Genomic DNA, 57671 nt, shown 5'->3' on the forward strand with positions numbered 1-57671 from the left:
GTTCCAGGGGGCTATGCCGGTGCTTTCGGTGATGAACGCCAGCGGGTCGGGTGGGTTGTCGAAGTGGTAGCGGATGCCGGTTCGTTCGGGGTGGGTGATGCGGTCGACGCGGAAGGTACGCCAGGCGTCGCGGTCTCGGTCGCGGGCTACCAGGTACCAGCGGCGGCCGGTGTGGACGATGCGGAGGGGTTCGACGCTGCGGTGGGAGTCGGTGCCGTCGTGGGTGCTGTAGTCGAAGCGGAGGCCTTCGGTGTCGCGGCAGGCGGCGGCGAGGGTGGTGAGGGTCTCCCCGTCGATGGTGGGGAGCTCGCCTTGGGGTAGCTGGGCTACCTGCGCACTGATTGCGCTGACCTGTTCGCGCAGGCGGGCGGGCAGAACCTGGTTGAGTTTCGCCAGTGCCGACACGGCCGCCTCCTCGACGCCGGAGACCATGCTGGTTGTGGCGGCCCGGAGGCCGACGGCGACTGCGACCGCTTCCTCGTCTTCCAGCAGCAGCGGTGGTAGCCGACCGCCCGGGCCTAGGCGGTAGCCGCCGCCGATACCGGCCTCGGCGTCGATCGGGTAGCCGAGGGAGCGCAGTCGCGTGACATCACGCCGTACCGTCCGAGGCGTGATCTCAAGCTTGGCCGCGAGCTCGGCGCCGTCCCACTGCGGGCGCGACTGGAGCAGCGACAGGAGTCGGAGCAGTCGGGTCGCGGTGTCCATGATTCCTCCAGTCTGCCGCAACCTGCGGACCGATCCTGTCCGCAGGTGGTTCTACGGTGAATTCATGATGACGACATCGGAGAACCTGCTGAACCTGTCCGACTTCGCGTGGGGACGGCTGCGGGCGCGGGTCCAAGGGCTGACCGACGAGGAGTACTTCTGGGAGCCGTTCGACGGCTGCTGGACCATCCGAAAGACGGGCGACGGCTTTGCGCCCGACATGACGGACATTCCGCCTACCCCGTCGCCGTTCACGACATTGGCATGGCGGATCACGCATATCGTCGACATCCTCCAGGAGGACCGGACGGCTACGTGGTTCGGGCATGAGGTCAATCCGGCCGACGGGCAGCCGCCGGTGCCGGCGTCGGCAGCCGAGGCGTTGACGGCGCTCGATCACTCGTACGACGTTTGGCGGCGGAGGCTGGCGGCGCTGAGTCAGGAGGACCTGGATCGGCCGCTGGGCGAGATCGCGGCTCCGTATGCAGATCACGACGGGACGGCGTTCGCTCTGCACATTCTGGACGAGCTCATCCACCACGGAGCCGAGGTCGCGACGCTGCGCGACTTCTATCGGGGTTTGCATCCCGAGGATCCGTTCGGCGCGGCTTTCGCCGGGGAGGTGACGCCAGCCGAGCGTCCGACGCTGCTGGCGGAGGCCGCGGCAGCTCAGCGGTGGGACGTCATTCCGCAGCTCGCCGACCTGGGCTTCGGGCTGGACGAGAAGACGACCGACGGGTTCACGGCGGCACATCTGGCGGCGGGGAACGGCGCGCTCGAGACAGTGCGGTTCTTGGTCGGGCGTGGGGCCGATCTGTCGATCACCGATCCGCGCTTCAACGCCGACGTACTGGGGTGGGCGCAGTGGTTCAAGCGGGCCGACGTCGTTGCATTCCTGGAAGATCAAGGCACGAAAGCTCGCTGAGAACGGTTTCTGAAGTCGCGCGGCGAGATCTCGTGGGCGGCGGTGAAGCAGCGGGTGAAGTAGGACTGACTGGTGTAGCCGCAGCGATCGGCGACGGCGGCGATCGAGAGGTTGGTTGCTGCTAGCAACGAGGCCGCGTGCTCCAGGCGGAGGTCGGTGACGAATTCGGTCGGGGTCAGGCCGTAGCTGCTGCGCATCGAGCGGGACAGATGGGCGGGGCTGACGGCCGCCAGTTCGAGCAGGCGCGGCAGGCCGGCCCGGAGGTTGGCTTCGGAACGCATGGCCGTGCAGGCCTTCCCGAGCCAGTCGGGAACGCCGCGTTCTGGAGCGTCGCCTTCTAGAGAGTCGGGCTCCACGTGCTGCAGGAGATCGATCCAGAAACGGACGAGATCGTACGACGTCGGCTCGTTCTGAAAGCTCTCCAGAGCAGCTGAGAACGCAGAGAGCGCTCTCTGAGAGTGAAACCTGGCTGGGCAGCTCGTGCGCGTGAGATCCAGAAAGCCTTGCCACGCCGAACTCGGGAACGCGATGTTGATGAACTCCAGCCCATCCGGAGCAGCGCCACGAATCGCATGCTGATCCTGAGAACGGACCAGTACGACGTCGCCCGGCTCGAGCGGTTCGGCGCCGGTGATCAGCAGGTGTTCGCCACGACCGGAGATCACCCCCATGAACTCGTGGAAGTCCGCATGGGTGTGCAACTCGGTGTCGCGCGACCTGGCCGGGATCCGCACCCGGGCCGCGTGGAACGGACGACCGAGTGCGTGCGGCTCGAAGCGCAGTACCGGGATCACCTCAACACAGTACAAATTCTCGACACCTCACTGCTAGTCCGCGGAAGCCGCCGACCTGAGCATTGAGGCATGTACGAAACAGACGGCTATGCCATCTTCCGCAACGTCATCGACTCCGAGCTGATCAAAGAAGTGAATGATCATGTCGAGTGGCTACAAGGCCGGCATCCGGACGTCAGGCCCGAACAGCTCGGCCACATCTACCTGCGCGACGATCCGTTCTGGCTGCGGCTGGTGAGCGATGATCGGCTGCTCGACATCGCCGAGCAGTTCGTCGGACCGGATATCGCGCTGTTCGCGTCGCACTACATTTCCAAGCCGCCGTTCTCCGGTCAGCCGGTGCTGTGGCATCAGGACGCGGCGTTCTGGCCACTCGATCCGATGGAGGTCGTGACGCTCTGGCTGGCCGTAGATCACTCGACTCCGGAGAACGGGTGTGTCAGGGTCGTGCCCGGGAGTCACCGTTCTGGCGTCGCAGCGACGCGCGAGAACACGACTCTCGAGAACGTTCTCGGGAGCGAGATCGCGGTCGAGGTCGACGAGTCCGCCGCGGTCGACATGGTTCTCGCGCCCGGTGATGTCGAGGTGCATCACCCGAACATCGTGCACGGGAGCAACGCCAACACTTCAACGCAACGGCGTTGCGGCCTGACGATCCGCTACATCCCCGCGTCGACCCGGATCACCGACCCGGAGACGCCGTACCCGAGCGCCTTCCATCTGCGCGGCGCACGCGGTGTGAACGAGTATCAGCCGCTCCCCCGGTACGACACCGACCGCCACTTCCCGTTCGCCGGCAGCATCGAGTGGACGTGACCCCATAAAGACCTGACCCCATAAAGAGGCCCGCCCCAGCCAACGAAGGCCAGGGCGGGCGAGGTGTTGTCGGGAAACTGCTACTCCAGGCAGATCCGGAACGGGTGTCCGGCCGGATCGGCGTAGATCCGCCAGCCGCGCGCATTGTCGGCCGGTGGTGGGTCGAGCGGGTCCAGCGGCTCCGCTCCGAGCGCGACCACAGTGGCGTGGCCGCTGGAAAGGTCCTCGACGATGAGGTCGAGGTGGAGATCCTGCGCATCGGTGCCGGGCCACGTGGCCGGCAAGTACTCCTCCGTGCGCCGGAAGGCCAGTGTCGAGAATCCGAGCGACGACCCGGGGCCGGTCAGGCTCCGCCAGTCGTCGTCACCGTTCTCGTCGACATCCAGCCCCAGCAGCGCCGAGTAGAACTGGGCGAGCTCCAGCGGGTCCGGGCAATCCAGAACCACCGAGCCGAGCCGCCCGGCAGTACTGCCCGGCTGCTCTGCCACCTGCGTCATCTGTCCTCCAGCTTCGTCACTTCGACAGCCTGCCCCTGTCGGAGCAGGACCTACGGGCCCATCTGGTCGGAAGGCCCGGCCGCCTACGATGACAGGTCGATGGGACAGTTCGCACCTTTCGACACGCCTTCCTGACCGGTCAAGCAGCTCACACCGAGTAGCTGCACCGTGTTGACGAGGACAGCGCATGCCCGAACACTTACGGTCATGAAGCGACTACTCCGCCCCCGTCGTCCTCTGATCGGTCTTCTGACCGCCGCCTTCCTGGCATCTCCCCTGTCCGTAGTCTCAACCGCTGAAGCAGCTACCCCGGCACCCGCGCTCATCCCCAAGCCCGTCTCCCAACAGGTCCTCTCCGGTGAGACATTCACCCTCGGGTCGTCAGCAGCCGTCGGCGTCATCGCCAGCCCGGCCAAGCGAGCCGCCGCCACCAAGGTGGCCGAGCAACTGGCTGCCCAACTGCGCCGCTCGACCGGGTACGCCGTACCGGTCGTCCCCGACGCCGGCACGATCCGCCTCTCGACCAACGGCACAAGCTCCCTCGGCGCCGAGGGCTACCAGTTGCGCGTCGACCGCACGGCCGTGACGATCACGGCGGCAACGCCGGAAGGCCTGTTCCGCGGCGTCACGACGCTGCGGCAACTGCTGCCCGCGAAGGCAGACTCCGCTGCCCCACAGGCAGGTCCGTGGAAGATCGCCGGCATCGCGATCGCCGATTCCCCCCGGTTCGCCTACCGCGGCACCATGCTCGACGTCTCGCGGCACTTCTTCTCGGTCGCCGAGGTCAAGCGGTACATCGATCTCGCGTCGCGCTACAAGCTCAACAAGCTGCACCTGCACCTGGCCGACGACCAAGGCTGGCGGATCCAGGTCGACAGCTGGCCGCGACTGACGACGTACGGGGGAAGCCTCGAGGTGGGCGGCACACCCGGCGGTTACTACACCAAGGCGGACTTCGCCGAGATCGTCCGGTACGCCGGAGAGCGGTATCTCACCGTGATCCCGGAGATCGACACCCCGGGGCACACGAACGCCGCGCTGGCGTCGTACGCGGAGCTGAACTGCAACGGGGTCGCCCCGCCGCTCTACACCGGCACGAACGTCGGCTTCAGCTCGCTGTGCGTCGGCAAGGAACTGACGTACTCGTTCCTCGACGACGTGTTCGGTGAGGTCAGCGCCCAGACGCCGGGCGACATCGTCCACCTGGGCGGCGACGAGGCGCACTCGACACCGCACGCGGACTACGTCACCTTCGTCAACAAGGCCAGCACGATCGTCACCGGCCACGGCAAGCGCGTGATGGGCTGGCACGAGATCGGCGACACCGCGCTCCCGGCCGGGAGCGTCGTGCAGTACTGGGGTACCGACGACACCAAGTCGCGCGATCTCGCCCGCCAGGCGGCGACCAAGGGCGCCAAGGTGGTCATGTCGCCGGCCAACCGGGCCTACCTCGACATGAAGTACAACAAGGACACCCCGTACGGCCTGTCCTGGGCGGGCCTCGTGAACGTCGAGAAGGCCTACAGCTGGAACCCGACGACCCTGATCCCGAACCTGCCGGAGAGCGCGGTCGCCGGGGTCGAGGCACCGCTGTGGTCGGAGACGCTGGACGACATCGACAAGGTCGAGTTCATGGCGTTCCCGCGACTACCCGGGATCGCCGAGCTCGGCTGGTCACCGGCCTCGGCCCTCAACTGGACGGCGTACAAGGACCGTCTGGCCGGTCAGGGCTCGCGCTGGGACGTCCTGAGCGTCAACTTCTACCGGGCACCGGAGATCGCCTGGCGCTGACCTAGGATCGCTGACCGAGGACGCGGTCGAGCAGCCAGGCCGTTGACTCGTTCAGGTCCTGCTCGGCGATTGTGTGGTGCGTCGCGGCCCCGTCCGGGGTCGCGCGCACTTCCAGCCGGTAGACGTAGCGGTCCGGCTGCGGACGGCCGGTGCCGAGCTCAGCGCCGTACAACGCCCGTACGGCGGCCTCCAGCTGCTCGGCGTCCGGCTCGGTACTGGTGTCGAGCTCGCCCTGGGCGACGAGCCCGGCGAACCCTCCACTACGGGTCACGGTGACGATCAACAGCTGCTCCTCCGGCGGTCGGGGCACCACGATTGCGTGCCGTGCAACCAATGTCCAGACCTGCGCGACACGCCGGAAAATTCGATCATCACCGCGCGCCCATTACCCGGCGTACCGGCCCATTTGTCTCACGTTGCCATCCACCGGCCCCCGCTCCGGAGGACGAATCAGCAGGTCGGCGCGGGATTCGGCCCTCCGCACCCCACCCCTGACGGCCGGGTAAGGGGTGAATTCACCCGACCACGGAGCGTGGCAACCGGCGACAATCAGCGACACGTGTTCTCGATCACCCCTTCCACGCGGCCCCAGATCGGCTACAGTTATCGCGTTGCAGTTTTGGACTCCCACTGACTTTCGCTGTGCTGTACGGCCGGTTTCGTCGTCTGGGGCCTTTCGGCGACACGTAGTCCATGAGGTGTGGATTGCGTCTTGTTACAAGCCATCAAGGAGATAGACAACAATGGCTGTCGGTACTGTCAAGTGGTTCAACGCTGACAAGGGCTTCGGCTTCATCACCCCGGATGACGGTGGCGCGGACGTGTTCGCGCACTACTCGGCCATCCAGACCTCGGGCTTCCGCTCGCTGGACGAGAACCAGCGCGTCGAGTTCGAGATCACCCAGGGCCAGAAGGGCCTTCAGGCGGAGAACATCCGCCCGATCTGATCTTCGGATCAGCTCTTCTCGAAACTGACAGAAAGGGCCGCGGACCTTCGGGTGCGCGGCCCTTTCGCATGCCCGGATCCTGTTCGCGTTCCCGCTCGGCATCGCATTAACGGAAGCGCGGGATGACCTCTGCGGCGACCTGCTCGAGCACGTCCTCGCTGCCTTCGTAGATGCCTTCCGCGCGCGGCCAGTGGGTGATCACGTCGGTGAAGCCAAGGGCAGCGGCGCGGCCGACGATGTCTTCGAAGGCGGCGACGCTGGAGAGGGCGTAGAGGCCGTTGTCGATCGAGAGGTACCGGTCGAAGGGGCGATCGGTGGTCAGCACGTCGTCGAGGCGATGGGTCAGCTCGGCGACCAAGGTGAACCAGCTGTCGAGGTCGTCGGCACGACCGCCGGTGGTGACCCAGCCGGCGCCGTACTTGGCGGCCAGGCGGAGGGATCGGGGGCCGTTGGCGGCCATCACGAAGGGGACGCGCGGTTGCTGGATGCAGCCCGGGAGCGTGCGGCCGTTGCGGACCTCGAAGTACTCGCCCTTGTGGTCGACGCCGTCGGTCGTCAGCAGCGTGTCCAGCAGCTCGACGAACTCGGTGAGCCGGTCGACCTTCTGCCGCGGGGACAGCTCGGAGCCGCCCTGGATCGTGGTGTCGATGCCGCCGCCGGCGCCGAGGCCGCAGAGGAAGCGGCCGTCGGAGATGTCGTCCAGGGCAAGGATCTCGCGGGTCAGCGCGAGTGGATGCCGGAAGTTCGGCGAGGTGACGAAGGTGCCGAGTTTGATCGTCGAGGTCGCGAGCGCGGCCGCGGTCAGGGTCGGCGTCGTCCCGTACCAGGGTGAGTCCTGCAGGCCGCCCCAGGTCAGGTGGTCGTAGGTCCAGGCGTGGTCGAACCCGAGCTCCTCCGCCCGCCGCCAGCGCCGTTCTGCTTCTTTCCACCGGTACTCCGGCAGGATCGTGATCCCGAATCGCATGGTCGCACCCTACCGAGCCGGGAATAGATTGAGTGTTCAACCATGTTCTCGTGAGCATGACTACCCCGGTGCTGTACCTGAGCCACGGCGCACCTCCGCTGGCCGACGACCGCCGCTGGACCGCCGAGCTGGCCGGAGTCTCCGCCGCCCTCGAGCGCCCGACCGCGATCCTGATCGTCTCCGCCCACTGGGAGGCCGCGCCGCTCACCCTCGCAGCCACCGAGACCGTGCCGCTGCTCTACGACTTCGGCGGCTTCCCGGAGCGCTACTACCAGATCAAGTACGCCGCTCCTGGAGCGCCACAGCTCGCCGACCAGGTCCGCAAACTGCTGCACTCCCCCGGTACGCCGGTCTACGACGACCCGACCCGCGGCCTCGACCACGGGGCTTACGTGCCGCTGAAGGAGATGTACCCGGACGCCGACGTACCGGTCCTGCAGGTGTCGATGCCGACCCTCGATCCGACCGAGCTCTTCCGCATCGGCCAGAAGCTCGCACCCCTGCGCGACCAAGGCGTCCTGATCGTGGGCAGCGGGTTCACCACGCACAACCTCCGCGAGATGAACTTCGCCGCCGGCGTCGACGCCCCCGCACCGAGCTGGTCGATCGAGTTCGACGACTGGACCCGCCGCGCTCTCCAGGCCCAAGACGTCGACGCCCTGATCGACTTCCTCCGCAAGGCCCCGGCCGCCACCATCGCCCACCCCCGCACCGAGCACTTCGCCCCACTCTTCGTCACCCTGGGCGCCGCCGCCAACCAACTCCCCACCGCCGAAACCGTCATCGACGGCTTCTGGTACGGCCTCTCGAAGCGCTCCTGGCAGATCGGCTAGCGTCCGAGCAGGCTGTCAGGCGGGAACGATCCAACTCGGATCGAAGCGGCGAAGCACTACAGCGCAGGGTGAATCGTTCACTTCCTCGAGCGTCGGATTGTTCTTCTGCACTCGGCGGGCCTCGACCAAGGCGAGGACGATGCCGCTGCCGGTCGAGGTCAGGGCCGAGTAGCCGCCCTCGCGGAGGTTCCCGGCGAGATTTCCTTCGCTCGCCAGCGGGTCTCCGCCCTCGCTGATGGGTGCGCTCAGCGGACGCTGATATGACCACGTCTCGCCGTTGTCCGCGCTCGCGCGCAGCGTCATCACGTAGCGGTTGTCGATCTCCCGGGTGGCGGAGTTGAGGTGCAGGAGATGCCGACGGCCGTTGATCGAGTGGGAGATCTGCGCGGCGTGGGCGCCGGGGTCGATGATCTGAGCGCGCCAGTACTCCTCGCCGAACAGCTGCCAGTTGCCCGGATTCCCGATGGCGATCCGGCGGGTGTGGGGGTAGGTGCCGCCGTGCTTGATCTCCGCGTCCAGGGCGCGGTAGTTCAAGATCAGCCGGCCGTCCGAACGCTCCGTCACGGTTCCTTCGCCGTACGGTCCCCCGGCCAGCCCCTGCGGCAGATGGTGAGCTGCCCAGTCTCCGCCTGGTGCCTTGATGATCAGCCGGCCGCGGGCCGGGACCACGAGGGTTCCATCGGCACGCTGGATCCCGTTGCCGGGACCGATGAAGTCGTTGCCCATGTCGCGGTTCAGGTCGGGACGCGCCACCGGGCTCGTCCAGGTCGCGCCATTGTCCTCGGACGTCGCGATGTAGACGTCCGGATCGATGACGTAATCCTCACCGAGTTGCCGGCGCAGCATGAAGCAGGTCAGGCGGCCTGTGGTCCGATCGTGGACCAGCGTGGGGTTCGTCCAGTCGCGAAGGCCGGCCCCCGCAAGGGTGGTCGCGACGCTCCAGGTCAGCCCGGAGTTCGTCGATCGGCGCATCAGCAGGTTGAAGTTCCCACTGCGGTCGAAATTGCTGTCGGGCCGGCCTTCGACGATCGCGATGACGACGCCGGTCCCCGGGACGGCGAGGATCGAGGGAATCCGGCACGAGTGGTAGTTGCCGTCGCCGCCCTCCTTGGGAATCGCGGCGGCGCCTGCTTGCGCGTCGCCGAAGAGCATCTTGCTCTCCATCCCGTCGGCATCCAGAGCGAACGCCTGCTGCTGTGGGAACGCCAGCCGCGACGCCGTGAACCCCACCGCAGCGACACCGGCTGCCCCACCCAAGAACACTCGACGCGATAGCCCCATGACCGATCCTCCAGGGTCGTGTACTTGCTGGGTCGCGGCCCTCCGAAACGACTGACCGACAGCCCGGACCCTAGGAACCGCAACCGCCACGCCCCTGCCCGTACTCCACCCGTACCACTCCGGCAGTACGATCTTGCCTAGAAGGAGGTAGGGATGGCTGCTCTCACGCACGAGAACCCGTTCGATCCGTTGATCGATCTCGACGGTCTGTGGACAGTTGAGCTCGCGGAGCGCTACCTGCCGATCGAAGGCATGCCGCCGGCGCGGTACGAGGCGGTTGGGGGAAGGATCCGGATGAGTCCCCGCGAGGGCAGCGCGAACAGCTGGGCGACTGCCGAACTTGTCGGTTTGTTACGTCCGGCGGCGCGGTCTGCAGGGCACGCGTTGTACACGGCACTCAATGTGCGCACCGGACTCTACGGATGGATCGAGCCCGACCTGGTTCTGCTCCGAGAGCGCGTCCGGCAGCAGACCTGGATCGAGGCCGAGCAGGTTCTGTGCCCGATCGAGATCATCTCGCCTTCCTCCTATCACCGGGATCGGATCGACAAGCCCGCGGTCTGCGCGGGTCTGGGTATTCCGTACTACCTCCACGTCGAGATCCGGGCGGATGACGTCGAGGTCGAGCTTTTGCGCCTCGGGGACGACGGTCGGTACACCACACACGCACGCGCGCGCTCGGGAGAGCTCTTCCAGACCGCCGAGCCGTTCCCGATGAGTTTCGACCCGGCGGAGCTCCTCGAGTCGTACTAACGCGGCGGCGTTGGGAAGGTGGCGATCGTGGTGGTGCCGATGCTGGCTAGCCAGACATTGCCGTCGCGCTCGCGGACGCCGGTGGGCATGTGGAAGTCGGGGTGGGTGCCGCGGAGGTCGTGGATGAGGGTGCCGGACTCGTGGTAGGCCTGGATCTCGATGATGTCGGCGGGTTGGGGCTGGAGGGCGTCGGGGAGGGCCCAGACGATTTTGCGGAGGATGGGGGCCTTCGGCAGCAGGAGGTCGAGCATGGGGTTGCGGGGTGAGCCGATGGTGACCCAGATGAGGCCGTCGGAGCCGCGGGAGATGTTGTCGGGCAGGCCGGGGACACGGGCCAGTACGGCGGGCTCCGCGTCCGGCGTACTGACGTCCAACTGGTAGACGGCGTACGTCGCGGTTTCGGCCCAGTAGAGGGTTTGGTGGTCGGCGCTGAGGGCAACGCCGTTGGGGAAGGCGCGGTTGCCCGCCAGGCGCGTGACGGTGCCGTCCGGTGTCAGGCGGTAGACGCTGCCGGTGGCGGAGTGCTCGAGCAGGTCGGCCTTCCAGTTCTCGAAGCCGAACCGGGTGGACGAGTCGGTGAAGTAGATGGTGCCGTCGGGGGCGACGGCGGCGTTGTTGCAGAAGCGCATCGGGCGGCCGTCGATCTCGGCCAGCAGGGTCGTGACGCGGCCGTCCTTGTCGAGTGTGAGCAGGCCGCGGTTGGCGTCGCAGACCAGCACCTTCCCGTCCGGAAGCCACTCCAGCCCGAGCGGCCGTCCGCCGGTGTCCCCGAGCACGCTGATCGCCGTACCGTCGGCGCTGACCCGCAGAATGCGGCCGTCCAGCAAGCCGGTCAGGACGCTTCCGTCCTCGTCGATCAACGTGTCCTCAGGCCCATGACCCGGTACGGCGACCGTCGCAACCTCGATGGTCAACGGAGCGCGAGTGGCGTCGGCCGGGGGCGGAGTCCAGCGCACAGGGGCGATCGAGGGCTTCATGGGAAGACCCTACTAGGAGTCAGAACTCAAGCGCACAACGCAACAACCCGGACCGGCCACAGGGGTCGATCCGGGTTGTACTGCGTTCGGTCAGAAGATGACTTCGCCGCGGGCTCGCCGCGCGCGGAGCTTCTCCAGGGCCTCTTCGAGGATCTCGGCTGCCTCCGTGGCGGAGCGCCGCTCCTTCACGTAGGCGAGGTGGGTCTTGTAGGGCTCGATCTTCGTCGGCGGCGGGGGGTTGTTCACATCGGTACTGGTCGGCAGACCGCACCGCGGACAGTCCCACGCCTCCGGGACAGCTGCCTCGACCGCGAAGACGGTCGCCGTCTCGTGCCCGTTGGCACAGAAGAAGACGACCCGCTGACGGGGCGCGGTGTCGCCGCGCTCCGCTTCGCCCATCGGGCCGGCACCGACCCGGCTGCCACGAATAGCACTACCACCACCAGCCACGGGACCCTACCTCCCTCAGCCGATTTTGTAGAGCAGGCCGAGCGCGACGATGGAGGCGAACCAGATCAGGCCGACACCGATCGTGATGCGGTCCAGGTTCCGCTCGGCGACCGAGGAACCGCCCAGGCTGGACGACACTCCACCACCGAACAGGTCGGACAGGCCACCACCACGGCCTTTGTGCAGCAGCACGAGCAGCGTGAGGATGAGGCTGCAGATGAGCACGACGATAGAGAAAGCGAGGATCACGAGGAGTAGCCTAACTGAAGGTCCAGGTAACGGCAGATGCCGGCGAACTCGTCCACCTGGAGGCTCGCACCCCCGACGAGACAGCCGTCGACATCCGGTTGGGCCATGATGCCACCTGCACTGGCCATCTTCACCGATCCGCCGTAAAGAATCCGTACCGAGTCGGCCACCGAGGGTGAAATCGTCTCCTCGATCCGCGCGCGGATCGCCGAGTTGACCTCCTGGGCGTCCTCCGGGGTCGCGACCTCGCCGGTCCCGATCGCCCAGACCGGCTCGTAGGCGATGACGACCTTGCGGACGTCGTCCTGCTTCAGCCCGGCCAGTCCCGCGTCGACCTGGGCCAGGACGTGCTCGACCTGGCCGTTCTCCTTGCGGATCTCCAGACCCTCACCGACGCACATGATGGGGACCAGGCCCGCCTCGAGTGCCTTGGCGGTCTTGGCGTTGACCAGCGCGTCGTCCTCACCGTGGTACTGCCGGCGCTCCGAGTGCCCGGTCAGCACGTAGGTGCAGCCGAGCTTGCTCAGCATCGCCGCCGAGATCTCACCGGTGAACGCGCCGGCGTCCTTGGTCGACACGTCCTGAGCGCCGTACTTGATCTTCATCCGGTCACCGTCGACCAGCGTCTGGACGCTGCGGATATCGGTGAACGGCGGCAGCACCGCCACCTCGACACGCTCGAAGTCGTGCTTCTTGTCCTGCAGCGTCCACGACAGCTTCTGCAACAGGTGGACGGCCTCAACGTGGTTGAGGTTCATCTTCCAGTTGCCCGCCATCAAGGGCGTACGGGCAGCTTCTGCCATCAGGTCAGTCCTCTTCCAGTACGGCGAGTCCCGGGAGCTCCTTGCCCTCCAGGTACTCGAGGGATGCGCCACCACCGGTGGAGATGTGGCCGAACGCATCGTCGGCGAAGCCTAGCTGCCGGACGGCGGCCGCGGAGTCACCGCCACCGACGACACTCAGGCCAGTCACCTCGGTCAACGCCTGCGCGACAGCCTTGGTTCCACCCGCGAACGCCGCCATCTCGAAGACGCCCATCGGGCCGTTCCAGAAGACCGTCTTCGCGGCGGCGACCTCGGCGGCGAACGCCTTGGCCGAGTCCGGGCCGATGTCCAGGCCGAGCTGGTCGGCCGGGATCGCGTCGGCCGCCACGACGGTGGCCGGTGAGTCGGCCTCGAACTTGGGCGCGACCACGATGTCGGTCGGCAGCACGATCTTGTCGCCGGCCTCCTTCAGGTAGCCGCGGACGATGTCGAGCTGGTCCTCTTCGAGCAGGCTCTTGCCGACCTCGTGGCCCTGCGCCTTCAGGAAGGTGAAGACCATGCCGCCACCGATCAGCAGCTTGTCGGCCTTCGCCAGCAGGTTGTCGATCACGGCGAGCTTGTCCGACACCTTGGCGCCGCCCAGGACGACGACGTACGGGCGAGCCGGCTCCTCGGTCAGCTTCTTCAGTACGTCGACCTCCGCCAGCACGAGGCCACCGGCCGCGTGCGGCAGCTTGCGGGCGACGTCGTACACGCTGGCCTGCTTGCGGTGGACGACACCGAAGCCGTCGCTGACGAAGACATCAGCCAGGGCCGCGAGCTCGTCGGCCAACTGGTCGCGCTGCGCCTCGTCCTTGCTCTCCTCGCGCGGGTCGTAGCGCACGTTCTCCAGCAGCAGGACCTCACCCTCGTCCAGCTCCTGTACGGCGGACTGCGCGGAATCGCCGGTCACATCGGAGGCGAAGTGCACGGTGATGCCCTCGGGCTGCAGCAACTCACCGAGCCGCTTGGCCACCGGGGCCAGCGTGAACTCCGGGTTCGCGGTGCCCTTGGGGCGGCCGAGGTGCGCGGTCACGATCACCTTGGCGCCGGCCTTGGACAGCTTCACCAGTGTCGGCAGCGAGGCACGGATCCGGCCGTCGTCGCCGATCACGTCGTTCTTGATCGGCACGTTCAGGTCGGAGCGGACGAGCACCCGCTGGCCGGCCAGGTCGCCGAGGTCGTCAATCTTCTTCACGGTTCACAGTTCCTGTCTACGAAACAGGCATGCGCCCGAAGGAGGACACCAGGGTCACCCTCGAGCGCATGCTGAAGAGATGAACGTCAGAGGGACTTGCCGACGTAGGTGACGAGGTCGACCAGGCGGTTGGAGTAGCCCCACTCGTTGTCGTACCAGCCGACGACCTTGACCTGGTTGCCCAGGACCTTGGTCAGGCCGGCGTCGAAGATGCAGGAGGCCGGGTCGGTGACGATGTCGCTCGACACGATCGGGTCCTCGGTGTACCGCAGGTAGCCCTTGAGCGCACCCTCGGCGGCAGCCTTGACGGCGGCGTTGACCTCTTCGGCGGTGGTCTCGCGGCCGACGTTGACGGTCAGGTCGGTGGCCGAGCCGGTCGGGATCGGGACACGCAGCGCGTAGCCGTCCAGCTTGCCCTTGAGCTCCGGCATGACCAGGCCGATCGCCTTGGCGGCACCGGTCGAGGTCGGGACGACGTTGATCGCCGCGGCGCGGGCGCGACGCAGGTCGGAGTGCGGGCCGTCCTGCAGGTTCTGGTCCTGGGTGTAGGCGTGCACCGTGGTCATCAGGCCCTGCTGGATGACGAACTCGTCGTGGATGGCCTTGGCCATCGGGGCCAGGCAGTTCGTGGTGCAGGACGCGTTCGAGATGACGGTGTGCTTCTCGGCGTCGTACAGCTCGTGGTTGACGCCCATCACGATCGTCAGGTCCTCGTTCTTCGCCGGGGCGGAGATGATGACCTTCTTGGCGCCGTTGTCGGCGTGCGTCTTGGCCTTGGTGGCGTCGGTGAAGAAACCCGTCGACTCGATCACCACGTCGGCGCCGACGTCGGACCACTTCAGGTTCGCCGGGTCGCGCTCGGCGAACGCCTTGAAGCTGTGGTCGCCGACGGTGATGTCGGTGTCGGTCGCGGACACGTCACCGGGGAAACGGCCCAGGATCGAGTCGTACTTGAGCAGGTGAGCGAGGGTCTGGTTGTCGGTCAAGTCGTTGACGGCGACGACCTCGATGTCGGCACCGGACGCCTGCACGGCGCGGAAGAAGTTGCGGCCGATCCGGCCGAAGCCGTTGATACCTACGCGTACGGTCACGGGACTACGTCTCCTCGAACTAGCGTTCCAGCACTGCTCTTCACACCGAACATTAGCCCAACCGCCCACTCGGCCAACTGGTGCTATCCACAGCAGACCACCGTGACCAGCGGGTAGGTCGTGGTCCAGACCACCACACAGCGAAAGGCCCCGGAAACTCTCCGGGGCCTTTCGGTGAATACCAGTTGTGCCGCTGGTGAGCTCGCGTCCGGATCAGGCCGGGTCGAGCATCTCCGGCGTGAGGTTGGCCTCGGTGTTCGGGATGTTGAGGTCGCTCGCGCGCTTGTCGGCCATCGCCAGCAGCCGGCGGATCCGGCCGGCCACCGCGTCCTTGGTCAGCGCCGGCTCGTGCAGCTGCCCGAGCTCCTCGAGGCTGGCCTGCTTGTGCTCCAGCCGCAGCTTGCCCGCCACCTGCAGATGATCCGGTACGTCGTCGCCCAGGATCTCGAGCGCCCGCTCGACGCGCGCACCCGCGGCCACCGCGGCGCGGGCGGAACGGCGCAGGTTCGCGTCGTCGAAGTTGGCCAGCCGATTCGCCGTGGCGCGGACCTCGCGACGCATCCGCCGCTCCTCCCAGGCCAGCACAGACTCGTGTGCGCCCAACCGGGTCAGCAGCGCACCGATCGCGTCACCGTCGCGGATCACCACGCGGTCGACGTTGCGCACCTCGCGCGCCTTGGAACCGATCCCCAGCCGGCGGGCCGCACCCACCAGCGCCAGCGCAGCCTCCGGGCCCGGGCAGGTCACCTCGAGCGAGGACGAGCGGCCGGGCTCGGTCAGCGAACCGTGCGCGAGGAACGCACCGCGCCAGGCCGCCACCGCGTCACAGGAAGCACCCGACACCACAGCCGGCGGCAGGCCGCGGACCGGACGGCCGCGGTTGTCGACCAGCCCGGTCTGACGGGCCAGCGCATCACCGTCGCGGACGACGCGAACGACGTACTTGGTCTGCTTCCGGATTCCGGACGGGGAGATCACCACGACGTCCGACGGGTGCCCGAAGATCTCCGCGATGTCCTTACGCAGCCGGCGGGCGGCGGCGCCGCTGTCCAGCTCGGCCTCGACGACGATCCGGCCGGAGACCAGGTGCAGCCCGCCCGCGAAGCGCAGCACGGACGACACCTCGGCCTTGCGGCAACAGGGTTTCGTGACCTGGATGCTGGTCAACTCGGACTTCACCTGTGCTGTCATCGCCATAGAAGGCATCCTCCCACCGTTGTCAAAGACCCTCCTGGAGAACCCCGGGGCAGAAGGTCCAACTGCACCCGGGTGAACCGCGTTACGGATTCACTGCAACCCAACACCCGGTCGGCTGCGTTCCTTCCGCGACAGCACGAGAGGAGGGGCATGAGAGCACGAGACGACGCCGAGTTCACCGAATTCGCCGCGACGATGATCCGCCCACTGCGCCGTACGGCGTACTTGATGTGTGGTGACTGGCATCGTGCGGAGGACGCGGCCCAGGACGCCCTGGTGAAGGTGTACCGCCGGTGGAACCGGATCGAACGGCGGGAAGGCGTGAAGAGTTACGCGCACCGGGCCGTGGTCACGTCGGTACTGGACCAGTCCCGCAAGCCCTGGCGGCGCGAACGGCCTGACGAGACCGACGAGGCCGCCCTGGTGGTGCCCGACATCGGCGGGCCGGTCGACAACCGGCTGCTCGTGATCAAGGCCCTCGCCCAACTGGCGCCCGGCCAGCGTGCCTGTGTCGTCCTGCGCTACTACAACGACCTGAGCGTCGAGGAGACCGCCGAGATCCTCGGCCTCAGCCAGGGCGGCGTGAAGAGCCAGACCTCCCGCGGACTCGACCGGCTCCGCGAACTACTCGGCCACACCGAAAGGAGCGCCTCGTGAGCAACGACATCGAACGAATGCTGGCCGCAGCGGCCGACGACACCGACCAGCCACTGCACACCGACATCGACGACATCCTCACCCGGGGCCGCCGCTCGGTCCGCCGCAGCCGGATCGCAATCGCCTCGACCTCGGTCCTGACCACGCTCGCCATCGTCGGTGGTCTCACCGTCTGGCAGGGCACCCTGCAGCAGGGCGAGGCACCGGCCAAGACGCCGAAGAGCGAGACCATCACGGTCGACCCGAAGACCGGCCGGATCACCGACAACGAGACCGGCATCCAGGCCACGCTTCCGCCGCCCGCCAGCCCGCTGTCCGATGCCGCCGTACTGAAGCGCTGCCGATGGTCCGACAGCGAGTACGTGCAGTCCAACAAGGAACGCGGGTCGAACGCCTACGACCAGGCCGGCCCGATCAACGCCGAATGGCGGGTGCTGGTCAAGAGCGGCGACCAGAAGCGTCTCGAGGCGCTGTTCCTCGCACCCGACCGGTCCATCGTCAGCTTGTGCTCGCAGAAGGATGAGCGCGGGGAAGGACGCAGCGGCCGGATCAGCACGAGCATCCTCCCGTTCCCGAAGGCGATGGAGGGCGCCCCGGAGCGCCGTCCGCTGGTCGTCGAGGCGGGCCTCCAGGTTCCGGCCGCCGGTGTCGCCCACGTGCTGGTCAGCCTCGCCGGTGAGTCTGCTCCGCGGCAGGCGCTGGTCGGGCCCGAGGGCTACTTCACGCTCGGCTTCCCCGAGTGGGAGGAGATGCGCAAGATCGATCCGAACTCGAAGGCGTGGGACAACTACGAACCCACTGTCCAGCGGATCCGGGGATACGACGCGAACGGCAAGCGGATCTACGACTGGAAGTACGTGAAGGTGGAGCCGCCGAAACCGACGCCGATCCCGGCCGACGTGAAGATCAAGACCCAGCCGCAGATCGAGCCCAAGGTCGTGCTGACGAAGGACCCGGAGAACGGGAAGCCGCTGGCCGTCGTACCGTTCAGCCCGTTGAGTGACGAGCAGGTCCGCGCGGAGTGCAAGAAGCCGGACGACTCCTTCATCGACGGCGGTAAAGGTGCCGGGGACGAGCGGCCGTACGACGCCGGCCGGATCAGCCCGGATTGGCAGGTCGCGCTGAAGGTCGGCAGCGACAAGCGGTTCACCGCACTGCTGGTCTCCCCCGGTCAGAACGTGCTCGCCTGGTGCTACCGCGCGGAGCAGGGTGCCTACGACTACACGCGCAGCGGAGTGCAGACCGACGGCACGTTCGGCGACCCGGCGAAGGACGAGTTCTCCATGTGGGCCATGGTTCCGGAGGGTGTCGCCCAGATCATCGTGGACCTGCCAACCGGACCGGTGCGCGCAGCGATCTCGAACGGCTACTACCTGTGGGGCACCACCGGTGGCAGTGAAAACTTCAAGAAGGTGCGGGTGCGCGGTTTCGACGCCGACGCCAAGCTGATCTACGACCAGAAGATCAGCGTCGACGCCAGCTAGACGAGGAGCTCTCGGTAGACCTTTGTGAGTTTGTCGGGGGCGTGGTGGAGGTGCTGGTCGTCGTCGGCGATGTCGGCGATGACCAGGTCGGCCCCGAGGGATTCCGCCGTACGGCGGAGGGAGTCGGGGTCGGGGACGTGGCCTTCGTCGGCCAGCACCACGTCGATGCGTAGGTCGGGTGCGTGCGCGGCGAGGACCTCGAGGTGGGTCTCGGGTGAGAAGCCATCGGTCTCGCCTTTTTGCTCGCCCAGGTTGAGGGTGAGCAGGCGGCGGGCGCTGGTCTGCTCGAGACCGCGGCACAGCGCGGGGACGAGTAGGTTCGGGATGACCGAGGTGAACCACGAGCCCGGGCCGACCACGACCCAGTCGGCCTCCGCGACGGCCACCAGAGCCTCGGGACAGGCCGGCGGGTCAGCCGGGTCGAGAGCGACGTCGACGACGTGGCCGTTGGTGGTCGCGACCTCGGCCTGGCCACGGATCTCGGTCATCGCCTCCGGATGCTCCGGATCGAGGCCGATCACGCGGGCGGTGATGTCCAGCGGTACGGCGGACATCGGCAGCACGCGGCCTTGGGCGCCGAGCAGGCGGCCGACCCAGTCGAGGCCGTCGACGGCCTCACCGAGCAGCTCCCACAGGGCGACGATCAGCAGGTTGCCGACCGCGTGGTCGTGCAGGTCGCCGTTGCTGCGGAAGCGATGCTGCAGGACGTCGGCCCACGTGCGGCCCCACTCATCGTCGCGGCACAGCGCGGCCAGCGCCATCCGCAGGTCACCCGGCGGCAGCACCCCCAGCTCCTTGCGCAACCGGCCGGACGAGCCGCCGTTGTCGGCGACGGTGACGATAGCGGTGAGCTGATCGGTGACGTGCCTGAGAGCGGACAGCGAGGCCGCCAGGCCATGCCCTCCGCCTAGTGCAACGATCCGGGGCCTTCGGGGGCCTGGGGGTCGCCCCCCAGAGAACACTCCAGAACCCTCCCGCCCGCGCTCTCCGCGGGCAGGGCTCTCCCAAGGGGTCTGTGTCACTCGCGTCCGAGATCTCTGTGGACGACCAAGGTCGGTGAACCCTTCTCGCGCAGTCTGCGGGCGATCTCCTCGGACATCGCGACGCTGCGGTGCTTACCCCCGGTGCAGCCGATCGCGACGGTGACGAAGCGCTTGCCCTCGTTCAGGTAGCCGGTCCGCAAAGTGTCCAGCACGTCCACGTAGTTCTGCAGGAACTGCTGGGCCAGCGGATGGCCGAGCACGAAGTCTGACACAGGCTTGTCCTGCCCGGTCATCGGGCGCAGGTCGGGCTGCCAGTACGGGTTCGGGATGAAGCGCATGTCGGCGACCACGTCGGCGTCCACCGGGATGCCGTACTTGAAACCGAACGAGACCACGGTGGCCCGGAGCTCGGCGTTCTCCTCGTCACCGAAGGCGTTCACGATCTTCGCGGCGAGCTGGTGGACGTTCATGTTCGAGGTGTCGATGACCAGGTCGGCGCCAGCCCGGATGTCGCCGAGCAGCTCGCGCTCGCGCTGGATCCCGGTCAGCAGCCGGCCCTCACCCTGCAGCGGGTGCGGGCGGCGGACGCCCTCCTGCCGGCGCACGATGACGTCGTCCGAGGCCTCCAGGAACAGGGTCAGCGGCCGGTAGCCCTTCACCCGCAGGTCGTGCAGCGCGGAGCTCAGCTCGTCGAAGAACATTCCGGTCCGGACGTCGACCACGACCGCGAGCCGCGGCTGCGTCCCGGTCCCGATGGTCTGCTCGACCATCGTGGTCAGGAACATCGGCGGCAGGTTGTCGACCACGAACCAGCCGAGGTCCTCCAGCACGTCCGCAACCGAACTCCGCCCCGCCCCGGACATCCCGGTCACGATGATCAGGTTGCCGCTCGTGTCGTCCATCAGTTCTCTGTTCTCCCTGGATCCCCGTTGACCGTCCCGGCCACCGGGACGTCTTCCTCCAGTATCTCGCCTGTGGCCGTGTTCACCGACGGCGCCCGGCCGGATTCGGCCGTCGTTGCGGCAGCGTTCACCGCGAGTACGACGGACTCCGCCGTCCGGCGCCCGAATCCGGGCAGCTCGGCGACCTCGTCGATCGTGGCCTGCCGCAACTTCTTCAGCGAACCGAAATGCCGCAGCAGTGTCTTACGCCGGACCTCCCCCAGCCCCGGTACGTCGTCCAGGACGCTCTCGACCATGGTCTTGGAGCGCCGGTTGCGGTGGTGCGTGATGGCGAACCGGTGCGCCTCGTCGCGCAGCCGCTGCAGCAGATACAGGCCCTCGGAGGTCCGGGAGAAGATCACCGGGTCCTCCTCGTCCGGGATCCAGACCTCCTCCAGCCGCTTGGCCAGACCGCAGATCGGGATGTCGCCGAGCCCCAGCTCGTCGAGCGCCTGCCGGGCGGCCGCGACCTGCGGCGGACCGCCGTCGACCACGACCAGCCCCGGGGTGTAGGCGAACTTCTTCGCCCGCCCGGTCTCCGGATCCACCAGGTACGCCGTCGGGTCCTCCCCCGGCGGAATGTCCTTGCGGTCCTCGATCATCCGCTTGAACCGCCGGGTCAGCACCTCGGCGATCGAGGCGACATCGTTCTGCCCCTCGACCTCCTTGATCACGAACCGCCGGTACTCGCTCTTGCGGGGCAGGCCGTCCTCGAAGACCACCATCGAGGCGACCACCTCGGTGCCTTGCAGGTTCGAGACGTCGTAGCACTCCATCCGCAGCGGCGCCTCCGGCAGGTCGAGACCGGCCTGGATCTCCTCCAGCGCCTGGTTGCGAGTGGTCAGATCGCTGGCCCGCTTGGTCTTGTGCATGGTGAGCGTCTGCAGCGCGTTGCGCTCGACGGTCTCCATCAGCGCCTTCTTGTCACCGCGCTGCGGAACCCGGATCGCCACTCGGGTCCCACGGGTCCGCTCGAGCCACTCGGTCAGCGCCTCGACATCGTCCGGGATGACCGGCACCAGGATCTCGCGCGGAATCGCGTCACCCGAATCGCCGGCGTACGTCTGCTGGATGAACTGCGAGACCAGGTCGCCGGTGGTCGCCGTACCGTCGGCCTTGTCGGCGATCCAGCCGCGCTCACCGCGAATCCGGCCGCCGCGGACGTAGAAGATCTGGACGGCGACCTCGAGCGGGTCCTCGCTGAGCGCGATCACGTCGGTGTCGGTGCCGTCGCCGAGAACGACCGCGTTCTTGGCGAGAGCCTTCTCGAGGGCGGCGAGGTCGTCGCGGATCTTCGCCGCGCGCTCATACTCCAGCTCCGCAGCCGCGGCCTTCATCTCCTGCTGCAGCCGCCGCACGTACGTCGCGGTCTGGCCGGAGAGGAACGCGGAGAAGTCGTCGACGATCTTGCGGTGCTCCTCCTGGGACACCTGACCGGTGCAGGGCGCCGCGCACTTGCCGATGTAGCCGAGCAGGCAGGGCCGGCCCATCTGGCGGTGCCGGTTGAACACGCCCTTGCTGCACGAACGCATCGGGAAGACCCGGAGCAGCAGGTCGACCGTCTCCCGGATCGCCCAGGCGTGACTGTAAGGGCCGAAGTACCGCACGCCCTTCTTCTTCTGGCCGCGGCCGACCATCACTCGCGGGTACTCCTCGTCGAGGGTGATCGCGAGCCACGGGTAGGACTTGTCGTCGCGGTACTTCACGTTGAAGCGCGGGTCGTACTCCTTGATCCAGGAGTACTCCAGCTGCAGCGACTCGACCTCGGTGCCGACGACGGTCCACTCGACCTTCGCCGCGGTCGTCACCATCGCCTGCGTGCGCGGGTGCAGGTTGACCAGGTCCTGGAAGTACGACGACAGCCTCGCCCGCAGGTTCTTCGCCTTGCCGACGTAGATCACCCGCCCGGCGGAGTCACTGAAGCGGTAGACACCGGGCGAGTCGGGAATCGACCCGGGAGCGGGTCGGTAGGACGATGGATCAGCCACCCGACAACCCTAGTTCGGCCCGCCGACAAAACCTGAATTCTGCCGAAGTCTCCATTGCTACTTCAATGACAGACTTGAAGGCATGACTGCTGACGAACTGGATCGACTGATCCGCCGACAACCGGGCGTCCGGGTCCTCGACGCCCAGGACGACCTGTTCTACCTGTACGACCCGGCCGCCGACCTCCCACCGGAGCGGCAGCAACCCTTCGCCACCATCGTCACCGGCGACCACTACGAGCGGGTCTCCCGGCTCGACGAACCCGGTGCCTGGCGACTCAACCTCGGCCTGACCAAGGCGACGTACACGACTCTGTTCGGTGCACCGCCGACCGAGCGCGACGCCGACTGGGTGCTCGACTCCGGCCACGACTACGCCGCCCGCGACACCCTGATGCCACACCCCTTCTACGCCTCCCAGCACTGGGTCGCGATCATCTCCCCCACGAGCCTCGCCCCGCTCCGCGCTCTGATCAACGAGTCCTACGACTTCGCCGCCCGCAGGTACGCCAACCGCGAGAGCCGCCTCTGACCGCAACCTGCCAACACCTGCGCACGCGTGCCAGGCCGCCGACCATGGTGGGATGCACGCCGATTGGATCGTCACTCTCGCGGGCCTGGGCATCAGCCTGCTGATCATCGTCGTCGTGGTGCGGTCGCAGCGGGGCGAAGGGGCATTCCGGGATCGAGCCGCCTTCTTCAGCGCGGCGATCGACGATCACGACAGCACCCGCTTCGACGAGTTCGTCGAGTCCGGTTACGCACTCGACCTCCGCGACTCCGAGGGCAACACCGCTCTGCACCTCGCGCTGTACCACCAGCGCGACGAGGCGGTGCGCAGGCTGATCGCGCGGGGCGCCGACGAGACTCTGATCAACAAACTCGGGTTCACCCCGGCCGACATGGCGAAGCTCGGATCGTACGAACGCATGCTGCTGAACACGGCCCGCAAACTCAACCCGCAGGGATCCTGGGCCTACGACGGTCCGGCAGCACGCGAGAGCTACAACCAGTTACGCCGAGCCCATCAGCGGTTCTATCAACCCGCGCTGACCCGGACCGCGGTCGACAATCCGAACCTGCGCCGGCTGATCGTCGTACTGGCGGTCAAGCTCGGACGCGCGAGCTCCGAGGAGCCACTGCTCGAACTGCTCCGGCTCTGGGGCGATCGGCAGCTCGCCGAGGACTACCTCAACTGCGGATCGAAGGCGCTGGAGCGCGGTGCCGAGCGCTGGGCACGCTCACACGGCTACACCATCCATCGGTACGGCGGGACGGAACGGCCGATCCGGTGGGGACGGTTCTGACCTTGCGGTTGGACGGCGGTCGTGTTGCGGGTTGGGTCATAAGGCGGAGTTGACCCCTGACTGGGATGAGCGCGGTCCGTAGCGTGTGACAGAGGGTAGATGCGCAGGTCCTTTGCGTGAGGCAACCAGGCCTTGCGTCGACTCGAGGGAGTTTCCGCCCATGTCCTTCTTCAGATCACGCGTCTTCATCAGACCACGCGTCGCACTAGGGGCGCTCGCCGCCGCAGGGCTCGCCGTGACCGGTATCGCCGCGACCAGTACGGCGGCGCAGCCGGAGCAGACCGGTGTTGCGATCCGCGGTGCCGGCAGCCCGACCGCCGTACCGGGCAGCTACATCGTGGTGCTCGCCGGCCAGCGCAGCCAGGGTGAGACCCGCGCGACGAACCAGAGCCTGTCGACCAAGTACGACGTCAAGGTCCGGGACCAGTACGACGCGTCGATCAAGGGCTTCTCGGCGAACATGACCGAGGAGCAGGCGAAGAAGGTCGCCGGTGACTCGCGGGTCGCGTTCGTGCAGCAGAACCAGAAGTTCACGGTGAACCAGGACGACCCGCCGTGGGGCCTGGACCGGGTCGACCAGCGGGACCTGCCGCTCGACAAGAAGTACACGCCGTCGTCCCCCGCGGACAAGGTCAACGTGTACGTGATCGACACCGGCATCTACGCGGCGCACAAGGACTTCGGTGACCGCGCGTCGGTCGGCACCGACACCGTCGGCGACGGCCAGAACGGCGTCGACTGCATGGGTCACGGCAGCCACGTCGCCGGCACCATCGCCGGTACGACGTTCGGTCTCGCGAAGAGCGCGAAGGTCTTCGGGGTCCGGGTGCTCGACTGCAAGGGCTCGGGTACGACCGAGACCGTGGTGGCCGGGATCGAGTGGGTGACCAAGAACGCCAAGCAGCCGGCGGTGGCGAACATGAGCCTCGGCGGCCCGGCCGACGACGCGCTCGACGCCGCAGTGAAGGCGTCGATCGGTGCCGGAATCACCTATGCGGTTGCCGCTGGCAACGAAAGCTCGGATGCCTGCACGGGCTCCCCGTCGCGGGAGGCGTCCGCGATCACGGTCGGCGCCACCGACGACCAGGACCAGAAGGCGTCGTTCTCGAACTGGGGCAAGTGCGTGGACCTCTTCGGACCGGGCGTCGACGTGATGTCGGTCGGGATCACCGGGCCGGACTCGACCGCGAAGATGAGCGGTACGTCGATGGCCACGCCGCATGTCGCGGGAGCGATCGCGCTCTACCTGGCGGACCACCCGGACGCCAAGCCGGCTGATGTCGCGACCGCACTGGTCGGGGCGGCCACACCGGACAAGGTCGGCGACCCCGGCACCGGTTCGCCGAACAAGCTGCTGTTCGCCGGCAAGGCGGATCCGGCCCAGCAGTAACCCCCTTCCCCCGAAAGGCCCGGCCGGATCTGGCCGGGCCTTTCGACGTACGGGGGGTCAGGCAGTCTGTACGACGTTCGTCCCGCTGACGGCGACGTTGACCGCAGGAAGCGGAGTTTGTGCCGGTCCGCTGACCGGTGCGCCGTCGGTGATGCTGAAGTGGCTGTTGTGGAACGGGCAGATGATCTGCCCCTCCTCCACCGAGCCGATCGGGTTGCCCTGGTGCGTGCAGACCGCAGAGAACCCCTTGAACTGGCCGGCGGTCGGCTGCGTGACGACGACCTTGGCGTCGGCGAACACCTTCCCGCCACCGACCGGTACGTCGGAAACCGGGCCGAGCACCTTACCGCCCGGAGCGGCCGAGGTCGGACCGGTGCTGCCGCCCGTGGTCGGGGCACTGGTCGGGCCGCTCGTCACGCCGGTGCTGGTCGTCGGAGTACCGGTGGTTTCGCCGCCACCACAGGCGGCGAGGATCGGGGCGCTGGCACCCACCATCGCGGCGATCGCCGCACAGCGGAGCACCGATCTCCGGTCGCGCATCAGGCCGTCGGGTGCGGCGTCGGGTGCCGAGGTGGGTGGTGCCATCGTGTCATCGCTCATGAATCTGGACCTCCAGGAGCTTGCCGGCAAAATAGTTGAACGCTCTGACAAACGGCCCCGCGGCCCGAACGGTTCAATCCACTGCCCGATTGAACCGCAATTTGAGACTTTTCCGTCTCAGCCCGCCGCGCCGGTGACTGTCTGGACCACTCGGGCGGACAGATCCAGCACGGACCGGCGGGTCTCGTCCTGAAGCTGTTCCGCATGCAGCGGCCACGCTTGTGCGATGTGGGCGTCGTTCGGCAGCACCAGCGGCTCGAGCCCGCGCTGCCGGAACGCCTCCAGCAGCCAGTCGACCGAGCTCGCCGGAGCAGGCTGCACCATCGTGATCACCACGACGCCACGGGTCAGGAGGACATTCTGACCGTCGGGCGTGAGCTGGTCGAGCTGCTGCAGGCAGTAGTTCGCCACATGCTGCACCGACGGGACGACCAGCACGACGCAGTGCGCCGACGAGGCCATCTCCATGCTGATCTCGTCGTACATGCTGCCTGGGCAGTCGACGACGGCGAGCCCGACATCACGCGCGCCCTGGCTCTGCGCCTCGGCCAGTGATCTGCGGACCGCGTCGGCGCTGCCGTCGCTGCGGACCAGGCTGACGCGTTCGATCGGGCCCGCGCCCACGGTGAGCTCGAGGCGGCGGGACAGCTCGGCGCCGCCGGGATCCGCGTCGATGGCGACGACCCGGTCCGACCGCTGTGTTGCGAGCATCATCGCGAGCAGGGCGCTCACTGTCGAAGTACCGGCGTTCGTGACCGGGCTGAGGACTCCGACCCGGCGCATGATCGCGATCGGGCGGCGGATCATCGCGATGTTGTCGACGTCGCGCTGGATCCGACCGGAGGCACCGACCAGGTAGGCAGCCTCGGAGGCGAACCGGCGGAAGCGCCGGAACACCGAGTCGCCTTCGGCCATCGGCGTACCGAGCTGGTCGGACTGTGGCGTCGGTGGCGGGCCCCACCCGGTGTTCGGCACCGGCGGCGGGCCCTGCTGGTACGGCGCCTGCCCCGGGTGCTGCTGGTGGTACGGCGGGGGCTGCTGCTGGTACTGCGGGTCCGCATAGGGCTGCTGGTACTGCTGCTCCTGGTACTGCTGCGGTGGGTACTGCTGCTGATTCGGTGCAGGCTGGTACGGCGGCTGCTGCGGGTACTGCTCCGCCGGCGGGTACTGGGGTACTGCGTACGGCGGCGGCTCCACCGGCGGTGCCTGCCCGTACGACGGCGGCTGCTGGTACTGCGGTGGCGGAGGCTGCGGCGGGTAGCCCTGCTGCGGTGGGTACTGCTGCTGCGGCGCAGGCGGGTATTGCTGCTGCGGCGGCGGCTGGTACGGCGGCTGCTGCGGATACTGCTGCGGCGGGTACTGCTCGTACCCCTGCTGCTCGTAACCCTGCTGGTACGGCGGCTGCTGGTACTGCGGCGGCGGCCCCTGCTGCGGGTACTGCTGCGCAGGCGGAGGCGGCTGCTGCTGGTACGGCTGCTGCCCACGCCCGGGGGCAGCTTCGGGCGCAGGCGGAGCGGGCGGCGCCTCGGCTACCGGCTGGTCGGCCGGGGGCGGGGCGTCGGTGGTGGACGGCTCTTCGGCTGGTGACTGCTCCGCCGACATCCGGCGCAGCATGTCACCCTGCCAGTTGGATTCAGTCATTCCATCCGGTCGTCAGAATGCGTTCAGCAGGTTGGAGTAGACGCCGAATACTCCCAGCGCCAGCGGGACCGTCACGATGATCGCGCCAACCTCAAGATAGTCGAGCAGTTGCGTGAGCCGCGCACGGACATGCTCCGCTGGTGCAGAACCGAGACCGAAGGCACAGAACAGGGCGACCAGAACCAGCAGCCCCAGCGCGATGAACGCACCGCCCTGACCGTTCACTGCGGCGATCAGAACGCACCCGGAAACCACGGTGAACGCGGCCGCGAACAGCGCCGCGACCTCCTGCACCAGCGGGTACAGCCGGGACCGCGAAGCCAGCAGGAACGCCAGCACCAGCGCCAGCGCGACAGCCCAGGGGCCGCCTGCCTTGAGCAGCATGATTCCCGCCACGGCCGACGACACCGCGATCGGCACCGTCGCCAGCGCCAGACCGAGATGAGCCGCGTTGAGCGCGCTCTGCACGTCGCCGCGCATGATCTCCTGGCCGGAGGCCCGCTTGTCGTCCAGACCGGACAGGCCGGACAGTGCGAGCGCCATCCGCGGCAGCAGGCCCAGCAGCAGGACGGCCAGCAGCGCAGCGAGCGCACCGACCCGGTCCGCGGCCAGACCGGTCCCGACACCGAGCATCCAGACCAGTACGAACAGCAGGGAGGTCGCTCCGGCCACCAGACCGCCACCGACCAGGCCGGCCGCCGAGAAGAACAGCGGACCGAACGCCAGACACAGCGCGCCGATCGTGACGGTCAGACCGAGGCTCGCGCCGGAATCCAGCGCCCAGAAGCCGATCGCCAGCGCCAGCAGCACCGAGGCCACGATGACCAGCGGGATCGCGATCACCTTGTTGCCGGTCCGCCCGAGGGCGATACCGACGAACGCGCAGATCGCGGCCAGCACCAGCAGAGCGGCAGCGGCGATCGCATTCGGCGCCGCGACGAGCAGCGAGATCGCGCCGGCGACCAGCGAGAAGACCAGCCCCGACCCGGCCAGGACACGCCGGTGCGCGGGCTTGAACGTCGTACCGCGCCGTTTGAGGTCCTCGACGGCCTCCTCGGTCACGTCGTACACGGTCGGGGGCGGCGGCAGCTCACCCTCGGCCGCGAGCCGCAGCACCGCGCCGTCGATGATCTGCGCGGAGGCCAGCGTGCCCTCCGGCGGCACCAGGACACCGGTCGCCGTGGTCAGGAACCGGCGCTGCGGTGTCTGCTGCAGCGGCTCGTCGAGCATCCGCAGCAGGTCCGGCAGCAGGACACCGAGCGGTAGATCGGCGGGCAGGACGGCGTCCATCCGCCGCCGCTGACCGATCACCGTCACCCGGCTGTACGTGCTCATACTCCGAAACTCCCTTGCTTGCCTGCCAGCGCCTCGGCCGGGATCAGCTTCTTCATCAGCGCTGCGTAGGACTCCCAGTCGCGCGGCTCGCGGCCGTTGCCGATCGGGTACCAGATCGCGGGCGCGTGGGCGGGCCCGATCGCCATCGCCCGGCTGATCCCCGGGACCTTCACCATCTCGGCGACGCTGGACGAGCGGACCGCCTCGTTGCCGGCGCCGACACCGATCGGGCAGGCCATACCGACGAAACGCGGCCGGTAGCTGCCGTCGGCCTCGCCGTACGCGCCCATCACCATCGCCGAGATCAGCTCGTAGTTGTCGGCGATCTCGTCGATCCACTCACCGACCGTGTTCGCGTCCGGGAAGTCCATCCCCGGCTGGGTGACCGCGAGTGTCACGGTCTCGTCGACGCCCGACATCGTCCGGCGGACCTCGAGGGTGCCGACCGACGGCGGGAACTCCTTGCCCGGCTGCCCGGACAGCACCAGCCAGGTCGGCTGCGGGGCCCGGTCGCGGCAGTACTCGGTCAGTGCCTGCGGGCTCCACGGCTGGGTGACCGGCTCGGACGTCGACCAGCCGGCCGGGCCGCTGCCGGTCGTCGCGGTGAACAGCCGCTCGGTCATCTTGCCGAGCACCAGGCTCTCGACCGCGCGGTGCCGGACCCGCACGGTGAACTGGAGCTGGCCGAACATCTCGTCCTTGACCACGTAGTCCGGGTGCAGGTCCGAGGTCGGCTCACCCTTCGTGGCGGCGGCCGCGCGAGCCAGGAACATCTCGCCGTTCCACTTCAGCCGGACGCCGTTCAGGCCGTCGAAGTACTCGCCGTCGTCGTCCGTGACGACCCACTTGGAATACGCCCCCTTGAAGATGCTCGCCCGGACCGGGTAGGTCAGCGCGGAGGTCTTCGGGGTGACCAGCTGCAGGTCGCGGCCGGCCATCTTCGCCGAGGCCAGCGCGTCGCCCAGCCAGGCCGACATCCCGATCACCGGGCGGTCCTGCATGACGACGGCGACCTTCTCGGTGATCAGGTCGACGCCGGGGCTGAAGATCAGGTCGTTCGGCATCTCAGTGGGTCTCCTCGCTCGCGGTCTCGGACGTCCGGATTCCCTCGGACGTCCAGACCTTGCCGCCCAGGCGGTCGATCAGGGTGTTCGCGTACTGCTCGGCGACTTCGCGCGCACCGTCCCGCGTCGTCGCCCGGATCTCCACCCACCAGGCCGGCGTGTCCACCACACCGACCGTGGTGCCGAGCATCCGCTCGACCTCACCGGGCACCTGGATCAGCAACGGCAGCTCGACCGACACCAGCGGCAGGTCGTCGTCGCCGCACAGCTGGACGACGGCTCCGCCGCTCACCGCGCGGACGCCGAGCTCGTTGCCCGCGGCGGTGAGGCCGGCCATGACGTCGTCACTCGACGGGCGCCCGTCGACGAGCGCCACCAAGTCATAGGTCATGTCGTTCCTCCACTGCTCTGGCCTGGACTCTGGGCGGCAGCCTGGACCGGGTCGGCCAGTGCCGTCTGGACCAGCTCCGGTCCATCGCCTCGTCGTACGAACAATCCGCGGCCGGGCGGGTAGTCGCCCGGGTACGCGCCGGTGAAGAGCTGCCCCTCAGCGCGGTCGCCGGACAGCACCAGACCGGCTGCTCCGGACTCCATCACCGCGGACAGGAACGGCTCGTACAGCTGTCGCGACGCACCGGAGGCACGCCGGGTCACGATGAAGTGCAGCTTGATGTCCCGGCCGGCCGCGACGAACGGCAGGAACGGGTCCATCGGCGACTGACCACCCGATGTCAGCAGGTCGTAGTCGTCAGCCAGTACGACGATCCGTGGGCCGCCCTGACCGGCCTCCGGGATCGCGCCGCTGTCGTCCGGCATCCGCTTGGCCAGCTCCTGCGAGACGCCGGCCGCGAGACCGGCCGCGACTCGGCCGGTCGGTGCGTAACCACCGACGTACGCCTGCGGGACGACTTCGCGCAGACCGCGCCGCGGGTCGAGTACGGCGAACACCAGCTGCTCCGGGGTGTGCTGGTCGAGCAACTGCTGAACGATGAGCCGGACGATGTTCGTCTTGCCGGAGCCACTGTCGCCGAACACGACGAGGTTGGTGTCGCGACCGGCGAGGTCCAGGTAGACCGGCGCCAGGCCTCGCTCGTCCACACCGATCGGCACGACGCCCGGCTGGCGGATGTCGTCGCCCACCTGGTTGCGCGGCAGCTGCAGCGGCAGGATCCGGACCTGCGGGGCCCGCGGGCCCTGCCAGGTGGAGCGGACCGTGACCGCCTGCGCCTCGAGGATGCCGGACAGGTTCTCGTCGGCGGCGACACCGTCGACCCGCGGCAGCGCGAACTGCCCGTACAACTTGCCGCCCGGCACCAGCATCCGGCCGGGACCGGCCTTGCGCAGGACCTCCTGCAGCCGCCGGTCGATGTTGGACTCGGTCGGGTCGTTCAGCCGCAGCTCGAGCATGGTCCCGAACATGGCCTGGTTCTGCATCCGGACGTCGTTCCAGCGCATCATCGACGTCACCACGTGAATGCCGTAGCTGCTACCCCGCTGCAGGATGTCCGAGATCGGCTCGTCCAGCTCGTCGAACGTCGTCCGGATCGCACCGTAGTTGTCGATCACCAGTACGACGTCCGCCGACGGCAGCTCCGGGATCCGGCCGGCCGCGTGCTCCTGGCGCAGCCCCTCCATCGTGTCGATCGCGTGGTTGCGGAACACACGCTCGCGGTGGTCGATCATCGTGCGGATCTCTTCGACGGTCCGCCGGATCCGCTCGCGGTCGGTCCGCAGTGCGACTCCACCGACGTGCGGCAGCTCGGACAGCGCCTGCATACCGCCGCCGGCGAGGTCGAGCGCGTAGATCGAGACCTCGAGCGGGGTGTGCGTGTGGGCCAGCGAAGTGACGATGGTCCGCAGCGCGGTCGTCTTGCCGGAGGACGGACCGCCCACGATGGCCGCGTGACCGCCGGCCTTGGTCAGGTCCAGCCGGAAGACCTCTTGGGTCTGGTTGGTCGGGTCGTCGACGACACCGACCGGCGGCTGCATCGGCGGCACCCGGACAGCCAGCTGCAGGCCGCGTCCGTCGACGAAGTCGGTCCGGCCGCCGAGCGCGTCCAGCGTGCACGCGGTCGGCAGTGGCGGCAGCCAGATCTTCAGGACCTGGTCGGCAGCCTTCCGGACCTGGTCGACGAACACGGTCAGCTCGGTCGGACCCGTCGTACGCTCCGTCGCCTTGCTGCCCGGCGCCGGCTTCCCCGCCGCCTGCGCGGCCTCGATCTCGGCCTCGGTCTGCTGGTACGTCGGGAGCAGCATCGGCCGCGCCTCGGTGCCCTCGTCCTCCACGACCACGTCGGTCGGCGGAACGTACGCACCGGACACGTAGGCCGCGCGGAACCGCTGATAGACGCTCGTGTCGACCTTGAGGAACCCGAAGCCCGGAAGCGGCGGCAGGTGGAACGCGTCGGTGGTGTCCAGCACCGTCCGGCTCTCCTCCTCGGAGAACGTCCGCAGACCGAACCGGTACGACAGGTAGGTCTCGAGACCGCGCAGCTTGCCGGACTCGACCCGCTGGCTGGACAGCAACAGGTGGATCCCGATCGAACGGCCGATCCGGCCGATCGACAGGAACAGGTCGATGAAGTCCGGGCGCTCGTTCAGCAGCTCACCGAACTCGTCGATGATCACGAACAGGTGCGGCAGCGGCGGCATCTCCGGCTTCTGCTTACGGTGCAGCCGGTAGTCGGTGATGTTCGCGATGTTGCCGGCGTCCTTCAGCACCTGCTGACGACGCTGCACCTCGCCCTCGAGGCTCTTGTAGGCGCGCTCGATCAGGCTCGCGTCGTCGCGCAGGTTGGTGATGATGCCGGACACGTGCGGCACCCGCTCGAACGGCGCGAACGACGCACCACCCTTGAAGTCGACCAGCACGAACGAGAGATCCTCGGGACTGTGGGTGGCCATCAGCGCCATCACCATCGTCCGCAGCACCTCGGACTTACCGGAACCCGTCGCACCGACGCAGAGGCCGTGCGGACCCATACCGAGCTGGGCCGATTCCTTGAGGTCGACCTGCACCACGGCGCCGGTGTCGTCGACACCGAGCGGAACCCGCAGGAACGCCCGCTCGGACCGCTCCTGCCACAGGCGCTTGAAGTCCAGCTGGCCGATGTCAGAGATACCGATCAGGCCCATGAAGTCGACGTCGTCGACATGTCCTTCTTCTTCGAGCGACTCCGCCGACAACCGCAGCGGCGCCATCTCGCGGGTGATCCCCGCGGCAACCGGGGCCTCCATCCGGTCGACCTGGCCACTGGCCGCCATCGGGTACGCCCCACGCAGGTCCTCGATCCGGACCTCGTCGCCGTACACGGTGATCCGCATCGTCACCGAACTCGGCTCCTGGACCCGGTCGGCCACCAGGTGCAGCACGGTCACCCCGAGCTCACCCGGGAGGATCCCGTCGTCGGCGCCCGGACGGACCTCGGCCGCCACCTCGCCGTACGTGTCGTGCAGGACCAGCAGCCGCTTGGTCAGCTTGCGGCGGTCCTCGAAGTTCACCGATCCGCGGCGCGACTCCGTCGCCCACTGGACACGCTCGGCGAGATCGGCCGACAGCAACTGCGTCAGCTCGTACGGCGTCTCGGCGATCCGGCGGAACGGCATCGGACCCTGCTTGCGCTCGGGATCGTGCGCGTGCGGAAGCCAGGCCATCCAGTCCCAGTCCGGCAGCGCGCGCTGCGGGAAACTGGCCGCGATCGCGACATCCTCCGGCGCATGGAACACGGCGGTCTGGACGAGCAACGAACGAGCAACCCGTACGACGCCCTCCCGGTCGCCGACGATGCTCACGTTGCCGACGTGGTCCAGCGGGACGGTCAGCGGCATATCCGGCATCTCGGTGAAACGCCGTACCAGCGCGGTCGCCTCGGCGGTCATGAAGGGATCCGGCGGCTCCATCGCGGAACCACCCTGACCCAGCCGGGCCGGCACGACCGGAACCCGGCCGCTGCCGCACCGCGGCGACAGGAAGTCGCTGTCGGTCCGGCGCCGCTCCCACAACCGCGAGACGTCGGCCACACAGTCGAGCAGCGCGTCCGGCGGCGGGTTCAGCTCGAGCGCCTGGGTCCGCGCCTTGCGCTCCTCCTTGGAGAACTCGTCGCGCATGCGCTCGAGATAGTCCAGGTAGCGGGTGCGCTGGCTCTTGCGGTCCTTACCGCCCTTGCCGCGCGAGGCCAGCATGCCGCCGACCGACCCGACCAGGGTCAGCCCGAGCAGGCCGGCGCCGACCATCACCATCGGGCCCGACCGGCCCATCGTCATCATGGCGACCGACCCGAGACTGCCCACCATCGGCAGCAGCGTCTGCATCGCGCCACCACCGCCGCCTCCGCCACCACCTCCGAGATGAGGTGCGGGTTCGATCACGCGCTGCTGCTGTACCCCGGGTGGAGGTGTGCGCCGCGCCGGGCGGTGCACGATCCGGCTTGCCACTAAGGTGTTCCTCCGCTGGGCGTGCCGCGCGGTTGCGCGGGGAGACTTCGTACTTCTTACCGACGGACGTGCGAGACACTGTAGTGGTGGGTGAGGTCAACCGATGACAGGGACAGACGATTCGGCGATAGTCGATGTGATCGCGGAGCTTGCGCCGATCTGGCTGCCGGGCTGCGTGGTCGACTCCGCGGAGCGAACCGTGGAGGTCGGCTGGGGCCGTGGCGCGCTGCAGATGTCGGCCGTCGTGGGCGTCGGCGAGATCGTCGATCGTTGCCTACAGCTACCACAGGCACGCTGGGCCGAGCAGATCGAGGCGTGGCTGCGCGCGGTCGTCGCAGAGGGTGAGCTCGCCACCGAGGAACACCGGTTCGGCGATGTCGCCGAGCGGCAACGCGCGTTGCTCGTCCAGCGCGGCTGGTCGGCCCGGACCGCGGGACCGGTCGCCGACGCGCTCATTCCATTCGGTGACCACTTCGAGGTCGTGGTCTTCATCAGCACGGGCAGTGACCTGAGGCGGCTGACCGTCGTACGGCGATCAATGCTCGGGCTCGGTGATCCCGGCGTACTGTCCCCGGTGCAGCTGAGTCTGCACGAGATCGCGGATCTCGTCCCGGCCGAACAGAACGGGATCTCGATTCTCCGCCGCGACGGCGATCCGCTGGTGTCGATGGCGGTCGTCGACCGGGAAACCTTGTTGCCCCAGGCATCGATCGGGGCCGGCGTACTGATCGGCGTACCGCGGCTGAGCACGATCGCCTACTGCCCCGCCGACGCAGGGCAGGCGCGCGCCGACGCACTGGCCGCCTGGGTCGCGGACAGCTACCGCGGTGCAGCTGATCAGTGCTCGCCTGACCTGTTCTGGCTGCAAGGCGACCACATGGTCCAGGTCCCTGTGACACTGGCCACTCCCCCGGCCGCCGTACTGCCTGCCGCCCTCAAACCGCAGCCACGACGAACGTGGCTGCGGCACCTCTTCGGGCGCTGACTACTTCGAGGGAGAAGGGTTCACGGGCCCGGTCGTCGACGAGGTCGGCGTCGGCTGCTTCTCCTTGGCCTGCGACGACTTGAAGTACGCGACTCCCGCGCAGCCCGCGCAAGCCAGTGCACCGATCATCACACTCGCCAGCACGCGGCCGGTCTGCTCGTTCAACGTGTTCTTGGCCCGCTCGGCCCCGAACAACCAAGCCTCGCGCAACCGGCGCCGCCGTACCGCAACGGACTCGATGACCTGAGTCCCATATGTACCCGACACTCAGCGCTCCTGATCCAGCGCGTCCAACGACGCGGTGTCGATCGGCAACGGCTCCAGTGCGGCCCGACCAGTGACCGACCCGCGCTGAATGGAGCTGAACCCCAGGTCGAACTCCCCCGGCGCGTGCTTGAACGCTCCGCCGCGCTCGAACAACTGGAGCAGCGGCTCGTAGGGATCGGCGAGCTGTGGGAACCGCTGCTGAGGCAGGTCGCCGAGCGCCGCCCAGCGCACCATCGCCGCACCCAGCCCCGGAACCACCGGGTACATGCCACTCGTTTCGTCCGGGTCGAGTCCTTCGAGCAACTCCGGCGCGACCGTCAGCTCCGGCTCCAGGGCACCGGCCAGATCGCTCACCGGCCAACCCTCCTCGGCGCCGACGGCCACCGCCCACTGCGCAGTACGCCGCAGGAACTCCAGCGCCAACTGGGACCGCGAGTTCCGGTGCGCGAACGCGGCGTCGCCGTCCCACTTCACCGCCCGCAGCCGCTCGGCCATCGACTTCGCGGCAGCCGTATCGGTCACCATCCCATTTGCTCCTTCACAGACTGCACGATCGCATCCAGATCGGCCTTCGACATGGTCCCCGACATGAACGGGCCGGGAAGCGGTGAGGTCAAACCGTACTGCGCCCACCTGCCGAGCAGATCGATCTGCCCACCCTCACCGGACGCGGGCGCCAGCTCATGCGGTCCCGGCCGCTCAGTCGCCTTGTAGACCTCGCCTGGGCCCCACATGTCCGGGTCGGCCAACTTGTACGGCACTCCGAGCTCGAGCAACTTCGCCTCGACGTACTCGTGCGCGACGAGCGACCGCAGCTGCTCCCGGTCGAAGCGGGTCAGCGCCGGCCAACCGTCCATCGCCTTCTTCCACAGCGGAGCGATGCCCTCCATCGCGGTGAAGTAGCCGTGCCGGATATCACCCGGGCCGACCGCGACGTCGTGCTTGTGGACGAACATGTTCCGCTTCGCGATCTCGACGACCTCCTCGATCTCCGCGAGTTTCGCATCGTCGAGGTCGTGCAGGTCGAGCTCGTCCGCAATCTTCGGGACATCGTGGGTGGCCGCCCGGATCTCCTCGTAGATCGGCTCCAGGCGCGGGTAATCGTTCGAGACGAACTCGTTCACCTTCGGCGTCCGCACGTCGTACCCGGCGTTCGCCCCGGTGCCCTGCCGGATCACCGTGTCCGGCGGCGCGCCCTCCGCCAACGGATCCGGCTGCCCGTACGGCGGCCGGTCACCCTGCGGCGGCGGTCCACCGTACGACGGCTGCCCGCCGTGCGATTCGGGTCCACCGTGCGGCTGGCCACCGTACGACGGTTGTCCGCCCTGCGGATCCGGTGCACCGTGCGGCTGACCGCCGTACGACGGTTGTCCGCCGTACGGAGGCTGGTCCGGTGTGTGCCGTGCCTGCGGCCCGAAGTCGGGCTGCCGATACGGATCCGGCTGGCCTGGCTGGTTGTACGGGTTCGGGTTCCGCGGGTCGTAGCCGGGGTGCGGCTGCTGCGGGTTGTGCCCAGGCGGGCCGTACTGACCGGGCTGGTTCGGATCCGGGTGATGTCCGGGCGGGCCGTACTGACCCGGCTGGTTCGGTCCAGGCTGGTGCCCGGGCGGGCCGTACTGACCGGGCTGATGTCCGGGCGGGCCGTATTGACCCGGCTGGTTCGGACCCGGTTGGTGCCCAGGCGGGCCGTACTGACCCGGCTGGTGCCCAGGGGGGCCGTACTGACCCGGCTGGTTCGGTCCAGGCTGGTGCCCGGGCGGACCGTACTGACCCGGCTGGTTCGGCCCAGGCTGGTGTCCGGGCGGACCGTACTGACCCGGCTGATTCGGACCCGGCTGGTGCCCAGGCGGACCGTACTGACCCGGCTGATTCGGACCCGGCTGGTGCCCGGGCGGACCGTACTGGCCAGGCTGATGTCCAGGAGGACCGTACTGACCCGGCTGGTTCGGCCCAGGCTGGTGCCCAGGCGGACCGTACTGGCCAGGCTGATGTCCAGGCGGACCGTACTGACCCGGCTGATTCGGACCCGGCTGATGTCCAGGAGGGCCGTACTGACCCGGCTGATTCGGCCCAGGCTGGTGTCCAGGCGGACCGTACTGACCGGGCTGGTTCGGACCCGGCTGGTACTGACCAGGCTGGTGCCCGGGCGGGCCGTACTGGCCCTGCGGGGGGCCGTAGTCGGGTACTGGGTGGCTGCCCTGGGGCGGGCCGTAGTCGGGTACGAAGTCGCCCTGCGGCGGACCGTAGTCAGGGACCGGGTGGGACGGCTGACCGCCCGGGCCGAACGGGCTGGCAGGGGTCGGCTGGTTGTGGCCGGCCAGCTGGTCTGCCCAGAGCGAGTTCGGGGTCGTCTGTGGGCGTTCCACGACGATCGGTTCCGGCGTGTGGCCCGGCGGCAGCTCGACCGGACCGCTGTGGTCCCGGACGTGGATGTGCCAGACGCCGTCCGCGTCCTGCTCCATCTTGGTCGGGTAGAACGGCGTGTGCGGTCCGTGCATGACCTCGTCGATACCGACGGCCGGGTCGCGCATGAACGACAGGTCCTTGCCGTGCTGCGCATCGATGTGCAGTACGACGCGACCCGCGTCGTACTTGCCGCCGCTGAAGTCGTCCGCGCCGTTCTGCCCCTTGGCAGAGTGCGTGAACGCCGGCTCTGTCGCGGTCCGGCCTGGCAGGTACCGGTTCAGGAACTTCTCGAGGTCTTCTGCCGTGCGGAAGCTGATACCGCGGTGGATCTCGCCGTGGAAGTCGGGCAGCTTCTTGAGCACCGACGCCGCGACGCGGACCACCGGCTTCTGCTCGACCGAGCGGTCACCCGCACGGTAGGCGTCGTTGATGTCCTGGTGGTCGTGACCGATCAGCATCCGCTCGAGCGAGGTGATCTCTTCCGGCGACAGGTCATCGATCTGGTCACCCAGCTGCTGCCGTCCGCGGTCGCGGATCTCCGCCAGCTTGCCCGCATGCATCCCACCTTGCGCACGCAGCGCGGCGAGATCAGCATCCGAAGCCCGGAACCCAGGCTCAGCCAGATCAGACCCCCGGAACGGACTCTCATCCGCCGTCGGATGCGACCCGAACTGATCCCGCCCCTCAGGAGCCCGCCCATCAGGTGCGTGCGTATCCGGCGTACGCCCATCCGGCACATGCGTGTCAGGTGTGCGCCCATCGGGTGCGTGCGTGTCGGGTGTACGCCCATCAGGTGCGTGCGTGTCCGGCGTGCGTGCGTCCGGCGCATGCGTGTCCGGGGTACGCCCATCAGGTGCGTGCGTGTCCGGCGTGCGTGCGTCCGGCGCATGCGTGTCCGGGGTACGCCCATCAGGTGCGTGCGTGTCCGGCGTGCGTGCGTCCGGCGCATGCGTGTCCGGCGTGCGTGCGTCCGGCACATGCATGTCCGGGGTGTTCGGTGCGTCGGCGGTGTGGCGGGCTGGGGTCGGCCGGTCCAGGCCGTCCAGCCGGTCGGAGAGCGACCACTGCTGCGAGTCGGCGCTCGGAGAGTCAGCGTCCGGCGTACGCCCGTCAGGTGCATGCCCGTCCGGCGTCCGCGCCTCAGGGGCGTGGGTGTCCGGCGTCCGTGCACCCGGTGCGTCGACGTCCGGAGTGTTCGGTGCGTCGGCGGCGTGGCGGGGTGTGGATGGCTGGTCCAGGCCGTCCAGCCGGTCGGAGAGCGACGGTTGGCCTGGGCCGTTGCCCGGCGTGTCGGTACCGAATCTGTCGGCCCCTGGCGTGTGTGTACCGCCCGGGTTCAGGTCCGGCGTGTTGACGCCGGCGGTGCCCGGAACCGGCTCGGCACCACGGAACGTGGTCTTCCGGATGTGCGACATCTGCGACGCCGGCGGCATGTTGGCCGGACGCGGCGGGCCCTCCCAGCGACCGCCCGGCTCGCGGACGGCGAACTGGATCGAGTTGATGTCGCCGTTCCCGTACGGGTTCGCCGGATGCGGACCGGTGTGTCCTGGCGGGTACGCGTCCAGGACCCTCGCGGGCTTGGGCTGCGCGTCCAGGAACTTGACGTTCCCCGCCGCGTCAACGTACGCGTTGAACACGTGCCCACCAGCGGGGACACCGGGCACGCCCGAGGCCCACTCCACGAAGACGTTCGCGTGGGTGCCCGGCTTCCGGCCGGCCAGTGCGTCGTGCAGCCGCTGGTAGGCAGCGTTGGTGAACTCCCCCGCCGGGCGCGTCGGATCCGCCCGCATCTGGTTCTCGGCCGGGAAGTTCTCCAGGTCCATCCACTCGAGGGTGCCCTCGGGGTCCTCACCGACCGCATTCTTCCGGCCGGCGGCCAGGTCCGGGGTACCGCCGTTGAGAGTCTCCGAGACCCGGCGCGACACGTCCGCGCAGTTCATCTGGTAGTGCCTGCTGCGCAGGTGGTCCGGGTTGATCTTGTCGGCCCAGACCTCGGCGTTGCTGTGCGGCGGGTCGCCGACCGAGTCGCGCAGCTCGACCCGGCGGACGTCCCGCGGGTCGGCGTCGATGAACGCGTGCGGGTCGATGAGGTTCCGCGGCTTGCCCGGCTCCGGACGTAGGTAGTCCGGCTTCATCGCGTCGATCTCGCGCTGACGGTTCAGCGGAGTGTCGTAATACGGGTCGTTCGCGGCGTCGGGGTTATCCGGCGTCCGGCGTGCCGCATCCGGGTCGAAGGCCGGGTCGCGCTGCTCCCACAGCGTCTGCCGCGGGGGCGGCGGATTCTTGGGGTCGTAGTCGAACGGCAGGTTCTTCTTGTCGTTCAGGTCGACGCGCGGCGGCTCGAAGTGCGGAGTCGGCGCAGAGTGCCTGTCGTTGAGGCCCGACGGGTCGCGGTAGTCCGGCGACTCCCACCCCTCGTGCCGACGGTCCCCTGTCGGGTACAGCGGGTCCTCCCCGCGCGGCCGCACCGGCTGCCCCTCCGGCGTCCGAGCCCCATCAGGCGTACGACCAGCATCCGGCGTACGCGTGCCATCCGGCGTGCGAGTCCCGTCCGGAGTACGCGTGCCATCCGGAGTGCGCGTGCCATCCGGCGTACGGGTGCCATCCGGCGTACGCGAACCATCCGGAGTGCGAGTGCCGTCGGGTGTGCGCGTGCCATCCGGCGTACGGGTGCCATCCGGCGTACGCGAACCATCCGGAGTGCGAGTGCCGTCCGGGGTGCGGGAGCCGACTGGCTGGACGCCGTCCAGGCGCTCGCCGATCGTCGGTTCCTTGCCTTCCAGGCGGTCGGGGATCGACTGCCGTGGCGTCGGCCGGACCGGGCCGTCCGGCTCCAGGCGCTGCCCGATCGTGGGTTCCTTGCCGTCGAGCCGCTCGCCGATGGTCTGCCTCGGCGCGTTCGGCTGGTCCGGCGTACGGCGTGGCGCGTCCGCGTCGTAGTCGCCACGGGTCCGCGGCGTCTCCGCATCCGGCGTACGGCCCGGACGAACCGGTGCATCGGGGGTGCGAGGTGCATCGGGCGTCCGCGGTGCGTTCGGCGTGCCGGCGTTCGGGGTGCCCGTGTTTGGCGTACCGGTGCTCGTGGTGCCGCCGTGGCTGGGCGTCGGGGTGTTCATCGGCATCGGCGCGACCGCGGGGTCGTTGGCACGCGCAGCCGGCGTCTCCGGCGCACGTGTCTGCGCTGCGACGGTGTCGGGCGTGTGCGTGCTCGCCGGAGTCGACGGCGCATCCGGCGTCGTCGGCGTGTGCGTGGAAGCCGGCGTCGTCGGGGTGTTGGTCGAAGTCGGCGTGTTCGTCGAGCTCGGGGTCGGCTGGAGCGAGTCCAGCTTCGGAGTCGTCTGCGACGCAGGCGTGTTCGTGGAGCTCGGCGTGTTGGTCGAGCTGGGTGTGTTCGTCGAGCTCGGCGTGTTCGTGGAACTCGGCGTGTTCGTCGACCCCGGCGTGTTCGTCGACCCCGGCGTGTTCGTCGACCCCGGCGTGTTCGTGGAACTCGGCGTGTTCGTGGAACTCGGCGTGTTCGTCGACCCCGGAGTGTTCGTGCTCGGGGTGTTCGTCGAACCCGGCGTAGTCGTGGTGCCCGGGGTGTTCGCATGAGCAGCGGGGGCCTGGGGCGTGGTGGTGCCCGGCGTGTTCGTCGAACCCGGCGTACTCGTCGTGCCCGGCGTACTCGTCGAACCCGGCGTACTCGTCGTGCCCGGTGTGTTCGTGGAACCTGGCGTCGCCGTGACCGGGTCGGCGTGCGATGCCGGGGTCGACGGACCGGTGTTGGCGTGTGCCGCCGGCGCGGACGGACTGTCGACGCCGGGCGTGTTGACCGACGGGGTATCCACCGAGGGCGTGTTCACCGAGGGCGTGTTCACGGACGGCGTGTTCGTCGAGACGTTGGGGGTGCTCGTCGAGGTGTTGCCCACGTTCGGGGTGTCGACCGACGGGACGTCGACCTTCGGGACGCCCTGCATCTTGAACGTGTCGCCGACGATCGGGATCTTCGAGAGCCCGCCGGTGACGTCCGCGACCTTCGGGATCTTGTTGACCAGGCCGAGCGCGCCGTCGTGCATCGCCATCCGGCCGACCTGCAGCTTCTCGGCCATACCGGCGACCTTCGTCACCGTCATACTCGCGGCGCCGAACTTGCCGGCCATCGCCGCGGTCTTGACCGCGCCGGCCGTACCACCACTGGCCACCGTCGCGACCACGTTGGTGAGCGCCATACCGAACGCCTTGGCCGGGTTCTTCGCCCACTCGTCCCAGGCGACGAAACCCTTGAGCATGCCCTCACCCATGGTGAGGCCGGTCTCGCCCCACTCCTTGACCCAGTCGGGCCGGGTGTCCTGGCCGGTGAGCTTGTCGAAGCCCCACCAGGCGAGCTGGTACGGCGCTGTGACTATCTGCCCGACCATCGTGCCGAGCCCCACCCAGGCGGCCCCGGCGTCGTCCCAGGTCGGGATGTCGTAGCCCAGGTTCTCCTTGGCCCAGTCCTTGAGCCCGGGAATCATGCCGAGCAGCGGCAGCACCGGGATCAACGTCAGGATGCCCTCGATGGTCTCGCCGACGACCGTCGCGACACCGACGACGAAGTCGACCGGCGCCATCAGCACGTCCTGCCAGAGCGGGCGGTCGCGCTCCTCCGGCGTACCCCAGGCCGGCGGTGGCGGGTCGCCCTCCTGCTTCGGCTGCTCCTTCGGCTTCTCGCCCTCCTTGAGACCGGTCTTCGGGTCCCAGGGCTTGCCGCCGTGCAGCTTGACGATCTCGTTGGCCGCGGTGAAGCAGAGGTTCGGCAGTTCCTCGTTGATGATCCGGGACACGTCGCCAACCATGCGGTTGTTGTCGTCGATCATGTCCTGGTCGTTCTTCCACTCCGGGTTGCCGTTCTTACGGCGGTGCCAGGTGTAGGCCTCTTCCCGGATGTTCTTCAGCGAACCGAGCCGGCCCCGGACCTCGTTGGCGAGGTTCTCCAGGTGGCGCGACATCTTCGGCAGGCTGGGCCCGAACTCGGTCAGGTTCTTCTGAACCTTCCGCGTCGAGTTCACCAGCACCTCGCGCTCCGGCGCCTGGTAGTGGTCATTCAGCCGCTGGAACGTGTTGTGGACGTTGTTGCCGACGTCCGTGAACCCTTGCCCGAGCGGACCGAGGCCGAACACATTGCGGTCGAGGGCAGAAACCACCTTGTCCAGTTCCGCGATCGGGATACCTTCGGGTTGGATCATGTCAGCTCAGTCCTCGGTCACACGGGGGTCGACGATCAAGTTCAGGTACGGCGTTCGGCGCGGGGCAGCGTCAGGACTGCGTGCGGGCCGCGGTCATCGCCTCGTTCAGCGTCTGCTCACTCGGCGCGAACGACGTGACGCCGTGGTCGCCGAGCAGGAAGATCCGGTTGGCGAAGCCGGGTGGTACGAAGACCAGGAACTCTTCGGCCTGGTACGCGGGCCACGCCGCCAGCTCTTCGACGGACGTTGCGAGCTCGGGGTTCCCGCCGGCTTCGGCGGTCAGCCACTCGGCCAGCCGCACCCGGCCGGCCTGGGCGACGTCGTCCGGCGCCAGCGCGGATTCTTGTTCGCTCATACGGCTCTGTTCGCCCCTCTGTTCACACCGGGCACCTGCGGCATCTCGCCCCGCCCGGCTGCGCGCTGCGCGTTCAGGGCCATCTCGTTCTGGCCCTCCATGTACGCCTTGACGGCGTTCTGGGCGCCGGTCAGTGACGCACCGATCTGCTTCGCCGCCGCCTCGAGGGTCGGCGACCAGTGCGTGGCGTACTCGCCGAGCGCTCCCGCCACGACCGTGAAGGTACTGTAGTTCAGGCCGTCCGCGACCGCCTGCAGCTTGGTGCCGTAGTCCTTGGCCAGTCCGTCGAACGGTGTCGCCGCGGTGCTGGTGTCTTGGAGGACCTTGCTCACGGCCTCGACATTGATATCCCAGTCCACTCAGTCACTCCTCAGGTCTGCCGGGGCCTACCCGGCCGGCAACAGGCCTGGACACCTCGTGCCGAAGTGTCCAGAGCCGGGGAAAGCTGTGCGCTCGGTCAGCCGCCGATGCCGTCGACCGCGGACGACGCCTTCTTCAGGGTCGCGGCGGCGGTCGCGTCGTTCTGCGCCATCGTCTCCTTGAGCGTCTTGATGATCGCGAGCGTCTGCTCGGCCGCCTTGTTGAAGCGGTCCTCGACGCCACGGTAGTTCTCGGTCACGCCACTGGCGGACGCGTCGGCCAGCGCGGCCGTCACGTTCTGCTTGTGGGTGGCGATCAGGCCGGAGATCTGACCGGCGAGGTTGTTGATCGTCGTCTGCACCTCGCCAGAGGCGGCGGTGTCGTAGGCGTTGCGGTTTGCCATCTCAGTCCCTTTCTCAGCGCTTGCCGAACTTGGCGGCGTTGAAGTCGGCCGAACCCTGGGCCTTCTTCGCCTGGTCGGCCATCTCGCTGTCACCACCGCGGAACGCGGCGTCCATCCCGGACTGGCCTTGGTTGATCGCCGCGAGCCCGGCGTTCAGGTCACCGGCGATACCGTCGACCTGCGCCTTGAACCCGTCGAACATCTGCTTACCGGCGCCGCTCATCTTGCCCTCCAGCGGCTGCGCGGCAGCGACCAGCTGCTTCACCAGGCCACCAAGGTCCTGGGTCCCAGTCCCGGTCTTCTTCGCCAACTGGCTCAGGGTGTCCTGGCCCATACTCCAGCGTCCTGTCACGGTCTCTCCTCCGAGGTTATGGTGTTCCGCCGCGACCGCAACCTTAGTCGGACCTGCGGGTCACTTCGGCACCGCTGGGCACTCATCCGCAGCTTTCCGTCTGGACGAAAAGGTTCGCCGGCCCGGGCGCCCCGAAACTGGTTGCCTGCAACAAGCACCAGCGCCTTCCACCGACCGCGGTTCAGGAGGCAGTGCACCCGCCGTCAAGCGCCACGATCGAGCCGGTACGACGCCCGTCGTACCGGCTAGGCCGGACAGGTCAGCCGCGTCAGCCGGCTGCCCGTTTCCGGGCCGGCGTCTTCTTGGCGGCGGCCTTGGTCGCGGTGATCTTGGTCGCGGTCTTGGCGGCACTTGTCTTGCTGGCCGACGTCTTGGCGGCAGCGGTCTTGGTTGCAGCCGTCTTGGTGGCAGCCGCCTTCTTGGCCGGTGCGGTCTTCGTGGCGGCAACCTTCGTTGCGGCCGCCTTGGCCGGGGCCTTCTTCGCGGCGACCTTCTTGACGGGCAGCACCTTGGCCTCGGCCGCCAGCACCTTGGCGCTCGGCTTCGCGGCGCGACCGGCCAGGATCTCCTTGAGGAACTCACCCGTGTACGACGCGGGGTTCGCCGCGATCTCCTCCGGGGTCCCCTCCCCGACCAGCGTGCCACCGCGGCGGCCGCCGTCCGGGCCGAGGTCGATGATCCAGTCGGCGGTCTTGATCACGTCGAGGTTGTGCTCGATGACCAGCACCGAGTTGCCCTTGTCGACGAGCCCGCCGAGCACACCGAGCAGTTTGCGGATGTCTTCGAAGTGCAGACCCGTGGTCGGCTCGTCCAGCACGTAAACGGTGCGGCCGGTCGACCGCCGCTGCAGCTCGGACGCCAGCTTCACGCGCTGCGCCTCACCACCGGACAGCGTCGGCGCCGGCTGCCCGAGCCGGACATACCCGAGACCGACCTCGACCAGCGTGGTCAGGTGCCGCGAGATCGCCGGGATCGCGGCGAAGAACTCCGCCGCCTCCTCGATCGGCATGTCCAGCACGTCGGCGACCGTCTTGCCCTTGTAGTGCACCTCGAGCGTCTCGCGGTTGTACCGCGCGCCGTGGCAGACCTCGCACGGGACGTAGACGTCCGGCAGGAAGTTCATCTCGATCTTCAGCGTGCCGTCACCGGAGCAGGCCTCGCAGCGGCCGCCCTTGACGTTGAACGAGAACCGGCCCTGCAGATACCCACGGACCTTCGCCTCGGGCGTCTCCGCGAACAGCTTGCGGACATGGTCCCAGACTCCCGTGTACGTCGCCGGGTTCGATCGGGGGGTCCGCCCGATCGGTGACTGGTCGACGTGGATGACCTTGTCGACCTGGTCCATACCGGAGATCTTGGTGTGCCGGCCGGGCACCGCACGGGCGCCGTAGATCTGCCGCGCCAGTGACGTGTAGAGGATGTCGTTCACCAGCGTCGACTTCCCCGAGCCGGACACGCCGGTGACCGCGACGAACACCCCGAGCGGGATGGTCACGTCGATGTCCTGCAGGTTGTTCTGGCGGGCGCCGTACACCGTGAGCTCGCGGCCTTCGGTGAGCGGCCGGCGGATCGCCGGGATCGGGATCTCCCGGCGGCCGGAGATGTAGGCACCGGTGATCGAGTCCGGGTGGTTGCGCAGATCCTCGACCGTGCCGGAGACGACGACCTGGCCGCCGTGCTCCCCCGCGCCCGGGCCGATGTCGACCACCCAGTCGGCGTGGTCGATGGTGTCCTCGTCGTGCTCGACGACGATCAGCGTGTTGCCGAGGTCCTTCAGCCGGACCAGGGTGTCGATCAGCCGCCGGTTGTCCCGCTGGTGCAGACCGATCGACGGCTCGTCGAGGACATACAGCACGCCGACCAGACCGGACCCGATCTGGGTCGCGAGCCGGATCCGCTGCGCCTCACCACCGGACAGCGAACCGGCCGGGCGGCTCAGCGCCAGGTAGTCCAGACCGACGTCGAGCAGGAACCGCAGCCGCTCGCCGATCTCCTTCACCACCCGCTCGGCGATCTGCTTCTCGCGCGGCGACAGCTCCATCCCGCGGAGAAAGTCGTGCACCTCGTCGATCGACATCGCGCTGATCTCGGCGATGTTCTTCCCGCCGAGGGTGACCGCGAGCGAGATCGGCTTCAGCCGGGCGCCGTTGCAGGCCAGGCACGGCACCTCACGCATGTACTCCTCGAAGCGTTCCCGGCCGGTGTCGCTGGACGCCTCGGCGTGCCGGCGCTCGACGTACGGGATCACGCCTTCGAAGGTCGTGTAGTACGACCGCTCGCGGCCGTAGCGGTTCTGGTAGGAGACGTGCACCTGCTTGTCGTGACCGGTGAGCAGCGACTTCTTCGCCTTGGCCGGCAGCTCGGCGAACGGTGTCGTGGTCTTGATCTTCAGGTCCTTGGCCAGCGCGGCGAGCAGACGCTCGAAGTACTGCGAGACGTTCGCCCCGGACCACGGCTGGATGGCGCCCTCGTCGAGCGACTTCTCCGGGTCGGGGACCAGGAGCTCCGGGTCCACCTCCATCCGGGTACCAAGGCCGGTGCAGACCGGGCAGGCGCCGTACGGCGAGTTGAACGAGAACGACCGCGGCTCCAGCTCGTCGATCGCGAGAGGGTGATCGTTCGGGCAGGCGAGCTTCTCGGAGAACCGGCGCTCGCGGCCCGGGTCTTTCTCCGGCAGGTCGACGAAGTCGAGCAGGAGCAGACCGCTGGCCAGATTCAGCGCCGTTTCGACCGAGTCGGTCAGCCGCTGCTTGGCCGAGCTCTTCACCGCGAGCCGGTCGACGACCACCTCGATGGTGTGCTTCTTCTGCTTGTCCAGCTTCGGCGGCTCGGTGAGCTGGATGATCTCACCGTCCACCCGGGCCCGCGCGAACCCCTGACCACTGAGCTGGCGGAAAAGATCGACGTACTCCCCCTTGCGGCCGCGGACGACCGGGGCCAGCACCTGGAAACGCGTCCCCTCGGCCAGCTCGAGCACCCGGTCGACGATCTGCTGCGGGGTCTGCCGCGCGATCGCCTCACCGCACTCGGGGCAGTGCGGCCGGCCGGCCCGGGCGAACAGCAGCCGCAGGTAGTCGTAGACCTCGGTGATCGTGCCGACCGTCGAGCGCGGGTTGCGCGAGGTCGACTTCTGGTCGATCGAGACGGCCGGCGACAGCCCCTCGATGAAGTCCACGTCGGGTTTGTCCATCTGGCCGAGGAACTGCCGCGCATACGCCGACAGCGACTCGACGTACCGCCGCTGGCCCTCGGCGAAGATCGTGTCGAAGGCCAGGCTCGACTTCCCGGAACCGGACAGCCCGGTGAACACGATCATCGCGTCCCGGGGCAGGTCGACCGAGACGTCCTTCAGGTTGTGCTCACGTGCTCCGCGCACGATCAGACGGTCAGACACAAGCTCACTCTCAGACGTTCTCGGGGGTTGACCGGGGCATGCCCCGTGATGCTAACGAGGCCCACCGACAAAAACTTCCAGCTGCCGAGCGGAGCAGCCGTGTTCGAAAGTATATTCGATCGAAACCGGGGTCCCGTGCAAATCGGCACTGTCGCGCAAATCGGCGCAGGTGCGAGGATCGAGGTCAGTACCGAGAATCCAGGGAGATGGCGCATGCCGGAGTACCACGGAAACGTCGAGGTCGGCGGGCCCGCACAGACCCACGAGCTGGCCAAGCTGATGATCACCAAGGTCGCGGTCGGCCCGATGAACAACAACGCCTACCTGCTGCGCTGCCGGCAGACCGACGAGCAGGTCCTGATCGACGCCGCGAACGACGCGAGCACGCTGCTGACCCTGATCGGCGACGGCGGCCTGGCCCGGATCGTCACCACCCACCGCCACGGCGACCACTGGCAGGCGCTGGCCGAGGTCGTCGCCCGCACCGGCGCCACGACCGTCGCCGGCCGCTACGACGCCGAAGGCATCGACGTACCGACCGACCAGCTCGCCGACGAAGGCGACCAGATCTCCGTCGGCGACTGCAGCCTGCGCGTCATCCACCTGGTCGGCCACACCCCCGGCTCCATCGCCCTCGTCTACGACGACCCCGACGGCGCCCCGCACGTCTTCACCGGCGACTGTCTCTTCCCCGGCGGCGTCGGCAACACCGACAAAGACCCGAAACGCTTCGAGTCCCTCGTGAACGACGTAGACACCAAACTCTTCGGCACCCTCCCCGACGAAACCTGGGTCTACCCCGGCCACGGCGCCGACACCACCCTCGGCACCGAGCGCCCCCACGTTGAGGAGTGGAGAGAACGCGGCTGGTGAACCGATGCCTGCGCCCCGGCCGCTATACCTCGGGGCGCAGGAGCCCTTCCCGCTGCGAGATCCTGGTCGTTGCCGGCAGCCGCCACATCGTGACCGCTGCGGCCATCAGCTGGGCAGCGCGCGCCGGTGACACCCGCCCGTACCCCGTCCCGAACCCGGGCGCAGCAACGACCTGCACTCCAGGCTGGCGCCGTACGGCGACCAGCGCGGCCCAGAACGCGTCGTGCACAGCCATCTCCAGTCCCCCGGCCAGCGGCATCGGCACCCGCATGGTCGGCGCGTAAACCAACCAGCCGCAGGCCGACTCGCCAGTTGGGACTACGCACGCGGATCCGACCGGCAGATAGCCGTCGTACTCGTCCGCGATTGCACCCCACACTGCCCGCTGAACCTCCGGCCAGTGCTGGGACAGGACGCGGTCCACACCACCATCCATCTGGCCGTAGCTGTTCCCCGCGGTGATGACGGCGTCGACCTCCGGCAGCGCGTCGAGCAGAGACCCACACCGTACGTCGACCGTGCCGGCTGCGATCTCGTCCGCCAAGGCGAGACGCCACGCGTCCACGAGATCGCGATCGAGGTCGACGAGCAGCAGGCGCGCGGTGTCAGGCACGTTTCGACTCACAGATCAGCAGCCCATTTGTGGTACGTCGCGAGGTCGCGGATTTCGACGGTTAGCTGAGTGTTGAGGTCCGGGGTGGGCTTCAGGTGGTCGGCGAGGGTGGTGAGGGTCAGGTCACCGAGACGGTCCTTGAGCGCGGCGTCGCGGCCGGGGAGGACGGCGATGCTGATGTGAATCATCGCTTCGGCGGGGTCGCCGGTGCCGATGACCGCGTCGTCCAGGCGGACGAAGCGGGTTTTGAAGCCCGGGACCGAGCTGCCGATCAGGTCGGCTGCGGCGGGGTGGAGCGCGAGTGCGAAGCCGCGGCGGTCGAAGGCCTCCGCGAGGGACTCTGAATACTCAACGGTGATCTGCGGCATGCCCCCAGTATGGCGGCGGCCCGTCAGGGCACCGGCAGGTCGAGCACCCCGGCGATGGCGGTGATCACCGCGGCCTCGCGGCCAGGCAGGTGCTGCGGCGCCCACTCGACGACCAGTCCCAGGAAGTCGGTCAGATCGCGCTCGACTCCGGCGAGCGTTCGGGTCAGATCCGCGTCGGTCAGTTCGATCGTGGGGCTGGTGTCCTGCTCGGCGTCGACCGTGAGCAGGATCTTGTCGCCGACCCGCTCGGCCAGCGGCGACACGGGCGGGTGACCGAAGGCGATCCGGCCGCCGGGGCTGAGCAGCCGCCGCCACTCGCGCCAGTCCTCCAGGCCATCACAGCAGCCGGGCACGAACGTCGTACCGGTGGAATCGTCGACGACCCGCAAACCGCCGGCCACGATCGCCAGGTCCGCCGTGAGCATCCCGAACAGGAAGGCGTCGACAGGATCAGCGGGCCGAGCGGCGTCCTCGGGGTCGTCGTTGTAGTCCACGATGCACCAGACCGCCGTACCGACTTCGGCTGGCGTGAGCTCGCCACTGAGCGGGAACCAGGCGTACGTCTCGGGCTCGATGACCGGCCAGAGGTCGAAGCCGTAGGACTTGGTGAGCTCGAGGATGGGCTGCATGGCGATCACCTCGCGAGTGTGCCGCGTTCCCGCCTGGAGCGCCTGTGGTTTTCGTGATGCGGGGCACAATCCTGACCGATCGGTTGAAAACTGGCCGATCGGTCAGGCAAGATGCCGGTATGACCACTCCGGCCCGTGAGCGCACCCGGCACGAGATCGTGCGGCAGGCGATGCGGCTGTTCCAGGGGCGAGGGTACGGCGCGGTGTCGTTGCAGGACATCGCGACGGCCGCGGGCTGTTCCAAGGCGACCGTGCTCTATCACTTCAACGGCAAGCCGGCTGTGCTGGCCGCCGTTCTGGAGCCCGCCAAAGCCGATCTGGCGGAGCTTGTCGCTGCCGCCGCTCAGCTGGAGCGCGACGAGGCGCAGGAGTACACGATCGGCCGGTTCACCGAACTGTCCGTCCGCTACCGCGGAGTCATCGACGTCGTCCAGGAGCTGATCCCGGTCATCGAGGAGATGCCGGAGTTCGCGCAACTGGTCGCCGATGGTCTGCGGATGACGGAGTTCCTGGCCGGATCCGACGATCCGCTGGAGCTGAGCGTGGCCAGCTTCGCCATCAACGGGCTGCTCGGCGCGTGCCGGCGACCCGGTGAGCGGACCGACGACGAGATGCGCCACCTCTGCGACGTCGCCCTGCGCCGCCTGCTCAGACCCAACTGAACCCGCCCCACCCGATTCACCGGCCTGCCGAGGTACGACGGGCGGTCGGCTTCTGCCCGCACGTCAGAAACGGATGCCTTCCGATGGCCAACCTCCTGTACCGGCTCGGCCGGTTCTCCTACCAGCGCCGGCGCCTCGTCGCCGCGATCTGGGCGGTGATCATCGTCGCGCTCGGCGTCGGTGCGCTGGCCCTCGGTGGCACGACCACCAACACGTTCTCCATCCCCGGAACCGAGTCGCAGCGCGCACTCGACGCCCTCAAGCAGGATCTGCCGGCCGCCAGCGGCGCGTCGGCGACCGTCGTGGTCAAGGCCGCGGACGGCAAAACCCTGACCGACCCGACAGTGAAGGCCGCCGTCGAAGCGACCGTCGCCAAGGCGACTCAGGTGCCCGAGGTGATCGCCGCGATCGACCCGTTCACCAGCAAGGCGATCAGCCCGGACGGACGGACCGGCCTGATCAGCGTCCAGTTCGCCAAGCCGGCCGACGAGCTGTCCAAGCCGAGCACCGAGGGGTACGACGGCCTGTCCGGCCTCAGCACGAACGAGCTGCAGGTCGTGCCAGGCGGCCAGATCGTCGCCGGTGTGCCGGAAATCGGTGCCACCGAGGTTATCGGTGTCGTCGTCGCCGCGCTCGTGCTCGTCATCACCTTCGGCTCGCTCGTCGCGGCTGGAATGACGCTGCTGACCGCACTCCTCGGCGTACTGGCCGGGATGGCCGGATTGTTCATCGTGACCGCGTTCACCGACGTGTCGTCGACCGGCCCGATCCTCGCGCTGATGCTCGGGCTCGCGGTGGGGATCGACTACGCGTTGTTCATCAGCTCGCGGCACCGCACCCAGCTCGCCGAGGGCATGGATGCCGAGGAATCCGTGGCGCGGGCGACCGCGACCGCCGGTTCCGCCGTACTGTTCGCCGGGGCGACCGTGGTGATCGCACTGGCCGGTCTGTCCGTGGTCGGCGTACCGTTCCTGACCGCGATGGGAATCGCAGCCGCCGCGACCGTGCTGACCGCCGTACTGGTCGCCCTCACGCTGCTGCCGGCCATGCTCGGCTTCATCGGCAACCGCATCCTGCCGCGGAAGCTCCGCAAGGCATCGACCGCAGACACGCCGACCGAGAGCACGCCAACCGAGGGATGGGGCTTCCGGTGGGCCCATTTCGTCACCCGCTTCCGCGTCCCGATCGTTGCTCTCGGCATCATCGGGCTCGGCCTGCTCGCGATCCCGGCCAAGGACATGCGGCTCGCACTGCCCGACGGCGCTTCGGCCGCGGCCGGCAGTCACCAGCGGGTCGCGTACGACCTGACCGCCGAGGCCTTCGGCCCCGGTGCCAACGGTCCGCTGATCGTCGTGGTGAAGAGCAACGACCCGAAGCAGTCCGGCGCGTTGGTCCAGCAGGTGCTGGCGAAGGTCCCGAGTCTGCCCGACGTCATCGCGGCGCAGCCCGCAGCGGCCAGCCCGGACGGTACGACGCAGTTGCTGCAGGTCATCCCGAAGAGCGGCCCCGCCACCGAGGCGACCAGCGACCTGGTCAAGAACGTCCGGGCCACAGTGCAGCCGCTTGCCACGAACGGCGCAACGATCTCGGTGACCGGTAACACCGCCGTCGGAGTCGACGTCTCGCAGAAGCTGGCCGACGCACTGCCGATCTATCTCTTCCTCATCGTCGGCTTGTCGTTCCTCCTCCTGCTGCTCGCCTTCCGCTCGATCCTGGTCCCGCTCAAGGCGACCCTCGGCTTCGTCCTGACGATCGGCGCGACCTTCGGCATCACCGTCGCCGTCTTCCAGGAGGGGCACCTCGCGAGCCTGTTCGGGATCGACAACCCGGGCCCGATGGTGAGCTTCCTGCCGATCATCATGATGGGCATCCTGTTCGGCCTCGCGATGGACTACGAGGTCTTCATCGTCTCCCGCGTCCGCGAGGAGTTCGTGCACGGCAAGGCCGCCACCCCGGCCACCGTAGAAGGTCTCGGCCACGGCGCCCGCGTCGTCACCGCCGCCGCCCTGATCATGGCGTCGGTCTTCGCCGGCTTCATCCTGGTCCACGACCCGATCATCAAAACCATCGGCTTCGGCCTCACCATCGGCGTCCTGATCGACGCCTTCATCGTCCGGATGACCTTGGTACCAGCCGTCCTCAGCCTCCTCGGCAAGGCCGCCTGGTGGTTCCCGAAGTGGCTCGACCGCATCACCCCCAACGTCGACATCGAAGGCGAGTCGCTGCGCGTGGAAGAGCAGCCCAAACAGAAGGAACTGGTCGACGCCCACTGACCCTGTGAGTGGGCACCGCTGGGCGGTGCCCACTCCCTACAGCAAACTCGATGCGTCACCCACGCGGTACGCCGAATAGCCGTCGGCCGAGATCGAGACCTTGCCCGCGAGCACTGAACTCGGAATGACATAGATGCTTCCGTCGCCCAGCAGGATGAAGAACAGATCGATTGTCTCTGGGTCGTACGGCATCTTGCTCGCGGTCTTGTCGAGCGTGTATGGGCGCCGACCGATGCCGACATCCCAGTAACCCCTGCCATTGCGCGCGGAGCACGACTTGACCTGAACACGCTGTACGCCCTTCGCCGTGGTGACCAGCAGGTCGTACTCCTGGGGCTCGACCGGCAATGCCACGGCGCATCCGCGCAACCTGAACCAGGCCATGGCAACCGATGAGGCTGCATACCGCAGCTCCTCCAACCGGGCAGGTTGATTGAACAGATCGCCTTCGGCCGCTGCCTCGCGCGGACTCTTGAGGTGCGTGAAGTCCAGACCCAATCGGATCGCGTGTCCCTTGATGCGTGCCCGATTCGCACCGTTGTCGATGACATCGATCGCGATCAGCACCTCAGCCCAAGAGCTCGCCGAAGGCACCGCTTCCCGCAACCGGTCGTCCGACCACAGGCGCTGGCCGGTGAAATGGGCCGCCCCAAGCCCGAGTCGGCCGGCGTGCCGCTTCAGGGTCCGGATCACCCCGGCTGACGTGTCTTTCAGGCCCAGCGCACGCGCAACGCCGCGCCAGGAATGGTTGTTCTTCATGGCCGAGCAAAGGTCGTCATCGGTCCACTTGCGTCGATCCCCCAGAGTCTTCATGGGACAAAGCTAAAGAGGGGCACCGACAGAATCGGTGCCCCTCTTTTGGGGGTCGGGCCGACAGGATTTGAACCTGCGATCTTTCGGCCCCCAGCCGAACGCGTTACCAAACTACGCCACGGCCCGATGCTCGTTCCGAAGAAGCGAGCAGGAAGAACCTTACCCCATGCCGAGGGGTGGTTATGAACGGGGTGGGAGGGTGATGGTTCGGGACCAGACTGAGGCTGTCGGGGGTTTGTTGACGGACCAGTTGGCGCCTCGGTCGCCGAAGCTCAGGAGGGTGTTGGGACCGGTGGGGACGAGGCTGCCGTTGGCGCTGTTGCGGTAGTCGACGTAGGTGGGTGGGGACCAGGTGTGGCCGCTGCCGTCGTCGGAGATCATGACGGACTGGCCGGGGCGGCCGTAGTAGAGGACGAGGCGGTTGTCGGGCATCAGGACCATGCTCGGGTAGACGCCGATGGTGGGGACGCCGTTCGAGGACTTGAGGACGGTGGGTGCGCTCCAGGTGCGGCCGTTGTCGGTGGAGCGGGACACGTACATGTTCAGGTACCAGCCGGTGCGCATGACGGCGAGCAGGGAGCCGTCGGCGACGCGCTGGATGCCGGCTTCGCAGAAGCCTTCGCCGGGCTGGGTGCCGTTGTAGGCGACGGTTCCTTGGGTCGACCAGTTCAGGCCGCCGTCGGTGGAGCGCAGGATCAGCTGGCGGTAGCGGGTGTCGCCGTCGTAGTACCCGTACGCCGACAGGTAGAGAGTGCCGTCCGGATCCTCGACGACACTGTGGACGAGGACGAAGCCGCCCATGGTGCGGCCGGGCCGGCTGGTGGTTGAGCTGATCGGCTTCATCGTCTGCGGTGTCGTCATCGCACCGACCCGCACCGGCCCCCAGGTCTTGCCGCCGTCCTGCGAGAGCTTGGTTTCCACGTCGGCACTTCGGTTCCCGGCGCGCATGAAGGTGTGGTACGAGAGCGCGAGTACGTCGCCGTTCCGCAACGTCGACAGGTTGTACGACTGCTCGTTCGGGAACGGATTGCGCGCATCTTCACGTCGCCAACTGGTGCCCTGGTCGGCCGAGGTCGCGAAGCGGGTGCCGGTGCTGTTGGTCGCGTCGGCGTGGGCGGCGTACGTGACGAGGGCTTCGGAGCCGGTGTTCGCCGACGCGTGCGGCATCTGCAGCAGCGAACCGTTCGCCTGCTCGATCGTCACCGGCTGACCGACAGAGACGGCTCCCGGCGGCTGTACGGCGGGAGCGGTCAGCCCGGAGATGTCGTCGAAGAACACCTCGTCCCCCGCCGGCGCGGTGCCGTTGCTGGACAGGTCGAAGCCGGTGATGTCGGTGACTCGCCGCATCCCCCACGGTCCCCCGGCCAACTGCCGGACGCCGTTCACAGTGAGCTGGACCTCTTCCTGATCAGACGCCACCCGCACACCCAGCTGATTCCAAGCCCCGACCCGTACGACGCCTGGTGGGCTCACGGTCGTCCAGGCAGCGCCGTCGTACCAGCGCAAGCTCCCGTCGGACTGGATCGCCAGATGGAACACGACCTGCTCCCCCGCCTGGCCCTCGAAGTGCCCGCGCAGAGACACGAGAAACCCGTTCTCCAGCGCCAGCGGGTACGCCGAGAACGCGAGATCAATGCCGCGCTGGGGAACGGAGGGGCACGAGATCACGTTCTGGAGTGTCGTGGCCCGGTCGTTGATCTGCAGAGAGCGCTCTCCGGTGAACGCGCGGAGATCGCTCACGACCGCGGCCGCCTTGCCGGCCGGCGTCACACACCCAGCCGGTACGGCGCCGATCGCCTCGGACTCGAATCCGCGGCCGGCCGTCGTCCGCACGTCGTCGAAGAAAACCCGGTCCCCCTGAGGCACCGTCCCGTTGCTCCCGAGCTGGTAGCCGCTCAGCTCGAGGACACCCGCCGACCCGGCGCGCGAGGCCGTACCAACCGCCTGCGCACCCACGAACACCTGTGCCGACTGGGATCCGGCCTCGATCCGAACGTTGCTCCAGGCCCCTATTGGTACGGTCCCGGCCGCGGCGAACGGCGTCCACCGAGCGCCGTCGTACCACTGGATCGAGCCGTTCGGCAGAACGTTCAGGTGGTAGATCGTCCCGGCCGTACCGCCTTGCCAGCGGCCGTTCAGGCTGACCAGAAACCCGTTCTGGAGAGTCGCCGGGTACACGGAGAACGAGAGCGACGTACTCGGCGCAGGATCGAGCGGGCACACGATCACGGTGTGCGACGCGGTAGAAACGTCGTTCACGAGCAGAGAACGCTGACTCTCGTGAACGCCGCGTTCTCCGCTGACGACCGCGGTGCCCTTGCCGGCGGGCGTCGTACAGCCGGATGGCACACCACCGACCGGCTCGACCTCGTAGGCCCGGACGACTCCGACAGGTTCGGCAGCCGCCGAGGTCACCGGGACGGCGACCAGTAGCCCAGCCACGAGAGCAAGGGCGAGCGCAAGTTTTCCGCGTTTGACATGACTGAGCACGGGCGGCCTCCGAGGAGCGTGTCGAGGACACGCAGCCTGCCGGAGGCCCTACCCGCTCGCTATCTGTTCGAGACCGATCGAATGGTCTCTAGCAAATACCCGCTAGCGCTTCTGCTTCTTCCGCGGCCGGATCTGGACGTGCACCGGGCTCCCGACGAAGCCGAAGTCCTCGCGCAGCCGGCGCTCGATGAACCGCTGGTACGACGGCTCGATCGCGCCGGACGTGAAGATCGCGAACGTCGGCGGCATCGTGGTCGCCTGCGTACCGAACAGGATCTTCGGCTGCTTGCCGGACCGCACCGGGTGCGGGTGGGCCGCCACCAGCCGGCCGAGGAACGCGTTCAGCTGACCCGTCGGGACCCGCGTCTGCCAGCCCTCGAGCGCGGCCTCGATCGCCGGGACCAGCTTCTCCATGTGCCGGCCGGTCAGCGCGCTGATGTTCACCCGCGGCGCCCAGCGGAACTGGACCAGGTCCCGGTCGATCTCCTTCTCCAGGTAGTACCGCCGGTCCTCGTCGACCAGGTCCCACTTGTTGTAGGCGATGACGAGGGCCTTACCGGCCTCCTCGACCGAGTTCATGATCCGGATGTCCTGCTCGGTCATCGGCTCGGACGCGTCGACCACCACGACCACGACCTCGGCCCGCTCGATCGCGGCGTTGGTCCGCAGGGAGGCGTAGTACTCGTGGCCCTGGACGTTCTTGACCTTGCGCCGGATACCGGCGGTGTCGATGAACCGCCACTCCTTGCCGACCAGCGTGATCAGCTCGTCGACCGGGTCGACCGTGGTCCCGGCGATGTCGCTGACGACGACCCGGTCCTCCTTGGCGACCTTGTTCAGCAGTGACGACTTGCCGACGTTCGGTTTGCCGACGATCGCGATCCGGCGCGGGCCGCCGGCCGCGGCGTCGCGCTCCGGCGGCGCCTCGGGCAGCGCGGCCAGGACGGCGTCGAGCATGTCACCGGTCCCCCGGCCGTGCATGGCCGAGATCGGGAACGGCTCGCCGATGCCGAGACCCCACAGGTTCATCGCCTCGGACTCGACCCGCTGGTCGTCGACCTTGTTGGCCGCGAGCACGACCGGCTTCCCGGACTTGCGCAGCACCCGGACGACGGCCTCGTCGGCG

50 protein-coding genes, 1 tRNA gene and 1 pseudogene (1 of these 52 running past the window's edge) are annotated in these 57671 nt (G+C 68.3%); 15 read left to right on the top strand and 37 right to left on the bottom strand.

Going from position 1 to position 57671, the window contains the following annotated elements; genetic code table 11:
- Window positions 1-705 (bottom strand): helix-turn-helix transcriptional regulator (locus E1261_RS07445; RefSeq protein ID WP_238176065.1); only part of this gene is annotated, 705 nt, incomplete at its 3' end.
- A gap of 64 nt (window positions 706-769) precedes the next feature.
- Here E1261_RS07445 and E1261_RS07450 point away from each other — a divergent pair.
- Window positions 770-1630: a DinB family protein gene (locus E1261_RS07450; RefSeq protein ID WP_165952409.1), complete on the top strand. Its 861-nt coding sequence runs from the start codon at window positions 770-772 to the stop codon at window positions 1628-1630.
- Here E1261_RS07450 and E1261_RS07455 read toward each other — a convergent pair.
- The gene (locus E1261_RS07455; RefSeq protein ID WP_132403955.1) at window positions 1609-2424 is read right to left on the bottom strand and encodes a helix-turn-helix transcriptional regulator; all 816 of its coding nucleotides are present in this window, start codon (window positions 2422-2424) and stop codon (window positions 1609-1611) included. The genes E1261_RS07450 and E1261_RS07455 overlap by 22 nt on opposite strands.
- A 69-nt stretch (window positions 2425-2493) precedes the next feature.
- On the opposite strand from E1261_RS07455, the gene E1261_RS07460 reads away from it, so the two are divergent.
- Window positions 2494-3240 carry a phytanoyl-CoA dioxygenase family protein gene (locus E1261_RS07460; protein ID WP_132403957.1) on the top strand — a complete coding sequence of 249 codons (747 nt, stop codon included), beginning with the start codon at window positions 2494-2496 and terminating at the stop codon, window positions 3238-3240.
- 80 nt (window positions 3241-3320) lie between these two features.
- Here E1261_RS07460 and E1261_RS07465 read toward each other — a convergent pair whose 3' ends face one another.
- Window positions 3321-3737, bottom strand: coding sequence for a VOC family protein (locus E1261_RS07465; RefSeq protein WP_132403959.1), 417 nt, complete (start codon window positions 3735-3737; stop codon window positions 3321-3323).
- A 207-nt stretch (window positions 3738-3944) separates the two neighbouring features.
- On the opposite strand from E1261_RS07465, the gene E1261_RS07470 reads away from it, so the two are divergent.
- Entirely contained in the window at window positions 3945-5528 is a 1584-nt protein-coding gene (locus tag E1261_RS07470) for a beta-N-acetylhexosaminidase (protein ID WP_132403961.1), read from the top strand.
- A gap of 1 nt (window position 5529) precedes the next feature.
- On the opposite strand, the gene E1261_RS45150 is transcribed toward E1261_RS07470, so the two are convergent.
- Window positions 5530-5811: a protealysin inhibitor emfourin gene (locus E1261_RS45150; protein ID WP_165952410.1), complete on the bottom strand. Its 282-nt coding sequence runs from the start codon at window positions 5809-5811 to the stop codon at window positions 5530-5532.
- 460 nt (window positions 5812-6271) lie between these two features.
- On the opposite strand from E1261_RS45150, the gene E1261_RS07480 reads away from it, so the two are divergent.
- A complete protein-coding gene (locus E1261_RS07480) occupies window positions 6272-6475 on the top strand; it encodes a cold-shock protein (RefSeq protein ID WP_012921273.1) in 204 nt (67 codons plus the stop codon).
- Between the two features lie 106 nt (window positions 6476-6581).
- Here E1261_RS07480 and E1261_RS07485 read toward each other — a convergent pair whose 3' ends face one another.
- Window positions 6582-7439 carry an LLM class flavin-dependent oxidoreductase gene (locus E1261_RS07485; protein ID WP_132403966.1) on the bottom strand — a complete coding sequence of 286 codons (858 nt, stop codon included), beginning with the start codon at window positions 7437-7439 and terminating at the stop codon, window positions 6582-6584.
- A 56-nt stretch (window positions 7440-7495) separates the two neighbouring features.
- Between E1261_RS07485 and E1261_RS07490 the strand changes: the two genes are divergently transcribed.
- Window positions 7496-8272 (top strand): dioxygenase family protein, encoded by a 777-nt coding sequence (locus E1261_RS07490; protein ID WP_132404096.1) that lies wholly within the window; start codon window positions 7496-7498, stop codon window positions 8270-8272.
- Window positions 8273-8287: 15 nt separating this feature from the next.
- On the opposite strand, the gene E1261_RS07495 is transcribed toward E1261_RS07490, so the two are convergent.
- Complete coding sequence (locus tag E1261_RS07495) at window positions 8288-9553, bottom strand: sialidase family protein (RefSeq protein ID WP_132403968.1); 1266 nt, start codon at window positions 9551-9553, stop codon at window positions 8288-8290.
- 153 nt (window positions 9554-9706) lie between these two features.
- On the opposite strand from E1261_RS07495, the gene E1261_RS07500 reads away from it, so the two are divergent.
- Window positions 9707-10306 carry a Uma2 family endonuclease gene (locus E1261_RS07500; protein ID WP_132403971.1) on the top strand — a complete coding sequence of 200 codons (600 nt, stop codon included), beginning with the start codon at window positions 9707-9709 and terminating at the stop codon, window positions 10304-10306.
- Here E1261_RS07500 and E1261_RS07505 read toward each other — a convergent pair.
- From E1261_RS07505 to whiA, 7 genes are all read right to left on the bottom strand, one after another.
- Complete coding sequence (locus tag E1261_RS07505; RefSeq protein WP_132403974.1) at window positions 10303-11283, bottom strand: SMP-30/gluconolactonase/LRE family protein; 981 nt, start codon at window positions 11281-11283, stop codon at window positions 10303-10305. The genes E1261_RS07500 and E1261_RS07505 overlap by 4 nt on opposite strands.
- A gap of 90 nt (window positions 11284-11373) precedes the next feature.
- Window positions 11374-11733, bottom strand: a complete 360-nt coding sequence (locus E1261_RS07510) for an RNA polymerase-binding protein RbpA (protein WP_132403976.1) — start codon at window positions 11731-11733, stop codon at window positions 11374-11376.
- Between the two features lie 15 nt (window positions 11734-11748).
- The gene (secG, locus tag E1261_RS07515; RefSeq protein WP_132403979.1) at window positions 11749-11982 is read right to left on the bottom strand and encodes a preprotein translocase subunit SecG; all 234 of its coding nucleotides are present in this window, start codon (window positions 11980-11982) and stop codon (window positions 11749-11751) included.
- Entirely contained in the window at window positions 11979-12785 is an 807-nt protein-coding gene (gene tpiA / locus E1261_RS07520) for a triose-phosphate isomerase (protein ID WP_132403982.1), read from the bottom strand. The genes secG and tpiA overlap by 4 nt, the downstream gene beginning before the upstream one ends.
- A gap of 4 nt (window positions 12786-12789) precedes the next feature.
- Window positions 12790-13983 carry a phosphoglycerate kinase gene (locus E1261_RS07525; RefSeq protein ID WP_132403985.1) on the bottom strand — a complete coding sequence of 398 codons (1194 nt, stop codon included), beginning with the start codon at window positions 13981-13983 and terminating at the stop codon, window positions 12790-12792.
- Window positions 13984-14069: 86 nt separating this feature from the next.
- Complete coding sequence (gene gap / locus E1261_RS07530; RefSeq protein WP_132403988.1) at window positions 14070-15074, bottom strand: type I glyceraldehyde-3-phosphate dehydrogenase; 1005 nt, start codon at window positions 15072-15074, stop codon at window positions 14070-14072.
- Window positions 15075-15287: 213 nt separating this feature from the next.
- The gene (whiA, locus tag E1261_RS07535; RefSeq protein ID WP_132403991.1) at window positions 15288-16271 is read right to left on the bottom strand and encodes a DNA-binding protein WhiA; all 984 of its coding nucleotides are present in this window, start codon (window positions 16269-16271) and stop codon (window positions 15288-15290) included.
- A 150-nt stretch (window positions 16272-16421) separates the two neighbouring features.
- Between whiA and E1261_RS07540 the strand changes: the two genes are divergently transcribed.
- Together E1261_RS07540 and E1261_RS07545 are read left to right on the top strand one after the other, a co-directional pair.
- Window positions 16422-16928 (top strand): SigE family RNA polymerase sigma factor, encoded by a 507-nt coding sequence (locus tag E1261_RS07540; protein WP_132403994.1) that lies wholly within the window; start codon window positions 16422-16424, stop codon window positions 16926-16928.
- A complete protein-coding gene (locus tag E1261_RS07545; protein WP_132403997.1) occupies window positions 16925-18412 on the top strand; it encodes a hypothetical protein in 1488 nt (495 codons plus the stop codon). Before E1261_RS07540 ends, E1261_RS07545 begins: the two co-directional genes overlap by 4 nt.
- Here E1261_RS07545 and E1261_RS07550 read toward each other — a convergent pair.
- The 3 genes from E1261_RS07550 to uvrC are packed head-to-tail and all read right to left on the bottom strand — an operon-like array spanning window position 18409 to window position 22324.
- Window positions 18409-19374 (bottom strand): gluconeogenesis factor YvcK family protein, encoded by a 966-nt coding sequence (locus E1261_RS07550; protein ID WP_132404000.1) that lies wholly within the window; start codon window positions 19372-19374, stop codon window positions 18409-18411. The genes E1261_RS07545 and E1261_RS07550 overlap by 4 nt on opposite strands.
- A 56-nt stretch (window positions 19375-19430) precedes the next feature.
- The gene (gene rapZ, locus E1261_RS07555; RefSeq protein WP_132404003.1) at window positions 19431-20297 is read right to left on the bottom strand and encodes an RNase adapter RapZ; all 867 of its coding nucleotides are present in this window, start codon (window positions 20295-20297) and stop codon (window positions 19431-19433) included.
- Complete coding sequence (gene uvrC, locus E1261_RS07560) at window positions 20297-22324, bottom strand: excinuclease ABC subunit UvrC (RefSeq protein WP_132404006.1); 2028 nt, start codon at window positions 22322-22324, stop codon at window positions 20297-20299. The genes rapZ and uvrC overlap by 1 nt, the downstream gene beginning before the upstream one ends.
- A gap of 82 nt (window positions 22325-22406) precedes the next feature.
- On the opposite strand from uvrC, the gene E1261_RS07565 reads away from it, so the two are divergent.
- From E1261_RS07565 to E1261_RS07575, 3 genes are all read left to right on the top strand, one after another.
- Window positions 22407-22856, top strand: a complete 450-nt coding sequence (locus E1261_RS07565) for a DUF6194 family protein (protein ID WP_132404009.1) — start codon at window positions 22407-22409, stop codon at window positions 22854-22856.
- Between the two features lie 52 nt (window positions 22857-22908).
- On the top strand, window positions 22909-23631 hold the full coding sequence (locus tag E1261_RS07570; protein WP_132404012.1) for an ankyrin repeat domain-containing protein: 723 nt from the start codon (window positions 22909-22911) through the stop codon (window positions 23629-23631).
- A 160-nt stretch (window positions 23632-23791) separates the two neighbouring features.
- The gene (locus E1261_RS07575; RefSeq protein ID WP_132404015.1) at window positions 23792-25021 is read left to right on the top strand and encodes a S8 family peptidase; all 1230 of its coding nucleotides are present in this window, start codon (window positions 23792-23794) and stop codon (window positions 25019-25021) included.
- 57 nt (window positions 25022-25078) lie between these two features.
- Here the strand turns inward: E1261_RS07575 and E1261_RS07580 are convergent, their stop codons facing one another.
- From E1261_RS07580 to eccCa, 6 genes are all read right to left on the bottom strand, one after another.
- Window positions 25079-25621, bottom strand: coding sequence for a Rieske (2Fe-2S) protein (locus E1261_RS07580; protein ID WP_238176067.1), 543 nt, complete (start codon window positions 25619-25621; stop codon window positions 25079-25081).
- A gap of 117 nt (window positions 25622-25738) precedes the next feature.
- Window positions 25739-27262, bottom strand: a complete 1524-nt coding sequence (locus E1261_RS45155; RefSeq protein ID WP_165952411.1) for a ParA family protein — start codon at window positions 27260-27262, stop codon at window positions 25739-25741.
- A 12-nt stretch (window positions 27263-27274) separates the two neighbouring features.
- Window positions 27275-28597: an EsaB/YukD family protein gene (locus E1261_RS07585; protein WP_132404018.1), complete on the bottom strand. Its 1323-nt coding sequence runs from the start codon at window positions 28595-28597 to the stop codon at window positions 27275-27277.
- Window positions 28594-29661 (bottom strand): DUF6177 family protein, encoded by a 1068-nt coding sequence (locus E1261_RS07590; RefSeq protein ID WP_132404021.1) that lies wholly within the window; start codon window positions 29659-29661, stop codon window positions 28594-28596. The genes E1261_RS07585 and E1261_RS07590 overlap by 4 nt, the downstream gene beginning before the upstream one ends.
- A 1-nt stretch (window position 29662) precedes the next feature.
- Entirely contained in the window at window positions 29663-30052 is a 390-nt protein-coding gene (locus E1261_RS07595) for a hypothetical protein (protein WP_132404024.1), read from the bottom strand.
- Window positions 30049-33972, bottom strand: a complete 3924-nt coding sequence (gene eccCa, locus E1261_RS07600; protein WP_238176068.1) for a type VII secretion protein EccCa — start codon at window positions 33970-33972, stop codon at window positions 30049-30051. Before eccCa ends, E1261_RS07595 begins: the two co-directional genes overlap by 4 nt.
- 226 nt (window positions 33973-34198) lie before the next feature.
- Between eccCa and E1261_RS07605 the strand changes: the two genes are divergently transcribed.
- Window positions 34199-35080, top strand: a complete 882-nt coding sequence (locus tag E1261_RS07605) for a hypothetical protein (RefSeq protein ID WP_132404030.1) — start codon at window positions 34199-34201, stop codon at window positions 35078-35080.
- On the opposite strand, the gene E1261_RS07610 is transcribed toward E1261_RS07605, so the two are convergent.
- The 8 genes and pseudogenes from E1261_RS07610 to uvrA form a co-directional block, all read right to left on the bottom strand.
- Window positions 35081-35347: a hypothetical protein gene (locus tag E1261_RS07610; RefSeq protein ID WP_132404034.1), complete on the bottom strand. Its 267-nt coding sequence runs from the start codon at window positions 35345-35347 to the stop codon at window positions 35081-35083. It lies immediately after the preceding gene.
- The gene (locus E1261_RS07615; protein ID WP_132404037.1) at window positions 35348-35872 is read right to left on the bottom strand and encodes a hypothetical protein; all 525 of its coding nucleotides are present in this window, start codon (window positions 35870-35872) and stop codon (window positions 35348-35350) included.
- Window positions 35866-42960: a toxin glutamine deamidase domain-containing protein gene (locus E1261_RS07620; RefSeq protein WP_132404040.1), complete on the bottom strand. Its 7095-nt coding sequence runs from the start codon at window positions 42958-42960 to the stop codon at window positions 35866-35868. The genes E1261_RS07615 and E1261_RS07620 overlap by 7 nt, the downstream gene beginning before the upstream one ends.
- A 70-nt stretch (window positions 42961-43030) precedes the next feature.
- A complete protein-coding gene (locus E1261_RS07625; protein ID WP_132404043.1) occupies window positions 43031-43315 on the bottom strand; it encodes a hypothetical protein in 285 nt (94 codons plus the stop codon).
- Entirely contained in the window at window positions 43312-43674 is a 363-nt protein-coding gene (locus tag E1261_RS07630; protein WP_132404046.1) for a DUF6507 family protein, read from the bottom strand. The genes E1261_RS07625 and E1261_RS07630 overlap by 4 nt, the downstream gene beginning before the upstream one ends.
- Before the next feature lie 98 nt (window positions 43675-43772).
- Window positions 43773-44078: a hypothetical protein gene (locus E1261_RS45160; protein ID WP_165952412.1), complete on the bottom strand. Its 306-nt coding sequence runs from the start codon at window positions 44076-44078 to the stop codon at window positions 43773-43775.
- A 13-nt stretch (window positions 44079-44091) separates the two neighbouring features.
- Window positions 44092-44430 (bottom strand): hypothetical protein, encoded by a 339-nt coding sequence (locus tag E1261_RS07635; RefSeq protein ID WP_238176069.1) that lies wholly within the window; start codon window positions 44428-44430, stop codon window positions 44092-44094.
- A gap of 556 nt (window positions 44431-44986) precedes the next feature.
- Window positions 44987-47824, bottom strand: a pseudogene (uvrA, locus tag E1261_RS07640) (excinuclease ABC subunit UvrA); the annotation flags it as partial.
- 213 nt (window positions 47825-48037) lie between these two features.
- On the opposite strand from uvrA, the gene E1261_RS07645 reads away from it, so the two are divergent.
- Window positions 48038-48697: an MBL fold metallo-hydrolase gene (locus E1261_RS07645; RefSeq protein ID WP_132404052.1), complete on the top strand. Its 660-nt coding sequence runs from the start codon at window positions 48038-48040 to the stop codon at window positions 48695-48697.
- 22 nt (window positions 48698-48719) lie between these two features.
- On the opposite strand, the gene E1261_RS07650 is transcribed toward E1261_RS07645, so the two are convergent.
- The 3 genes from E1261_RS07650 to E1261_RS07660 are packed head-to-tail and all read right to left on the bottom strand — an operon-like array spanning window position 48720 to window position 50307.
- Complete coding sequence (locus E1261_RS07650) at window positions 48720-49310, bottom strand: macro domain-containing protein (protein ID WP_132404055.1); 591 nt, start codon at window positions 49308-49310, stop codon at window positions 48720-48722.
- A gap of 8 nt (window positions 49311-49318) precedes the next feature.
- Window positions 49319-49678 carry a 5-carboxymethyl-2-hydroxymuconate Delta-isomerase gene (locus tag E1261_RS07655; protein WP_132404058.1) on the bottom strand — a complete coding sequence of 120 codons (360 nt, stop codon included), beginning with the start codon at window positions 49676-49678 and terminating at the stop codon, window positions 49319-49321.
- A gap of 23 nt (window positions 49679-49701) precedes the next feature.
- On the bottom strand, window positions 49702-50307 hold the full coding sequence (locus E1261_RS07660; protein WP_202874451.1) for a hypothetical protein: 606 nt from the start codon (window positions 50305-50307) through the stop codon (window positions 49702-49704).
- Window positions 50308-50426: 119 nt separating this feature from the next.
- On the opposite strand from E1261_RS07660, the gene E1261_RS07665 reads away from it, so the two are divergent.
- Window positions 50427-50969 carry a TetR/AcrR family transcriptional regulator gene (locus E1261_RS07665; RefSeq protein WP_132404064.1) on the top strand — a complete coding sequence of 181 codons (543 nt, stop codon included), beginning with the start codon at window positions 50427-50429 and terminating at the stop codon, window positions 50967-50969.
- Between the two features lie 83 nt (window positions 50970-51052).
- Window positions 51053-53242 (top strand): MMPL family transporter, encoded by a 2190-nt coding sequence (locus E1261_RS07670; protein WP_132404067.1) that lies wholly within the window; start codon window positions 51053-51055, stop codon window positions 53240-53242.
- Window positions 53243-53278: 36 nt separating this feature from the next.
- On the opposite strand, the gene E1261_RS07675 is transcribed toward E1261_RS07670, so the two are convergent.
- From E1261_RS07675 to der, 4 genes are all read right to left on the bottom strand, one after another.
- The gene (locus tag E1261_RS07675; RefSeq protein ID WP_132404070.1) at window positions 53279-54055 is read right to left on the bottom strand and encodes a group I intron-associated PD-(D/E)XK endonuclease; all 777 of its coding nucleotides are present in this window, start codon (window positions 54053-54055) and stop codon (window positions 53279-53281) included.
- Window positions 54056-54107: 52 nt separating this feature from the next.
- Window positions 54108-54181: transfer RNA gene (locus tag E1261_RS07680), tRNA-Pro, on the bottom strand.
- Window positions 54182-54235: 54 nt separating this feature from the next.
- Window positions 54236-56545: a sialidase family protein gene (locus E1261_RS07685; protein WP_132404073.1), complete on the bottom strand. Its 2310-nt coding sequence runs from the start codon at window positions 56543-56545 to the stop codon at window positions 54236-54238.
- A 102-nt stretch (window positions 56546-56647) separates the two neighbouring features.
- Window positions 56648-57671 carry the 3' portion of a ribosome biogenesis GTPase Der gene (gene der / locus E1261_RS07690; protein ID WP_132404076.1) on the bottom strand. Its footprint extends 353 nt past the window's final position, so 1024 of the gene's 1377 nt are visible here — the last part of the coding sequence; its start codon lies off the right edge, out of view; the stop codon is at window positions 56648-56650.

Source organism: Kribbella albertanoniae (genome assembly GCF_004348455.1).
Lineage (GTDB): Bacteria > Actinomycetota > Actinomycetes > Propionibacteriales > Kribbellaceae > Kribbella > Kribbella albertanoniae.

What these genes read in the sequence shown, in the direction of transcription:
- E1261_RS07450 (WP_165952409.1), top strand. Translation starts at nt 770, where the DNA reads ATGATGACGACATCGGAGAACCTGCTGAACCTGTCCGACTTCGCGTGG.
- E1261_RS07460 (WP_132403957.1), top strand. Translation starts at nt 2,494, where the DNA reads ATGTACGAAACAGACGGCTATGCCATCTTCCGCAACGTCATCGACTCC.
- E1261_RS07465 (WP_132403959.1), bottom strand. Translation starts at nt 3,737, where the DNA reads ATGACGCAGGTGGCAGAGCAGCCGGGCAGTACTGCCGGGCGGCTCGGC.
- E1261_RS07470 (WP_132403961.1), top strand. Translation starts at nt 3,945, where the DNA reads ATGAAGCGACTACTCCGCCCCCGTCGTCCTCTGATCGGTCTTCTGACC.
- E1261_RS07480 (WP_012921273.1), top strand. Translation starts at nt 6,272, where the DNA reads ATGGCTGTCGGTACTGTCAAGTGGTTCAACGCTGACAAGGGCTTCGGC.
- E1261_RS07485 (WP_132403966.1), bottom strand. Translation starts at nt 7,439, where the DNA reads ATGCGATTCGGGATCACGATCCTGCCGGAGTACCGGTGGAAAGAAGCA.
- E1261_RS07490 (WP_132404096.1), top strand. Translation starts at nt 7,496, where the DNA reads ATGACTACCCCGGTGCTGTACCTGAGCCACGGCGCACCTCCGCTGGCC.
- E1261_RS07495 (WP_132403968.1), bottom strand. Translation starts at nt 9,553, where the DNA reads ATGGGGCTATCGCGTCGAGTGTTCTTGGGTGGGGCAGCCGGTGTCGCT.
- E1261_RS07500 (WP_132403971.1), top strand. Translation starts at nt 9,707, where the DNA reads ATGGCTGCTCTCACGCACGAGAACCCGTTCGATCCGTTGATCGATCTC.
- E1261_RS07505 (WP_132403974.1), bottom strand. Translation starts at nt 11,283, where the DNA reads ATGAAGCCCTCGATCGCCCCTGTGCGCTGGACTCCGCCCCCGGCCGAC.
- tpiA (WP_132403982.1), bottom strand. Translation starts at nt 12,785, where the DNA reads ATGGCAGAAGCTGCCCGTACGCCCTTGATGGCGGGCAACTGGAAGATG.
- whiA (WP_132403991.1), bottom strand. Translation starts at nt 16,271, where the DNA reads ATGGCGATGACAGCACAGGTGAAGTCCGAGTTGACCAGCATCCAGGTC.
- E1261_RS07540 (WP_132403994.1), top strand. Translation starts at nt 16,422, where the DNA reads ATGAGAGCACGAGACGACGCCGAGTTCACCGAATTCGCCGCGACGATG.
- rapZ (WP_132404003.1), bottom strand. Translation starts at nt 20,297, where the DNA reads ATGGACGACACGAGCGGCAACCTGATCATCGTGACCGGGATGTCCGGG.
- E1261_RS07565 (WP_132404009.1), top strand. Translation starts at nt 22,407, where the DNA reads ATGACTGCTGACGAACTGGATCGACTGATCCGCCGACAACCGGGCGTC.
- E1261_RS07570 (WP_132404012.1), top strand. Translation starts at nt 22,909, where the DNA reads ATGCACGCCGATTGGATCGTCACTCTCGCGGGCCTGGGCATCAGCCTG.
- E1261_RS07575 (WP_132404015.1), top strand. Translation starts at nt 23,792, where the DNA reads ATGTCCTTCTTCAGATCACGCGTCTTCATCAGACCACGCGTCGCACTA.
- E1261_RS07580 (WP_238176067.1), bottom strand. Translation starts at nt 25,621, where the DNA reads ATGAGCGATGACACGATGGCACCACCCACCTCGGCACCCGACGCCGCA.
- E1261_RS45155 (WP_165952411.1), bottom strand. Translation starts at nt 27,262, where the DNA reads ATGACTGAATCCAACTGGCAGGGTGACATGCTGCGCCGGATGTCGGCG.
- E1261_RS07585 (WP_132404018.1), bottom strand. Translation starts at nt 28,597, where the DNA reads ATGAGCACGTACAGCCGGGTGACGGTGATCGGTCAGCGGCGGCGGATG.
- E1261_RS07590 (WP_132404021.1), bottom strand. Translation starts at nt 29,661, where the DNA reads ATGCCGAACGACCTGATCTTCAGCCCCGGCGTCGACCTGATCACCGAG.
- E1261_RS07595 (WP_132404024.1), bottom strand. Translation starts at nt 30,052, where the DNA reads ATGACCTATGACTTGGTGGCGCTCGTCGACGGGCGCCCGTCGAGTGAC.
- eccCa (WP_238176068.1), bottom strand. Translation starts at nt 33,972, where the DNA reads ATGCAGACGCTGCTGCCGATGGTGGGCAGTCTCGGGTCGGTCGCCATG.
- E1261_RS07605 (WP_132404030.1), top strand. Translation starts at nt 34,199, where the DNA reads ATGACAGGGACAGACGATTCGGCGATAGTCGATGTGATCGCGGAGCTT.
- E1261_RS07615 (WP_132404037.1), bottom strand. Translation starts at nt 35,872, where the DNA reads ATGGTGACCGATACGGCTGCCGCGAAGTCGATGGCCGAGCGGCTGCGG.
- E1261_RS07620 (WP_132404040.1), bottom strand. Translation starts at nt 42,960, where the DNA reads ATGATCCAACCCGAAGGTATCCCGATCGCGGAACTGGACAAGGTGGTT.
- E1261_RS07625 (WP_132404043.1), bottom strand. Translation starts at nt 43,315, where the DNA reads ATGAGCGAACAAGAATCCGCGCTGGCGCCGGACGACGTCGCCCAGGCC.
- E1261_RS45160 (WP_165952412.1), bottom strand. Translation starts at nt 44,078, where the DNA reads ATGGCAAACCGCAACGCCTACGACACCGCCGCCTCTGGCGAGGTGCAG.
- E1261_RS07645 (WP_132404052.1), top strand. Translation starts at nt 48,038, where the DNA reads ATGCCGGAGTACCACGGAAACGTCGAGGTCGGCGGGCCCGCACAGACC.
- E1261_RS07655 (WP_132404058.1), bottom strand. Translation starts at nt 49,678, where the DNA reads ATGCCGCAGATCACCGTTGAGTATTCAGAGTCCCTCGCGGAGGCCTTC.
- E1261_RS07660 (WP_202874451.1), bottom strand. Translation starts at nt 50,307, where the DNA reads ATGCAGCCCATCCTCGAGCTCACCAAGTCCTACGGCTTCGACCTCTGG.
- E1261_RS07665 (WP_132404064.1), top strand. Translation starts at nt 50,427, where the DNA reads ATGACCACTCCGGCCCGTGAGCGCACCCGGCACGAGATCGTGCGGCAG.
- E1261_RS07670 (WP_132404067.1), top strand. Translation starts at nt 51,053, where the DNA reads ATGGCCAACCTCCTGTACCGGCTCGGCCGGTTCTCCTACCAGCGCCGG.
- E1261_RS07675 (WP_132404070.1), bottom strand. Translation starts at nt 54,055, where the DNA reads ATGAAGACTCTGGGGGATCGACGCAAGTGGACCGATGACGACCTTTGC.